Raw genomic sequence first — 56444 nt, 5'->3', positions numbered from 1 at the left:
GTCATGGCCGAGGGCCAGCTCCCGGGCCGCCGGTCCGGCGGTCAGTCCGCCCGCCGGCCGGTCGCGGAGCAGGACGACCCGGGCCCGCATGGCCTCGGGTTCGTCGACCCGGTCCCGGAAGAAGTCGTCGGGGTCGGCTCCCGCGGCGAAGGCTCCGGCCAGCAGCCCTCCGTGCGAGGGCAGGGCCTCGGGCAGTTCGGCCACCAGGGCCGGGCGGCCGGCGAGCTCGGCCAGGACCGCGGCGAACCGGCGGCCGACGGGGCCGGCGGTGCCCCCCTCGGTCCATACGAGCGGCAGGCTGTCGGCGAGCTCGGCGGCGAGGGTCTTGGCCGGGTTGCTGTAGGTGGCGAGGGCGGGTCCGCAGCGTTCGGCGGTGCGGTCGAGCCGGTCGGCGACCTTCTGCAGCGCGTCGGCGGGTGCGTCGACGAGACCCACCCGGTCGAGCAGGGCCAGCAGCGGCGTGAGCAGGGCCCAGAGCGTGCCGGGTCCCGCGGCCGACGTCTCGGCGTCGTACTCCCCGTGCGGGGCGGCCGCCATGGGTACGACGAGTCCGTGGATCCCGTCGACGGCCTCCCGCAGCGGGGAGCGGACGGGTGCGACGGCCACGACGGTGCAGCCGCGGCGGTACGCCTGCTCGGCGAGGCGGGCGAGGCCGGGTTCCGATCCGTCGGCGGTGGCGATGAGCAGCAGGTCCACGGAGCCGGCCCAGCCCGGGAGCGTCCAGCGCAGCGCACCGGCGGCCGCCGCGACCCCGGTGGGCCGGATCGCGGTGACGGGTGCCGCGGCTCCGGCGAGGGCGCCGATCAGGTCGGCGACGCCGGACGCCGCGGTGCCGGGCCCCGCGACGAGGACGGCGCGTGGCCGGCCTTCCGGCGCCAGCGCACCGATGCCCGCCTCTGCGGCGTGCAGGGCCGCGGTACGGACGCGGGCCCCGGCTTCGGCGGCGCCGCGGAGCAGCCCGCGCCGGTCTGCCCTGGCCAGGGCGTCCGGTGCGTCGAGCAACGACTCGTCGAGCATGGCGGTGGGCCTCCGATCACCGTGCTGATCAAGGTGCGGTTAGGCGGGGCGCCGGGCCTCGTCGACGAGCAGCACCGGGATGTCGTCGCGCACCGGGTAGGCGAGACCGCAGTCCGCCCCGGTGCAGACCAGCTCGGGGCTTTCGGCGGCGGACCGGTCGTCGAGCGCGGCGTGGCAGGCCGGGCAGGCGAGGATCTCCAGAAGGCCGGCTTCGAGCGGCATGGGCGGGTCCCTTCGGGCGTGCGGTGCGGTCCGGGCCCGGTACGGGTCCGCGGAGCTCGGGGCTTGGTCAGCCTACCGCCGGGCCGACGGGGTCGCGGCCCGGCGGGACCCGGCCGACCGGGCATGCGTCGGGCGGTGGCGGCACGGGCACCGGGTGTCCACGCGACGTGTGCCCCGGTGCCCGCGGGTCACGCGCGGACGAGGGCGAGAACCTCGTCGCGTACCGCTTCCATGGTCTTCCCGTCGCGGGCCTCGACGTTGAGGCGGAGGAGCGGCTCGGTGTTGGAGGCGCGCAGGTTGAACCACCAGTCACCGCCCGTGACCGTGAGTCCGTCGAGTTCGTCGAACCGGACGTCGTCGCGCTCCCCGTAGGCGGCCCTGATCGCGTCGAGCCGTTCCGCCTGGTCGGCGACGGTGGAGTTGATCTCGCCGGAGCCGGTGTAGCGGTCGTACCGCTCCAGGAGGCCCGAGAGCGGCCCGTCCTGCCCGCCGAGTGCGGCGATGACGTGGAGGGCGGCCAGCATGCCCGTGTCGGCGTTCCAGAAGTCGCGGAAGTAGTAGTGGGCGGAGTGCTCGCCGCCGAAGATCGCCCCGTGTGCGGCCATCTCGGCCTTGATGAAGGAGTGGCCGACGCGGGTGCGGACGGGGGTCCCGCCGTTCTCGCGCACGACCTCGGGGACGGACCAGGAGGTGATCAGGTTGTGGATGACGGTGCCCTTGCCGCCGTTGCGGGCCAGCTCCCGGGCCGCGACGAGGGAGGTGATCGCGGACGGGGACACGCCGTCGCCGTGCTCGTCGACGACGAAGCAGCGGTCCGCGTCACCGTCGAAGGCGAGCCCGAGGTCGGCTCCCTCCGCGCGGACCCGGGCCCGCAGGTCGACGGTGTTCTTCGGGTCGAGGGGGTTGGCCTCGTGGTTCGGGAAGGTGCCGTCGAGCTCGAAGTACATGGGTACGACGTCGAGGGGGAGGCCGGCGAAGACGGTGGGGACGGTGTGGCCGCCCATGCCGTTGCCCGCGTCCACGACGACCTTGAGCGGGCGGATCCCGGAGAGGTCGACGAGTCCCAGCAGGTGGGCGGCGTAGTCGTCGAGGGTCTCGCGCTCGGTGACGGTGCCCGGGACCTCGACGGCCGGGTCCGGGATGCCGTGCTCCGACCACTTCTCGACCAGGGTGCGGATCTCGGTGAGGCCGGTGTCCTGGCCCACGGGCGCGGCTCCGGCGCGGCACAGCTTGATGCCGTTGTACCGGGCCGGGTTGTGCGAGGCCGTGAACATCGCTCCGGGCAGGCCGAGGGCCCCGGAGGCGTAGTACAGCTGGTCCGTGGAGCAGAGCCCGATGAGGGTCACGTCCGCTCCGCGTCCCGTGGCGCCTCGGGCGAAGGCGGCGGCCAGGCCGGGTGAGGACGGCCGCATGTCGTGGCCGATCACGATCGCGTCCGCGTTGGTGACCTGGACGAAGGCCGCGCCGAAGAGTTCGGCGAGCGGCTCGTCCCACTGGTCGGGCACGACGCCGCGCACGTCGTACGCCTTCACGAGCTGCGACAGGTCAGCTACCACGGCCGGTCCTCCTGGGGTCTGTGCGGACGGCCCCAAACTACCCGGCGGCCCGGGGCCGCCCGTCAGGGGAGCATCCAGCCCAGCAGCACCGTGCTCTGCGCCGTCACCACCAGGCACATGACCATCAGCAGGCCGAGGCTCCAGGGCAGGACCCTGCGCAGCAGATCCCCTTCCCGTCCCGCGAGGCCGACGGCCGCGCAGGCGATCGTCAGGTTCTGCGGCGAGATCATCTTGCCGAGCACTCCCCCGGAGCTGTTCGCGGCGGCGAGCAGTTCGGGCGAGAGACCGGATTCGTGCGCGGCGGACACCTGGAGGGCTCCGAAGAGGGCGTTGGCCGAGGTGTCGGAGCCGGACACCGCGACCCCGAACCAGCCGAGCACCGGGGAGAGGAAGGCGAGCCCCGCACCGGCGGCCGCGACGAACTGACCGATGGTGGCGGCCTGCCCGGAGAGGTTCATGACGTAGGCGAGGGCGAGTACGGACGTCACCGTGAGGATCGCGTACCGCAGCTCGTGCACGGTGGCGAGCCACTCCCGCACAGCCGCCCCGGCCCGCACACCGAGCACGGCCGCGGTGGCGAGTCCGGCGAGCAGGACGAGGGTGCCGCCCGTGGCGAGCAGCGGAAGGGTGAACACGTTGGCGCCGACGGGCCTGCCGCCGGGCCCCACGACGTCGAGGAAGGGCCAGTCGAAGACGCGGGTCGCCCCGGCCAGCAGCCGCTTGACGGGCGGGATCTGGGCGACGGAGAACACGGCCACGATCAGGGCGTACGGGGCGTAGGCGCGCAGCACCTCGCGGCGCGGGTCCTCCTGGTCGAGGTCCTCGCTGCGCGCGCCGGTGAGCACGGCCGTGCGTACGGGTTCGTCGGCGGGCCTGCGGGCGCCGGGCAGCGCGATCAGGGCGCCCGCCCCCACGAGTGCGGCCGCGATGTCGGCGAGCTGCGCGGAGACGAAGTTGGACGCGGCGAACTGGGCTGCGGCGAAGGCCACTCCGCAGACGAGCGCGGGCACCCAGGTCTCCTTGAGCCCTCGCCTGCCGTCCACCAGGAAGACCAGGATCAGCGGGACGACGAGTGCGAGCAGCGGGGTCTGACGGCCGACGACCGAGGCGACGTCGTCCAGGGGCAGGCCGGTGACCTGAGCCAGCGTCACGACCGGTGTGCCCATGGCCCCGAAGGCGACGGGCGCGGTGTTGGCGACCAGGGAGACGACGGCCGCCTTCACGGGGTCGAATCCGAGGGCGACGAGCATGACCGAGCAGATGGCGACGGGTGCGCCGAAGCCGGCCAGGGCCTCCAGGAGCGCGCCGAAGCAGAAGGCGATGACCAGTGCCTGGATGCGGGGGTCGTCGGAGACCCGGCCGAAGGAGCGGCGCAGGACGTCGAAGTGCCGGGTGCGGACGGTCATCCGGTACACCCAGAGGGCGTTGACGACGATCCACATGATGGGGAAGAGGCCGAAGAGGACACCCTGCGCCCCGGCGGAGAGCGTCTGCCCGACGGGCATGCCGTAGGCGAGCAGGGCGACGAGCGCGGCGGCCGCGAGGCCGATGAGCCCGGCGAGGTGGGCCTTCATCCGGACGGCGCCCAGCAGGACCAGCACGGTGACGAGGGGCAGTGACGCGACGAGTGCGGACAGGCCGAGCGAATCGGCTACGGGTTCGAGTTGCTGGACAAACACACAGACCTCCCCGGATTCCGTGATGCGGAAGCGATCATTCACGGGTGGGGGAATGGTCGTGTCCGCGACAAGTCCGCGTCAATGGCCCGCGCAGGAGAACTTCCCCGAACGGACATGTGCGCCTAGGAGCGGAAGGATTGACGGCCAGCCAGGCTCTGCGTCGGGAGGCCGTGTGCCAGGACTGTGCGTCAGGCTCTGCGTCAGGACCGTGTGCCAGGACCGCGCGTCAGGGCTCTGCGTCAGGACCGTCCGTCAGAGCTGTCTGCCAGAACTGTCCGCCAGGACCGTCCGTCAGGTCTCCGTGTCAGGACTCCGGGGAGCGCAGCACTCGCAGATGGCCTCGGCGCGCGACCTCCACCGGATCCGCCGCACGCGGCCCACGGCCGCCCGGCTGCCGGTCCTGCGGCCTCGCCGCCTCGCGCACGGCGTTGGCGAGCGCTTCGAGATCGTCACCGCTGGGACGTGAGGGAACCGAGGGGTCGGAGAGCCGCACGACCTCCCAGCCCCGTGGCGCGGTGAGCCGCTCACCGTGCTCGGCACAGAGGTCGTAGCAGTGGGGCTCGGCGTAGGTGGCGAGCGGGCCGAGGACCGCGGTCGAGTCGGCATAGACGTACGTCAGTGTCGCGACGGCGGGACGGCCGCACGCGGTGCGCGAACAGCGACGTACAGGGCTCACGATGTTGGACGGTACCGCACTCTTGAGCGGGCTGCGACGACTCTCCCCCGGCTCACCCCTCGTGTCGCCTCCCGGCCGGGGGCCGGCGCCGTGCCCGCGGAGCCGTTCCGACCTGCGCCGCAGCCGTCCCGATCCGGTGCGCGCCAAGGTGCTCGCGGTCCTCGGCGAGGACATGAGCGGTCATTCGGCGGAGGGTTCCCGGTCGGGGCGAGGACCGAAATCGCACCCGGTGGCGGCCGGAACGCGCATCCGCGGACATCCGGTCCGCCCGCGCGGAAGCCGTGATCGGCACGGCCGGAGGAGGGTTACGCTGCGTCGGTGATGGACAGTCCCGTACCTCCCCACCCGCAGGAGCCCCGGCAGGAGCCCCGGCCCCGCCGTCGCGACCGTCATGGCCGCGGGATGCGCGGACCGGTCGCGCCGCCGCAGGTCCCGCTGTCCGTCAGCAGGGCCGAGAGCTTCCGCGACCTCGTCCAGGACTCGGTGGAGCGGCTGGAGCGGCGCTGGCCGCAGCTGTCGGACGTCGACTTCCTGGTCCTCGACGTGCCGGGCTCCCTGGAGGACACGGTGCCGCTGGGCCGCGCGCTGTCCGCGTCGAAGGGCCGGCCCGCGCAGATCGTCGTCTACCGGCGCCCCGTGGAGATCCGCGTCAAGAGCCGCGACGAGCGGGCCCTGCTGGTGCACGAGGTCGTGGTGGAGCAGGTCGCGGAGCTGCTGGGCCTGGCACCCGAGTCGGTCGACCCGCGCTACGGACAGGACTGAGCGTCACGGGCACCACCCGGGACCGCCCCGCGGCCCCTGGTGCCGAGGGGCGGGCAGGCCCCGGCGCCACGGGCGGGGCCTGCCCGCAAGCCCGCGGCGCCGTGACCTCAGTCGTCCAGGACGGAGAGGTCCTGCTGCACGGCGGGCACCTCGACCGTGCCTCCGTCGTCCGGCATCGTCTGCACCGTGAACATGCTGACGCCGTCCTCCTTGAGCGTAAGCGTGCGGGCGGCGTGGACCGGGCCGCCCGACTCCGTCTCCACCGTCAGCGCGTAGCCGCCCTTGAGACCGGCCGGGGTCTCGGGGATCACCTCGAGCGTCGTACCGCCCTTGACCGTGTAGGTCTTGGAGGTCTTCTCACCGCCCCCGCTGCCCGCCGACGCCGTCACCTTGACCTTGGCCGTCGCGCCCGGGGCGGTCAGGGAGAGGACCGAGGCGTTCGCCCGGTTGTCGGCGACACTCGCCCGGTCGCCGACCGGGCCGGTCGCCGGGATGAACGCGATCTCCTGCCCGGCACCGCTCCCCCGCACCACGCGCAGAGCGGCGACCACCGGTGTCTTGCTGCCGTCGGTCGAGGTCAGCCGGATCGAGCCGGGTTCGTCCCGGGTGATGTTCTTGAGGTCGACGCTCGCGGTCATCCGCGACTTGATGTGCAGGGTGTTGTTCCCAGCCGGTGAGAACGTCGCGTTCTTGCCCATGAGCTGGATCTTCACGTCGGCGTCGTCCTCGCCGGGCGCGAAGGCCACCAGGCGCACGGAGGTGGCGTCCGCCGGGATGCCCGGCAGGACCAGGGTCTGCGCCGGGTCCGCGGACTTGGCCAGCCAGTCGCTGCCCACCTTGTCCTCGGCGGCGCTCACGGCGGCGCCGACCCGCCCGCTCCGCGTGGTGACGTGGACGGTCACGTTCTCGGCGGCCTCCCCGGTCAGCGTCGAGATCAGGATCGGCACGCTGGACCTGGCCGGGACCGTGATGCCCTCGCCCGCGTCGGACTTGAGGGGGCCCTCGGCGCCGAACAGCTCGATGTCGGCGACCGCGGCCGTGTCGTCGGGGTTGGTCAGGTGGACGTAGTCCTGGCGCGCCGCCGCGGTGCTCGCTCCCGGGAACCAGAAGTCGGTGTCGGGGGTGGTGCAGCTGACACCGAGCAGACCTCGGGCGCCACCGGCCTCGGCCATGGTCGTCTGCTGGGTCGTCCAGCCGGGGGCCAGCATGCCGGTCGCGGTGCCGACCAGGGCGGGCGCACCGGACTTGGACGTCTCGACGGTGGACGGCTTGCCGAGGTCCTTCAAGGAGAGGACGGGCTTGGACTCCGCCGTCCTCCCCTTCTCCGCGTCGGCCTTCTCGTCCTTCTTGTCCTTGTCCGCGTCCTCGCCGTCCTTGTCCTTGTCCGCGTCCTCACCGACGGGCGCGTCGTCCGCCGGAAGGGGCACGGCGGCCTTCAGCTCGGCCGCACCGGCCTCCCCTCCGCCCTCCCCCTCCGGGGTGAAGGAGGTGTACGTCGTGTCCGCCAGGTCCGACATGCTCGGTGCGGGACACAGGAGGCTGGAGCGCTCCACCGGAAGCAGCGCCGCTGCTTTCGGCTCGGCCGGGCCCTCGTCGCCGGGCGCGGTGAGCGCGGCGAAACCGGTGACGGCCGCGAGGGCGACGGTGCCCGCGACCAGGTACAGGGGTGTGGACTTCACTCGGACTCGCCTCGCGATGCGTTGCCGGTCGGCCACGGGCCCTGGCCCGGGGCCGTGTTCTGGTCGTGCCCGTCCTGGCCCTCGTAGGGGGCGGCTTCGCCGGCCCCCGTGGCGTAGGGCTGCTGCTGGGCGTAGCCGTAGGGGTCGTAGGCGCCCTGCTGCTGGTACGGATCCTGGTAGGGGTCCTGCTGGTACGGATCGGGCTGGTAGTACTGGCCCGCGTCCTGACCGCCCGGATACGGGCCGGCCTCCTGCGCACCGGGGTACTGGCCCGTGTCCTGGCCCTCCTGGTACTGGCCGTAGTCGGCACCCTGGTACTGCTGGGCGTCCCACTCCCCGTAGTTCTGCTGCGGCACCGCCGCGTACGTGCCCGTGCCGTCCTGGCCGCCCGGGACCGGCGCGTAGGACCCCGTGTCCTGCTCCGGCACCGCCGCGAAGGCGGCTGTGCCGTCCTGGTCGTCCGGGACCGGCGCGTACGGGTCTGCGTCCTGCTGCTCCGGGATGTACGGGGCGGGAGCGGTGGCCTGGTCGTCCGTGTACAGCGGCCCCTCCGCGTCCTCCGCGGCGGCCGCCGTCTCGGCCTGGGCCGCCGCACGCAGCCTGCGCGCCCGGCGTCCTTCACCTGCGACCGGCTCGTCCGGGACGGTGCCCGTCTCCTCGGGCAGGTCGTCGTCGATCTCCCGGCGGCGCCCCGGCAGGGCCATGACCACCAGGACGATGCCGAGCGCCACCTGTGTCCAGACCCAGGCCGTGTGAGCGATCGGGGTGTCGTAGGTGAGGTCGAGCGTGCCGCCCTCGGCGGGGAGGGCGAAGCCCTGCGCCCAGCCGTCCACGGTCTTCGGGGTCAGCGCCCGGCCGTTCAGCGTGGCCTGCCAGCCCGGGTCGGCGGCGTCGGCGAGCCGCAGCACCCGTCCCGTGCCGCCCTCGGGGACCTTGGTGTGCGCCTCCACGGGCAGCGATCCGACCGGGACCGGCACCGCGTCGTCGCCGGAGGGGACGATCGTGAGCCGGGAGACCTGGCGGTCGACCCGCCACAGGGCGCTGCCGTCCAGCTGGCTGAGCCGGCTGAGACCCGGGGTCGAGTCCAGGACACGGCTCATCTGCCGGGGCGCTCCGTCCCGTACCAGGACGTAGCGGATGGCGAAGCCGCTGAGCTGGCTGCCCTGGTCCGCACCGGAGCCGGCGACCAGGTTGGCGACGACCTTGTCCAGGTGGCTGTTGCTGCCGCCGGACTCGGTCAGCTCGGCATCGCCCAGACGGGCGCCGGAGCCGCGGACGAGGCTGTAGGAGACGGAGGCCTGTGACGTGCCCCCGAGGACCAGCGTGCGCGGCTGGTCACGGGTGCCGCTCTCCTCGGCGACGAACGCCGGCACCTGCACCGGGTCACGGCGCTCCAGTGGTCCGGCCGCTCCGCCGATCATCCAGCCGACGGCGGCCAGGACCGGCGCGATTCCGGCGGCCAGCGCGATGAGTGCGGCGACCGGCTGACGCCAGCCGAAGCTCAGGGCGGCGACGCGGACCCGGGCACCGTCCGCGCCGAGCAGCGCGGCGGCGAGGAGCGCGATGCCGTAGACGAGGGTCGCGGGCCCCGCCCAGGCGGAGCCGTTGGAGAGGCCGGCGAAGAACAGGCCGGCGAGCACGGCCACCCAGGCGGTGCGGATGGCGAACTGCCGCTCCCCGCGCAGCAGGGCGGCCAGCGCGGCGAGCACGATGCCCAGCAGCAGGACGCCGCCCGCCGCCTTGGGCCCCCCGGGGCTGATGCCGAGCAGGTCCAGTGCGGACGCGGTGCCCGCACCGAGGTCGAACCCGGCCTCCTTCAGGAAGTCCGACGGGCTGGTCAGCAGCGAGAGCGACCAGGGCGCGAGGACCAGCATCGGGGTGCCGACCGCGGCCAGGAAGCGCAGGCCGTACGCCGCGAGGTCCTTCCGGCGCAAGGCCAGCACCGCGATGCCGAGCACCACGGCCAGCGGCCAGACGACCGGGGTGAAGGCGGTGGTGAAGGTCAGCAGCAGGGTGTACGCCCAGGTCGCGCGCCAGCTGCCCCGTGCGCTCGATCCGTCCCCGCGAAGCCCGTGGGCGGCCACGGCCGCGCGGGCGATCAGCGGGAGCAGCACGGCCAGGACGGCCGTGCCGAGGCGTCCGGTGGCCAGCGCTCCGGTCGCCGCGGGCAGGAAGGCGTACGCGACGCTCGCCCAGGCGCGCAGCAGCCGGGATTCGATCAGCGGCCGCGAGGCGAAGTACGCGGTGAGCCCGGCGAGCGGGACCGAGCAGACGAGCAGCAGGGTCAGCGCGAAACCGGTGGAGCCGAGGAACAGGGCCGACAGGGCGGCGATCACGGCGAGGTACGGAGGGGCGGACTGGGTTCCGCCCGTGCCGACGGGGTGCCATCCGTCCGCGTAACGCCCCCAGAGGTCGGAGACGTCGGCAGGGGCCGGCAGCAGGGCGCCGCCCGCGAGCGCGCCGCCGCCGAGGAGGCCGCGGCAGGCCACCAGCGACACGAGGAGCAGGAGCGCGAAGAGGACGGGGCCCGGCTTGCGGCCGAGCCGCTTGAGCCGCGCGAACTGCTCGACCTGCAGGAAGTCGGCGTCGTCGCCGCCGGGGCCGGACTCGACCGCTCCGTGCCGCGAACCGCCGGAGTCGGAGTCGGTACGGCTGCCGAAGTTGCCCGCGACCTGTTCGACCGTGGCGCGGACCGTGGCGCCGGGCGGCGGGAACAGCGATCGCAGTTCGGCCGCGTCCACCGTCGCCCCGCGCCGGTCGCGGCGGGCGGCGAGGATGCGTCCGGGCCGCAGCAGGGTGCCGAAGAGTCCGGCGACCTCGTCCAGGGCCTGCCCGGGCACCTTGCCGACGAGATAGGCCAGGGTGCGCAGCACCGTGCCGACGAGGAGCCGGAGCAGGGCCCAGGGCAGCTGCTTGCCGCGGGCGTTGACGAGCATCGTGTAGACGGCACCCGCCTTGTCGACGCGGTGCGGGCTGGCGACCGAGCGCCCGGCGCAGTCGATGGGGCGGCGTTCCCTCGCGGAGGCCTCGGCGTGGCGCAGGACGGCCTCGGGGGCGACGAGGACCCGGTGGCCCGCCAGGTGGGCGCGCCAGCAGAGGTCGACGTCGTCACGCATCAGCGGGAGCCTGCGGTCGAAGCCGCCGAGTTCCTCCCAGACGTCGCGTCGCACGAGCATGCCCGCGGAGGACACGGAGAGGACGGTGCGGACCTGGTCGTGCTGGCCCTGGTCCTGTTCGCGGCGGTCCAGTCCGGTCCAGCGGCGTCCGCTGTTGGCGATGGAGACGCCGACTTCCAGCAGCTGCTTCCGGTCGTACCAGCCGCGGAGCTTGGGGCCGACGATCGCGGCGTGCTGGTCGTTGTCGACGACGCGCAGCATCTCGGCGAGTGCGTCCGGCTCGGGGGCGCTGTCGTCGTGCAGCAGCCAGAGCCACTGGACGGGATCGCCGTGCGGGAGCTCCGGAAGGTCGTAGGCGTCGTCGCGCCAGGTCCGTGTGACGGGGTCCCAGCCGCTCGGGCGCTTCAGATACGGCAGGTCGTCGGGGGTGAGGACGCCGGCGGAGCGGGTCGCCTCCTCGACGGCGGTGCCGAAGCTCGTGCGCCGCGCCAGGTGCAGGACGCGCTCGTCGCCCAGCGCCTCGGTGACCAGGCGGGCGGAGTCGTCGGCGCTGCCGGTGTCGGCGGCGACGACGTTCTGCACGGGGCGTTCCTGCCCGAGCAGGCCGGCCAGCACTTCGGGCAGCCAGCGCGCGCCGTCGTGGGCGACGAGCACGGCGGTGACGACGTGCCGGGGGAACTCAGGGGCTGCGGCGGCCGCATTCGGCGCCGCCGAGTGGCTGTGCACGGACATCGGGGTACGGGCCCTCCGGCCGGGTCCGGAGGGGATCCCCCCGGGGGCTGCATCGGTGTACACGCGCGCCCCGGTGGGGCGTTGACGCGTCTCTCGGACGGGGCCCCACACTAACGGTACGGATGTGCGCCCTGCGCCGAGCGGTTGACCGGCGGGACGCGGAGGCGGCCGGACGTGCCGATGGCCTGGGGGCCGCACCCCTGGTGCGGGGTGCGGCCCCCAGGCCATCGCGATCCCGGTGTCCGGGGGCTCCGCGTCAGATGGCCGCCTTCTTCAGGCGCCTGCGCTCACGCTCGGAGAGACCACCCCAGATCCCGAACCGCTCGTCGTTGTTGAGGGCGTACTCAAGGCATTCGGAACGGACTTCGCAGGCGAGACAGACCTTCTTGGCCTCGCGGGTGGAGCCGCCCTTCTCGGGGAAGAAGGACTCCGGATCGGTCTGGGCGCACAGAGCGCGCTCCTGCCAGCCGAGCTCCTCGTCCGCGTCCTCGACCAGCAGTTGCTGGAACAGCTCGGTCATGTGCGCCCCTCGTCTGTCTCTTGCGTCCCCGTGATGCGGCCGTTATCGATGCGGCCGAACGACACGAGTGAAATTACAAGTGTGTAGCTTCAGGCCAGTCAAGCGAAGATCTGCTATTGGCCCCGGTATTCACTCTGCGGAACCAAGCCTATGCGGAAAGTGTTCAAATCACCAAAAATCTGACATATGCCACCGGTGTCGCTCCGCGCGTCGCCCCCAGGAAGAAGGACGAGCCGGGGCGGCTCGATGTTTCGATTCGATCACCGAAGCGACCAAGATCACAGTAGGGTCACGGGCCCTCAATCGCGTTTACACACGCGGTTGATGCGCCACCTTGCCTCTGGAATGGGTGCCAAAACCTTTCTCCTGTCCTCACAACCGGATGGGGTGAAAGATTGCCGCCAAATCGGGCATTGAGTTGACAGAACGCACACGGTGCCGGTCTCCTTGACCCCATGCCAGCGACCGCAGCGACGTACGCGACCCACAGCCGTGGGTTCCGCACCGCTGTCCAGGCCCGCTGTTGCTGTTCCAGCTGTCACAGCTGTTGAGCCGTAGCGCTCCAGCCCTGATCCAGCCTTCTCCACCGCATTCCGGTCTTCGCGACACCCCCACGTACGCGCATATCCACATGCCGAGGAACCACCGCACCCATGAACAGCGACAGCGACCTCTCCATCGCCGGCGACATCCTCCAGGTCCAGCACCTTCTCCGTCCGGCCAGCCCCCACCCCTCCACCGTGGCCGAGTTCGTCGGAATGGCCCGGTCCATCGCCGCCGACCGCGACCGGTGGGCCCCGCTCGTCCGGTACGACACCACGACCCGCTGGTACCACCGGCTGCACAGCGCTCCCCCGGTGCCCGGCGGCGGCGGAACGTCCTTCCCCGGCTACGAGATCTGGCTGCTGAGCTGGGTCCCCGGCCAGGGCAGCGGACGCCACGACCACGGCCTGTCCTCCGGTGTACTCACGGTCCTGGACGGCGAGTTGACCGAGCACACCGGGCGCGGCGCGCGGGTGCTGACCACCGGCTCCCAGAGGGTGTTCGCGCCCGGTTACGTCCACGAGGTCGTCAACGACTCCCTGGAGCCCGCCGTCAGCCTGCACATCTACTTCCCGGGGCTGACCGATATGCCGATGCACTCGGCCCGTTGCGCCACCGCCGCCGAGGACGTCGTACCGGCCTGACGCCCGGCAGCCCACAGACGGGGCCCGCCACCACCCCCACAATGATCAGGCTCCGCCTGACAGCCCACCCGTCGCCCGCCACCACCCCCACAATGATCAGGCTGCGCCTGACAGACTGGTCTGTATGCGCATTGTGGTTCTGGCCGGCGGTATCGGTGGTGCTCGTTTCCTGCGCGGCCTCAAACAGGCCGCGCCCGACGCGGACATCACGGTGATCGGCAACACCGGCGACGACATCCATCTGTTCGGGCTGAAGGTCTGTCCCGACCTCGACACCGTGATGTACACCCTCGGCGGTGGCATCAACGAGGAGCAGGGCTGGGGGCGTACCGACGAGACCTTCCAGGTCAAGGACGAGCTCGCGGCGTACGGTGTGGGGCCCGAGTGGTTCGGCCTCGGCGACCGTGACTTCGCCACCCACATCGTCCGCACGCAGATGCTCGGCGCCGGCTACCCGCTGAGCGCGGTCACCGAGGCGCTCTGCGCCCGCTGGAAGCCCGGGGTCAGGCTGATCCCGATGTCCGACGACCGCGTCGAGACGCACGTGGCGGTGGACGTCGACGGCGAGAGCAAGGCCGTCCACTTCCAGGAGTACTGGGTCAAACTGCGGGCCTCCGTGCCCGCGCAGGCCATCGTGCCGGTGGGCGCGGACCAGGCGAAGCCCGCACCCGGCGTGCTGGAGGCCATCGCCGGGGCCGACGTCATCGTCTTCCCGCCGTCCAATCCCGTCGTCTCCGTCGGCACCATCCTCGCCGTGCCCGGTATCCGCGAGGCCATCGCCGAGGCGGGGGTCCCCGTGGTCGGGCTCTCCCCCATCGTCGGTGACGCGCCCGTACGCGGCATGGCCGACAAGGTGCTGGCCGCCGTGGGCGTCGAGTCCACCGCTGCCGCCGTCGCCCGGCACTACGGTTCGGGGCTGCTCGACGGCTGGCTCGTCGACACCGTGGACGAGGGAGCCGTCGGCGAGGTGGAGGCCGCCGGCATCCGCTGCCGGGCCGTCCCGCTGATGATGACGGACGTGGACGCCACCGCGGAGATGGCCCGCCAGGCCCTGTCCCTGGCCGAGGAGGTGCGCGCGTGAGCTCCGGAGCCGCGCCGACGGCGCCCTCGTACCGGGTGTGGGCCCTGCCGGGGATGCCCGAGGTGCGGGAGGGCGACGATCTCGCGAAGCTGATCGCCGCCACGGAGCCGGGGCTGGCCGACGGCGACGTCCTGCTGGTCACCTCGAAGATCGTCTCCAAGGCGGAGGGGCGGATCGTCGAGGCCGCCGACCGGGAGGCGGCCATCGACGCCGAGACCGTCCGGGTCGTGGCCCGGCGCGGAACCCTCAGGATCGTGGAGAACCGCCAGGGGCTCGTCATGGCGGCGGCTGGTGTCGACGCCTCGAACACCCCCGCCGGGACGGTGCTGCTTCTGCCCGAGGACCCCGACGCCTCCGCCCGCGCGATCCGTGACGGCCTGCGGGACGCGCTCGGGGTGGAGATCGGGGTCGTCGTCACGGACACCTTCGGCCGTCCCTGGCGCAACGGGCTCACGGACGTCGCGATCGGCGCGGCGGGCGTCAGAGTGCTGGACGACCTCCGGGGCGGCAGCGACGAGCACGGCAATCCGCTGAGCGCCACGGTCGTGGCCACCGCCGACGAGCTGGCCTCGGCCGGCGACCTGGTGAAGGGCAAGGCGTCCGGGCTGCCCGTCGCGGTCGTGCGCGGGCTGCCCCACGTGGTCGCGGGGGCCGGGGAGCCCGAGGAGGGTGCCCGCGCGATGGTGCGGGTGGCGGCCGACGACATGTTCCGGCTGGGGACCTCGGAGGCCGTGCGGGAGGCGCTCGGCCTGCGGCGCACCGTGCGGGAGTTCACGGACGAGCCGGTCGACCCCGGCGCCGTGCGGCGGGCGGTGGCGGCGGCCGTGACGGCCCCGGCCCCGCACCACACGACACCGTGGCGGTTCGTGCTGCTGGAGTCCGCCGATGCCCGGCACCGGCTGCTGGACGCGATGCGGGACGCGTGGATCGCCGATCTGCGGCGGGACGGGCGCGGCGAGGAGTCGATCGCCAAGCGGGTACGCCGGGGTGACGTCCTGCGCAACGCCCCCTACCTCGCGGTGCCGTGCCTGGTGACCGACGGATCACACTCCTACGGGGACGAGCGCCGGGACACCGCGGAGCGCGAGATGTTCGTGGTCGCGGCCGGGGCGGGTGTCCAGAACTTCCTGGTGGCGCTGGCGGGCGAGCGGCTCGGTTCGGCGTGGGTGTCCTCGACGATGTTCTGCCGCCCGGTGGTGCGCGAGGTGCTGGACCTGCCGGACACCTGGGATCCGCTGGGCGCGGTGGCCATCGGCCATCCCGCTACGGCGCCGGCGGCGCGGGCGCCGCGCGACCCGGAGGCCTTCCTCACCGTGCGCTGAACCAGGTCACAGCCGGGCGATGTCGCCCGGCTGCATCCGGGGGGCCCGGCGCGCGGGGATGCGGCCCGAGAGCATGATCAGGCGCGTCGCGCGGTGGCGCTGGCCCTCGTAGGGGGCCAGGAGCGCCAGCATCTCCTCGTCGTCGGCGTCCCGGTTGTCCGCGAGCGCGTGGCCGACGATGCCCGGCAGGTGCAGGTCGCCGACGGTGACCGCGTCGGCGGCGCCGTTGGAGCGCTGGAGGGTCTCCGCGGCGGTCCAGGGTCCGATGCCGGGGATCAGCTGGAGCCTGGTCATGGCCTCGGTGAGACCCATCGCGGCCGCTTCCTCCATGCGCCGGGCCACCCGGACCGCGCGCAGGATCGTCGCGGAGCGCTTGGAGTCCACACCCGCGCGGTGCCACTCCCAGGACGGGATGAGCGACCAGGTCCGGGCGTCCGGCAGGACGTGGAGGCCGTATGCGGCGAACCCGGGGTCCGCGGGACCGGGCGCCGGGGTGCCGTGGGTGCGGAGAAGGAGCCGCCAGGCGCGGTAGGCCTCGTCGGTGGTGACCTTCTGTTCCAGGACCGAGGGGATGAGGGACTCCATCACGAGCCCGGTGCGCAGCAGGCGCAGACCGGGCCGGCGGTGCTGGGTCAGTGCGAGCAGCCGATGGCGGGGGCGGAAGTCGTCCGGGGTGTCGTCGGCGCCGAGCAGCGCCGGCAGCCCGTCCAGCAGCCACTGCGCACCCGGCCCCCAGGCAGCACCGTGGACGGTGCCGTCGTGGGCCGCCGAGACGCGCAGGGTGCCGGGGCCGGCCGGGGTGCGGGTAGCCCGCCAGAAGGTCCCGTCGGGAAGCGCGCGGTAGGCGGGGTCGGCAGGACCGCGGCGCAGCGGGCTGAGGACGAGCCGCAGGTCGAGCGGTCCCGGTGGGGTCCAGTTACGGGTCAGAGCCGGGGCGGACGCGTCCGTGACCGCCGGCCGCCCATGGGGTGCGGCGGCGGTGCGGGGTGTGAAGCGTCCTGCCACGGGTGGGGTCCTCGGTCGTCGGGGTCGCCTGTCGAGGGTACGGCCGATGGCGGCCGTCCGGCGGCCGGACGGCCGCGGTCACTGGTCGGAGGAGAAGCGGACCGCCGCGTCCGGGAGGACCGCACCGCACCAGACGCGGATGCCGTCGCGCAGTTCGTTGTCGGCGCCGACCCGTGCCCCGTCGCCGATCACCGCCCCCGTGAGGACCGAACGGCTGCCGATCCGCGCTCCCGCCCCGACGAGCGAGTCGGTGATCACCGCGCCCGGTTCGACGACGGCGCCGGCCAGCACGGTGGAACCCGCGATCCTCGCGCCCTCCCCGATCAGCGCCCCGTCCCCGACGACGGTGCCGCCGGTGAGTTTGGCGTCGGCGGCCACGGAGGCGGTGGGCAGGACGAGGCGTTCGCCGCAGCGGCCGGGGACCGCCGGGGACGGGGCACGCCCCAGGACCAGATCGGCCGATCCCCGTACGAACGCCTGGGGGGTGCCGAGGTCCAGCCAGTAGGTGGAGTCGACCATGCCCTGGAGGTGCGCGCCCGAGTCCAGGAGCCCGGGGAAGGTCTCGCGCTCCACGGACACCGGCCGCCCGTCGGGGATCGTGTCGATGACCGACCGGCGGAAGATGTAAGCCCCCGCGTTGATCTGGTCGGTGACTATCTCCTCGGGTGTCTGCGGCTTCTCCAGGAAGGCCGTCACCCGGCCCGTGCCGTCCGTCGGCACGAGACCGAAGGCGCGCGGGTCGTCCACCCTCGTCAGGTGCAGGGAGACGTCCGCCCCGGAAGCGGCGTGCGACGCGACCAGGGCCCGGATGTCGAGACCCGTCAGGATGTCCCCGTTGAACACGAGGACGGGTTCGTCCGGGCCGGAGGCCAGTCGCGACGCCACGTTCCGGATGGCCCCGCCGGTGCCGAGCGGTTCGTCCTCGGTGACGTACTCGATCGAGAGGCCCAGCGACGAACCGTCCCCGAAGTACGGTTCGAATACCTCCGCCAGATAGGACGTCGCGAGCACGATGTGCTCCACACCCGCGGCCCTGGCGCGCGCCAGTTGGTGGGTGAGGAACGGCACCCCCGCCGCCGGCACCATCGGCTTCGGGGTGTGCACCGTGAGGGGACGCAGCCGGGTGCCCTTGCCACCGACCAGGAGGATCGCTTCTTTTGCCTCTGTCACAGCACCGTCTCTGCTTCCTGCTGGGGCCGGGGCCTCGTATCGGCTGGCCAGTGTATGCAGACCGGTCGGGGCTCTCCCGGTCAGCGGCCCTGCAGTTTGGCCGAACTCGTCCGGGCCGTGCCGAGCTTCTTGTAGAGACGGTTTCCCGGGCATTCGGTTGCGAAGCCGTCGCGGTGCCCGGAGATGACGTTGAGCTTGGCCTTCGCACCCTTCTTGTACTTGCCGCTGCCGCCGGAGACCAGGGTGACCTTGCCCTTGGGGTTGCGGCCGAACAGACCGAGCTTCCAGGCGGTGAGTTTGGCGATCGCCGTGACCGCGGCGGCGGGCGGGTTCTTCGAGCTGTACGTCCCGAGGACCGCGATGCCCATGCTGTTCGTGTTGAACCCGAGCGTGTGGGCTCCGAGGACGGCCTTGGTCACCCCTCCGGCACGGCCCTCGTAGATGTTCCCGCACTTGTCGACGGCGAAGTTGTAGCCGATGTCGCGCCAGCCGCTGCTCTTGACGTGGTAGCGGTAGATGCTGCGCAGGACCGACGGCGCCTGGGAGCAGGTGTAGTTGTTTCCGGTGGCGCTGTGGTGGATGAAGGCGGCCTTGACGGTCGAGGTGTAGGCGAAGGCGCGCTCGCGCAGGCTCTCGTCGGCACCCCAGCCCTTGCGCGTGACGATGCGCGGCCGTGGTCCCACGAAGGGCTTGGCGCCGGCTCCGACGACCGCTTGCTCCTCCGATTCGGCCTTGCTCAGGGCGGTGATCTCGGCGGCGCCCAGCGGGGCGAGGTCGGCGTTGACGGCGGAGCTCTCGGCCGCCGCCATGTTGAGGCCGGCGGCTTCCGGGAGCGCGCCGGGCTTGGGGGCCGCGGCGGGGGTCGCGACGCCCGGCGACGGGGTGGCGGAGGACGGTGTGCCGGTGGCCGGGGTGACCTCGGTGCCGGGCGGCTCCGGGTCGTCGCCGGGGTCGACGAGTTCGACGCGGAGTCCGGCCGGGAGCGGGGCGGTGTCGGCGGCGCCGCTTCGCGGTCCGGCGTTCTCGGAGCGCACGCGTACCTCGACGCCGTCCGAGTCGCCGACCCAGAGCGGGGCGGTGGAACCGCGCACCCGGCCCGACAGCCGCTCGGGGCTTCCGGCGTCGGCCGCGTGGTCGGTGTTGTGGGTCTCCAGGGCCTGCCAGCCGGACCACCGGGTGGTGTCGGTCGCCCGGGTGCGGACCTGGACGGTCCCGTGCAGTTCGGTGTCGGCGTCGTCCCAGACGACGCCGACCAGGGAGAAGCGGCGGGAGTCCTGCCGGAGCAGCCCCTGTGCCGCTGCCGGGGTCATGGATTCGGTGGGCCGGCCGGTGGCCCTCGGGACCGCTCCGTCGAGGGGACGGAGCGGCAGTGACTGGGTCGAACCCGCGGGTTCGACGGGGACGGCCGCGGCCGCGTGGGCGACCGGGGCGGAGACGGTGGCGGCAGGTGCGGGGGCGGCGAGCGGGAGGGTGAGTGCCGTCGCACAGGTGACGCCGATGGAAGTGGCAAGAAGTGCACGCATACAGAAAATAATTGGCAGAGTCCGGCATTTCCGGCTACTGGAGTATGCGCGCGTGCAGTTGACGCACCGTCTGCCGAACCGGTGCACGGGACACCCGTCACGCCCGCCCGGCCCTCGCCCGCCGCGTACCCTTGCGCGGATGAACGCCAGTGATCGCACCCCCGCCGACCTGCTGCGATCCGCGCTCGCCGCGGACCCGGCCCGTCCCCTCGTCACCTTCTACGACGACGCAACCGGAGAGCGTGTCGAACTGTCCGTGGCGACCTTCGCCAATTGGGTGGCCAAGACCGCCAATCTGCTCCAGGGGGATCTGGCCGCCGAGCCCGGCGACCGCCTCGCCCTGCTCCTCCCCGCCCACTGGCAGTCGGCCGTCTGGCTGCTCGCCTGCTCCTCGGTTGGCGTCGTGGCCGACGTGCAGGGCGACCCGGGCTCCGCCGATCTCGTCGTCAGCGGACCGGACACGCTCGACCGGGCCCGCGCCTGCCGCGGGGAACGGATCGCGCTGGCCCTGCGCCCGCTCGGCGGGCGGTTCCCGCAGGCGCCCGAGGGCTTCGCGGACTACGCGGTGGAGGTCCCCGGGCAGGGCGACCGCTTCGCCCCGTACGCCCCGGTGGACCCCGAGGCCCCCGCCCTGGCGGTGGGCGGCGCCGAACTGACGGCGGACCAGGTCGTCGCGCGGGCCCGCCAGGACGCGGCGGAACTGGGACTCGCCCCGGGCTCCCGGCTGCTGACCGGCCGGGCGTACGACAGCTGGGAGGGACTGTCCACCGGACTCCTGGCGCCGCTGGCGGCGGGCGGTTCCGTCGTCCTGTGCCGCCATCTGGACCGCCTGGACGAGGCCGCGCTGGCCAGGCGCGTCGAGACCGAGCGCATCAGCAACACGGCGGTATGACAAGCCCGGTGAACGACACCCGTCCGGCCCATGCAGGGCCGAGCCCCCGGGACTGAGCACCGACTGCGGTACATGATCAGGCGGTACGAGGCAACGTCGAGAACGCCGCCTGAATGCACAACCAAGCGTGAGGTTCAGCCGTCTACTTCTGCGACCGGCGGCCCTTCGCGCCGCCGAACATGAAGGATGGACGCAGACGTGAGCGACAGCCCCGGCCCTCCGGCCGAACCGGACCGGCCCGACCACTCGGCAGGGGACGAGCCCGAGGACGGGGCGCGTGACGCGTCAGGGACCGCCCGGGAGAACGACGGCGACCGCGGCGACGGCGGGAGCGAAGACGGCGGGAGCGGCGGAGGCGGCACCGGCGGGACAGCGGCGCCGGCGAGCGACGGCGGGGAGGGCGGGGAGGGCGGGGACGGGACCTGGGCCGCGCGCCCCGAGCGCGAGGGCAAGAGCCACTGGCTCCGCTGGACCGCCCTCGCCGTCTCGTTCCTCGTGCTGGTCGCGGCCGGGGTCGGCTGGTGGCTGTACAACAAGCTGGACGGCAACATCACGACCGACACCAGCGCCGCGGCCGAGCTGAAGGCCTACGAGAAGGACCGGCCGCTGCCCGTCGCCCACGACGCGCAGAACATCCTGCTGATCGGCTCCGACACCCGGTCCGGGGACAACAGCGCGTACGGCCGTGACGACGGTGGCAGCCAGCGCTCGGACACGACGATCCTGCTGCACCTCGCGGCCGACCGCCGGAGCGCGACCGCGGTGTCCATCCCCCGCGACCTGATGTCCGACATCCCCAGCTGCCACACCGAGGACGGCAAGTCGACGAAGCAGCAGTTCGCGCAGTTCAACTGGGCTTTCGAGCTCGGCGGCACGGCGTGCACGATCCGCACGGTCGAGAAGATGACGGGGATCCGCATCGACCATCACATGGTCATCGACTTCGCGGGCTTCAAGGACATGGTCGACGCCGTGGACGGCGTCGAGGTCTGCCTCAAGAAGCCGGTCGACGACCCCGACGCCCACCTCAAGCTCCCCGCCGGGCGCCAGGAGCTCGACGGCGAGGAGGCCCTGGGGTACGTCCGGGCCCGCAAGTCGATCGGGAACGGCAGCGACACCGAGCGCATGGACCGCCAGCAGAAGTTCCTCGGGGCCCTCGTCAACAAGATGCAGAGCAACGGCGTCCTGCTGAACCCGACGCGGCTGTACCCGGTGCTGGACGCGGCGACCAAGTCGCTGACGACGGACCCGGGGCTCGACTCGCTGCGGGACCTGTACGACCTGGTGCGCGGCATGCGGAACGTGCCGACCGAGAAGGTGCAGTTCCTGACCGTGCCCCGGCAGGCCTACCGCGCCGACCCGAACCGGGACGAGCTCGTGCAGCCGGGCGCCGACCAGCTCTTCGCTCAGCTGAGGAAGGACGAGCCCGTCACCGTGGTCCCGCCCGAGAAAAACAATTCCGGAGATTCACAGGCGGATCACAGCTCCGAGAACCCGTCCGGCGAAAAGCCCGGCGGAACGGCGGACGGGAGCCCGACGCCGGCCCCGACCTTTTCGGGATCGAATGCGGCCGACGACCCGTGCGGCTCGTAAAGCAATTCCCAAGCATGAGGAAGCGATAGGAGCGGAATAGGCGGAATGCCCGGTTGTAAGGGGCGTGGACTGCGTCACGCACGTCCCCTGTGGCCGATTCCGCCGGTTACGCTGACGCGATCCGGTGCTCGCGTTCATCACGCGGCACATGGCCGGAAGAAGCAACCGAGGGCCCTGCCGGGGGAGGTGCCTCACGTGGCACCGACGGAGGATTCAGGTAACCGTGGACGCGCACCAGCGTGGGCGGGCGGAGGAAATCGACCCCGCCGACCAGTGGGTACTCAACCCGCAGACCGGCAATTACGAATTGCGACTGAACCACTCCGGAACAGAGTCGCCCGGCGCTTCCGGGGGTGAAGGCGATCCCTTCCACGGAGTGGCCGAATCCGGCGAATCGCCCGGCCTCGTGCCCGCGCAGCGGAGCGCTGCGCACGACGGATCCGGCCAGGAGCCGCGGTCCGGCCGGCGCGGGCGGAAGCAGCCGAGATCGCGTCGGCGCAAGGTGCTGCTGTGGACCGGCGGCGTCATGGCCCTCGTCACGCTCGCCGGGTCTGCGGGGGCGTACGCCCTCTACCAGAAGTTCAACGGCAACCTCGTGACCGTCGACGTGGGCAACGCGGGCAGCAAGACCGTCGCCCACGCCGACAGCCCGCTCAACATCCTGATCATCGGCACGGACAAGCGGACCGGCAAGGGCAACGAGGGCTACGGCGACAAGGGGAGCACCGGCCACGCCGACACCAACATCCTCTTCCACGTCTCGGCCGACCGCACCAACGCGACGGCGCTGAGCATCCCCCGGGACCTGATAACCGACGTGCCGGACTGCACCACCAAGCAGCCGGACGGCTCGGAGAAGGTCATACCCGGCACGGACGGCATCCGCTTCAACGTGAGCCTCGGCCAGGAGGGCCGCGACCCCGGCTGCACGATGCGGACGGTCGAGAAGATAACCGGCCTGCCGGTCGACCACTTCATGATGGTCGACTTCAACGCGGTCAAGACGCTCTCCACGGCCGTCGGCGGGGTCGAGGTCTGCCTGGCCAAACCCGTCGACGACGCCGACTCCCACCTCCGCCTGCCGGCCGGACGGTCCACCGTCGAGGGTGAGCAGGCGCTGGCCTTCGTCCGCACCCGCCACAGCTTCGGCAACGAGAGCGACCTCGACCGGATCAAGATCCAGCAGCAGTTCATCGGCTCGATGATCCGCAGGATGAAGTCCGACGACACACTGACCGACCCGCGCAAGCTGTTCAAGCTGGCCGACGCCGCGACCAAGGCGCTCACCGTCGACTCCGGAATCGGATCGATCAAGAAGCTGACCTCGCTCGCCAGGGAGCTCGGCAGGATCGACACGAAGAACATCACCTTCGTGACGCTGCCGGTGGTGGACAACCCGGCGGAACCGACGCCCGTCACGGTGGTCGTGGACCAGCAGAAGGCCCCCCAGCTCTTCGGCCTCATGCGCTCCGACACGTCCCTCACCGAGGTGAAGGCGCAGGAGAGGGCTGCCAGGGCCAAGCGGGACGCGGTGCTCACCGGCACCAGGGCGAAGCCCGCCGACATCAAGGTCGAGGTCCTGAACGGCGGTGACCTCACCGGTGCGGCGGGGGCGACCGTCCGCTGGCTGCAACAGGAGAAGGGTGTGCCCGGCTCCACGAACGGGTCGAACGCCCCGGTGAAGATCGACAGGACCACCCTGGCGTACGCGCCGGAACAGGCGGACCAGGCCCGCGCACTCGCGGACCTCATGGGCCTGCCCGCCACCGCGCTGAAGCAGGGCAAGCCCGGCAGCGGAGGGACTCAGGCGATGGTGCTGACCCTGGGCGCGGACTACGAGGGCGCCGGAGTACCCCTCACCGGTCCGCGAAAGGCACCGGAAGACATTCAGAAGGCCAGCGCCGACAAGGCGGTATGCGCGAAGTGACGACGGGTCGCCGCGCCACAGGGGAAGTCTGAGCAGCAGGGGGGTCCTGGTGGGACGGAACAGCACGCGCGGGAAGGAATCGCGGCCACGCGGACGGCACGACGGCACCGCCGCGGGCGATGCGGGGGGCCACGGAGGGCACGGCAGATCGAGACGGTCGGCCGGGCAGGCGGGCGGGCAGAGCTCCGGCGGTCCGGACCGCCGCTCGCGGCGGGCGCCCAAAGGGGGGAAACGGCGTGTCCTGCGCTGGGTGGCGTCCGTCCTCGCCCTGCTCATAGTCGGCACCGGCGGCGCCGGTTACCTCTATTACAGACACCTCAACGGCAACATCAAGAAGGAGGATCTGACACTCGGCGACAAGAAGATGGCCGACCACAAGGCCAACGCCGCGGGTCAGACCCCCGTGAACATCCTGCTCATCGGCTCCGACGCCCGGGACACGAAGGCCAACCAGAAGCTCGGCGGGGCCAAGGAGAACTTCGGCGGTCCCGCCCTCGCGGACGTGCAGATGCTGCTGCACCTCTCCGCCGACCGCAGCAACATCTCCGTCGTCAGCATGCCGCGCGACACCATGCTGAAGATGCCCAAGTGCACGGACCCCGACTCCGGCAAGGTCTTCCCCGCCAGCACGGTCCCCGTCCAGACGAACGAAAGCCTGGAGCGCGGCGGCCCCGGGTGCACGGTGGCCGCCTGGTACGAGCTCACCGGCATCACCATCGACCACTTCATGATGATCGACTTCGCCGGTGTGGTCTCGATGGCCGACGCGGTGGGCGGTGTCCCGGTCTGCGTCGACGCCAACGTGTACTCCCACACCAGGGACGGCAAGGGGTCCGGCCTGAAACTGGAGAAGGGGACGACCTCCGTCAAGGGCAAGCAGGCCCTCCAGTGGCTGCGCACGCGGTACGGCTTCGAGGACAACACGGACCTCGGCCGGACCAAGGCCCAGCACCAGTACCTGAACTCGATGGTGCGTGAGCTGCGCAAGGGCACCAAGCTCACCGATCCCGGGAAGCTGACGGGTCTCGCCGAGGCGGCCACCACCGCGCTGACGGTCGACAAGGGGCTCGACAGCGTCAAGAAGCTGTACGACCTGGCCGGGGAGCTCCAGAAGGCTCCGACCGACCGCATCACCATGACGACCATGCCGAACGTCTACGGCACGGGAAATCTCAGCGGCCGCGTCTTCCCGAAGCCGGAGGAGGCCGAGCAGGTCTTCCGGATGGTCCGTGAGGACATCCCGCTGGACGGCAAGGCGTCCAAGCGCAAGACGCCCGTCGTGAAGGACCCGGCGGACCCGCCCGCCGACATCGCCGTCAGCGTGCGCAACGCGACCGGCACGGACACCCTCGGCCCGGCTCAGGGCCGTGCGGGCACGGTGAAGGGCCTGCTGAAGGACTCGGGCTTCACCAGGGCCTCGGTCGACTCGCAGAACGTCGAGGGCGTCGCCAGGACCGGCGTCCTCTACCCGAGCGCGGACCTGGAGGGTGACGCCCAGGCCGTCGCCAAGGCGCTCGGGATCCCGGTGTCGCAGGTCAAGAAGTCGACCGACGTGTCGGGCGTCGTCCTGGCGGTCGGCGCCGACTGGCGCGAGGACGGGGCGTACCCGGCCAAGGCAGAGGACGAGAAGACGCCCGAGTCGGCGAACCCGCTGAACGGCGCGGAGAAGAAGTGCATGAAGGTGAATCCGGGCTTCACCTTCTGACGCGCGTAGGGGAGAGGGCCCCGCCGTCCGGCGGGGCCCTCTCCCCTACGCGCACGACGAGTCAGGCCGTCTGCTCGACCGCCGGACGGCGGCTGGCGATGACCCGCTTCGCGAGCGAGCGCGGGCTGGTCAGGAAGCCGTAGCCCCACGACATGTGCATGGTCGCGAGGGCCACGGGAATCTGCGCCCGCGCCTTCAGCGAGAGGCCCTTGCCCGCGGGGAGCGACCCGGCGACGATCGCCGCGGCGTATCCGGCCGGGACGACGAAGGCCCACGGCGTGACGGCGGCACCGACGACGATTCCCGCGGCTATGGCGCACACGGCCGTCGGCGGGGCCAGGTAGCGGAGGTTGATGGAGCCGGAGTGGTAGCGGGCGACGACGTGGCGCCAGCGGCCGTAGTCCTTGTACTGCTTGGCGAGCGCCCGGACGCTGGGCCGCGGGCGGTACTGCACCTTCAGCTCCGGCGAGAACCAGATGACACCGCCGGCCTCGCGGATACGGAAGTTCAGCTCCCAGTCCTGGGCGCGGATGAACTCGACGTTGTACCCGTCCGCCCGCTCCAGCGCCTCGCGGCGGAAGACGCCCAGATAGACGGTCTCGGCCGGGCCTGCCTTCCCTCCGGTGTGGAAGGCCGCGTTGCCGACGCCGATCTTCGAGGTCATCGCGGCGGCGACGGCCTCCTCCCAGGCGTTCTCGCCCTCGGCGTGCATGATGCCGCCGACGTTCTGCGCGCCGGTCTCCTCCAGGAGCCGGACCGCCGTCGCGATGTAGTTCGGCGAGAGCATGCCGTGGCCGTCCACGCGTACCACGATCGGGTGACTCGACGCCTTGATCGCGGCGTTGAGCGCGGCGGGCGTGCGGCCGGTGGGGTTGGGCACCGTGTGGACCCGCGAGTCCTCCCTGACCAGCTCGGCGGCGATCTCGTCCGTACGGTCCTTCGAGGGGCCGAGGGCGATCACGACCTCCATCTCACCGGCGTACTCCTGCTCCAGGATGTGCCGGACCGAGTTCCTGAGATGGCGTTCCTCGTCGAGTACCGGCATGATCACGGAGACGGCGGGGTGCTGCGCGGCAGACATGTGGTCCTCGGGGGTCCTCGGGGATGCCAGGGCTTCCGGGGGTTTCGCACCCCAGGAGCCGGCGTGATTCGGCCGCCACGTTACCGCGAACGGGGGACTGCGGCGCGCGCCGCCGGGCCTCCTACCGGTCTGCAGATCGTATGGGCCTACCGTGCGAAAGTCCCACTCGCACCGCGGAGGTGTCCCCCGTGCCCACGCCGCACCGATCGCCCCGTCCACCGCACCCCCGCACCGCTCCACCGCAGCGCCGGCCTGCCCGGCAGCCCAAGGCCGGCGGCCGGGGGCGCAGGCGCGGCGGCCGGAAGTCCGCGCCCCGGTGGGGCATGCGGGTCGTCACCGGGCTGTCCGTGCTGGTGCTCGGAGCCGGTGGTATCGGCCATGCCGTGGTGAGCGGTCTGGAGACCGGCATCGACCGTGTCGACCCCTTCAAGGACATGAAGAACCGGCCTCAGGGCGGACACGGCCTGAACCTGCTTCTCGTGGGAACCGACGGCCGCGACAGGATCAGCAAGGCGGAGAAGAAGAAGTACCGGCTGGGCGGCGCGCCCTGCCACTGCACCGACACCCTCATGCTCGTCCACCTCTCGGCCGACAAACAGCGCGCCAGCGTCGTCAGCCTCCCGCGCGACAGCTACGCCGAGCTCCCCGCGCACACCGACGGGACCACCGGCAAGCAGCACTCGGCGCACCCGGTGAAGCTCAACGCGGCCTACGCCGAGGGCGGGCCGCACCTCACCGTCCGTACGGTCGAGGAGATGACCGGGGTCAAGATCGACCACTACCTGGAGGTCGACTTCACCAGCTTCATGAAGACCGTCGACACCCTGGGCGGCGTGGAGATCTGCACCGCCAAGCCGCTCAAGGACGCGTACACCGGGCTGGACCTGACCGCCGGCACCCACCGGCTGGACGGTGGCGGGGCCCTGCAGTACGTACGCTCCCGGCACCTGGACGGAGCCGCCGACCTGGGCCGGATGCAGCGCCAGCAGAAGTTCATGGCCGCGCTGATCAAGCAGACGACCAGCAGCGGTGTGCTGATGAACCCGGTGAAGTTCCAGCAGGTCGCCTCCTCGATGCTCGCATCGGTACGCGCCGACAAGGGATTCGGGACGGAACAGATGCTGCAGCTCGGCAAGGCCATGCGCGGCTTCACCCCGGCCTCGTCCGAATTCGCCTCGGTCCCCCTCCAGGAGGAGGGGTACCAGGTGAAGGGCATCGGCTCCACCGTGAGGTGGGACGCGCAGAAGTCGAAGAAGCTGTTCCGCGCCCTGCGCGAGGACCGGCCGCTCGCCCCCCAGCTGCCGAAGCAGCCGAGGGCGGCGGTCGTCGACGTCGCCCCGGAGCAGATCCGGGTGCAGGTCTACAACGGCACTCCCAAGGACGGGCTGGGCCAGACCGTGGACGCGGGCCTGCGCGGCACCGGCTTCAACACCACCCGGGCCCCGCTGAGCGGCGGTACAAGTGATCTGAAGCGGACCATCGTCAGTTACGACCCGCGCTGGGACCGGTCGGCCAAGTCCCTGGCCACCGCCCTGCCCGGATGCGAGCTGAGAGCGGTGAAGGGGCAGGGCGGGACCATGAAGGTCATCGCCGGGTCGGACTTCACCAAGGTGCAGCGGGTGAAGGCCGAGGACCCCCAGCGAGGCGAGTTCGGCACGGTCACGGGCGACCAGGTGGTCTGCCCGTGACCGGCCGACGTCCGCATGTGACCGGCCGACCCCCGTACGTGACGGGCCGGCCTCCGCGCGTGACCGCCCGGCCTCCGCACGTGACCGCCCCGGGGAGAGGAGCGGCGCGGGCCGTCCTCAGTCGTCGATGCCCTCGGCGACGCGCTGCTCCCGCAGCTCCTTGATCGCACGCCTCCTGGCGAGCCGGTGCGTACGCCGGATCTGCGCCTCCTGGTAGCGCCGCTTGTCCCGCTCCGTCTCGGGCACCACCGGAGGCACCTGCCGCGGCTTGCCCTCCTCGTCGACCGCGGCGAAGACCAGATAGGCGCTGCCGACCTGCTGGGCCGGGGTGGACTCGTTCCACCGCTCGGCCATGACCCGGACGCCGACCTCCATGGAGGAGCGTCCCGTCCAGTTGACCTGGGCGCGGACGTGAACAAGGTCACCCACCCGGACCGGCTCCAGGAACACCATCTCGTCCATCGACGCCGTCACCGCCGGGCCGCCGGAGTGCCGGCCGGCGACCGCTCCGGCCGCGTCGTCGACCAGTTTCATGATCACCCCACCGTGCACCGTACCCAGGAGATTGGTGTCGCTGCCGGTCATGATGTGGCTGAGAGTGGTCCGGGAGGCCGCGGTCGGCTTGGCCGGAAGCGCACCCTCCGATGGCTGGGGCTGATCTGTCATGCCGTCCACCTTATGCGGGGGCTTGCGCCCGGTTGCATTGCATCAGCTTGGCAACAGCCGTGACCCGATCCCACCTACACCCTGTAAGAGCCACAGGTCGAGGCGGCACACTTGTCCGCATGAGCGATTGGCCCGAAGGACGTAACGGCGGACCCGGCGACGGCTACGGGCGCGGCAGTGGCAGCCCGCAGCCCGAGGGCGCCCGCGCCATGCCGCACGTCCGGCGGCGCCCCGCACCCCCGCAGTCCCCGCCCCGCATCCCGCCGCAGCAGGGGCAGGGATACGACGACGGCCCCGGTTACGACAGCGGCTACAACACGGGCCAGGTCTACGGCGGCGGTCACGGTGGCGGCGGTCACGGTGGCGGCTACGGCGGCGGTCAGGGCGGTGGCGGCTACGGCGGCGACAGCGGCTACGTCCAGCCCCGCCCCGCCCCGAACTGGGGCCGGCGCATCAAGGTCGGCGTACTGACCCTGGTCGTCGTGGTCCTCGCCGTCTCGGTCGGCACGTACTTCTGGGCCGACGGCAAGCTCAAGCGCGACGTCGACCTCTCGAAGGTCATCGACCGCCCCTCCGAGGGCGACGGCACGAACTACCTGATCGTGGGCTCCGACAGCCGCGAGGGCCTGACCGCCGAGGACAAGAAGAAGCTGCACACCGGCTCCGCCGAGGGCAAGCGGACCGACTCGATGATGATCCTGCACGACGGCTCCAACGGCCCGACGCTGATCTCGCTGCCCCGTGACTCGAACGTCGAGATCCCCAGCTTCGTGGGCTCGGAGTCCGGCAAGACCTTCAAGGGCACCGGCCGCCAGGTGAAGCTGAACGCCGCCTACGCGGAGGACGGCCCGGAGCTGCTGGTCCGCACGGTCGAGTTCAACACCGGACTGCGCATCGACCACTACGTCGAGATCGGCTTCGGCGGCTTCGCCAAGATCGTGGACGCGATCGGCGGGGTGGAGCTGGACATCCCCAAGGCCTTCAAGGACAAGAACTCCGGCGCCGACTTCCAGGCCGGCAAGCAGACGCTGAACGGCGAGCAGTCCCTCGCCTTCGTCCGCACCCGGTACGCCTTCGCCGGGAGTGACCTGGACCGCACGAAGAACCAGCAGAAGTTCCTCGCGGCCCTGGCCTCGCAGACGGCGACGCCCTCCACGATCCTCAACCCGTTCGCGCTGTACCCGACGATGGGCGCGGGCCTGGACACGCTGGTCGTGGACAAGGACATGTCGCTCTGGTCGCTCGGCAAGATGTTCTTCGCGATGAAGGGCGTCACGGGCGGCGAGGGCACGTCGATGAACATGCCGATCTCGGGCAGCGTGGGCGGCAACCTGGTCTGGGACAAGGCCAAGGTCAAGCAGCTCGTGGAGCAGCTGAGGAACGACGAGAAGGTCACGGTCAAGGGCAACTGACCGGCGGCACACAGCGGTACACAGAAGATCCGGACGGTCCTCCGTCCGGATCTTCCTGTTTCCCGGCCCGGCGCGAGCGGTCAGTCGCCGCCCGTGTGCGCCACGAAGTCCGCCCACGCGGACGGCCCGAAGCCGACCTGCGGACCGGGCACGTGCTTGGAGTCGCGAACGTGCACCAGGTCCGAAGCCACGGCGACCTCGACGCAGTCGTTCCCGTCGCCACTGCTGCTGTAGCTGCTCCTGACCCACTCCAACGCGAAAGCGTCCCCGGCAGAGGGCTTCTGGATCATGTCTCTCCCAGCATGTGCTCGATGAGGGTCCGCGACTCCCGGGGCGAGAGGGCCTGGGCCCGGATCATCCCACAGCGCAACTCAAGGATCCTGAGCTGCTTCGGGTCGGAGACAGGCCGCCCTGCGAACGCGCCCTCGGACCGCCCCACCGCACTGCCGTCGGGGAACTTCAGTACCTCGATCAGTCCGCCGGTCCCAGGATGTTCCTCGCGATGCGTGGGCATCACCTGGATCGCCACATTCCGCATCTGCCCAATCTCCAGGAGGCGTTCGAGTTATCGGCGCCACACCATTCTGCCTCCGACCGGGCGTTGAAGCGTGACCTCTTCCTGGACAAAACTGAGCGACGGGAGCGGATCGCGGTCGAAGATGGACTGGCGGGCCAGCCGCGCGGCCACCATGCGATCCATCTCGTCCAACGTATAGGCGGGCAGCCACGAGGCGAACAGAGCACGCATGTGCGCTTCGGTCTGCAACAGGCCGTTGACATTGTGGTTGTGGTAGGCCTCCAGCTCAGCGGCTCGCGCCTCCAGCCTCGCCAGGTCCCGCACCTTCTTCGGGTACCGGACCTCTGCCACCTCCCGCTTCATCATGGCCAGCTTCCCGCCCGCCCCCAGCACTTCGTCCGCACGGTCCAGGAACTCCGGCCGGGGGATGCGCCGACCTCCCTCCACCTTGTAGACCAGGTCCTCGCCATACCCGATCGCCGCCCCGAACTCGCCGGCCCGCATCCCGGCCGCCTCGCGCCAGGCCTTGATCTGGCGGCCGACGGCGGCGACCACGGCCGCCCCCGATTCGTCGTCGGGGTCGACGTCCCAGCCGGGCTCGTCCGCCCCACCGCGCACACGCTGTGTACCGGCCTCATCCACGCTCATCCGTGCCCCACTTCCGACGTGCATGCCGTTTCTGCTCAACCCTGTACGTCCCCGGTCCGTCACCCTGGACAGCCGGGACAGCGCTGTGACCACGGCAACCGGGTCGTGGAAACCCGCGACCCGGTGAACCGCGACGCGGTGCTCCAGGACGCGGTACTCCACGACGCATAAGGCTTTGAAGAAACTGGGGAAATCACCTTCCCCAACCCAACCCGACCCACGCCCCGTTCACATCACTCGCGCGGGTGACGTATGGCAACTGGGCTGGATTTAAGACGGGTTGCCGGGCATATGCTCGCCCCGACCACCACAGACATGCGACGGCCCCCGGCCGGGACTGCGAATCCCGATCGAGGGCCTGACCGCCAGGAAGAGAACGCTTCCCGATGGCTATTCAGCAGGCTATCGCGCCCCCGTGCGCCCCGCCCCCGTCATCCGGGGACGCCGTCACACCGTCCTCCGGTGTCGTCCACCTCAACGTCCGGCATTCCGCCGGTTTCACCGTCGTCGGCAACCACCTCGCCCAGCATCGCGGCCTCTCACTCGTCGCGATCGGGCTGGCCCTGCACATCCAGTCGCTGCCCGCCGGAGCGAAGATCGGCATCAAGCGCCTCGCCGAGCGCTTCCCGGAGAGCGAGACCCGCATCGCCTCCGCCCTGCGGGAGTTGGAGGCCACCGGATATCTCCACCGCAGCCGTGTACGCCTGGCCGACGGCCGCATCGTGACCCGCACGGTCTCGCGCAACCAGCCAGGCGCGGACGCGGTCGCCGGCTCAGCGGCAGCCAATCCAGGGCCCCGGACCCGACGACACCCGGTCGCACCTCCGCGACAGAGCCCGGCCGCACCGCCCCAGGACCAGCCGCCCTCACCGCGGGTGTCACCGCAGCCGCCCGCACCCGTTCCCGTTCCCGTACAGCAGCCCACCCCGGCCCGCGTACCGCCGCCCACTGCGCGCACGACACCACCCGCACCGCTTCCGCAACCGAGCACGCTCACCCCGGAACTCCAGCGAACAGCCGCAGCGGTCCTCGCCGACCTGCGCCGCCACGCGCCTCAACTCGGGCTGACCGAGGCCGACATCCGCACCCTCACCCCGGGCGTCGCCGCCTGGCTCGAACGCGACGCCCACCCCGACTCCGTCCGGCACGCCCTCACGGCCGACCTGCCGGTTCCCGTGAAGCACCCGGCGAAGTTCCTTCGGCACCGCATCACCACGCTCCTGCCGCCACCGCTCCCCGGAGCCAAGGACCTGGCGCCACCAGCCCGCCCCGGCGCGATCGTCATCCCGCTGCAGAACTGCGACCACTGCGACCGCGCCTTCCGGTCACGCCACCCGGGCCACTGCCGCGACTGCCGCGCCGACGCCGCTCAGGCACACGGGGCCCGGGCGGGCTGACACCGAAGGACGCGGGAGCCTGCGGGGGCGCACCAGCTCAGCAGCCCGTAAGCCGGACCACCACGCAGAGTGGCTCCGAGGTGAAGTGGGACACGCCCTCACCGACGCACCGAGGCCCCCGGCATACCGCCGGGGGCCTCGGGATACTCCGCGCACAGGCCGGCGCGCGGGTTACGGCAGGTTGCGCGCCATGACGATGCGCTGGACCTGGTTCGTGCCCTCATAAATCTGCGTGATCTTGGCGTCGCGCATCATGCGCTCGACCGGGTAGTCGCGGGTGTAGCCGTAGCCGCCGAGCAGCTGGACGGCGTCCGTGGTGACCTCCATCGCGACGTCGGAGGCGAAGCACTTGGCGGCGGCCCCGAAGAACGTCAGGTCGCCGTCGACGCGCTCGGACTTGGCGGCCGCCGCGTAGGTGAGCTGGCGGGCGGCCTCCAGCTTCATCGCCATGTCGGCGAGCATGAACTGGATGCCCTGGAAGTCGGCGATCGGCTTGCCGAACTGCTTGCGCTCCTGGACGTAGCCCTTGGCGTAGTCGAGGGCGCCCTGGGCGATGCCGAGGGCCTGGGCCGCGATCGTGATGCGGGTGTGGTCCAGGGTCTTCATCGCGGTGGCGAAGCCCGTGCCCTCCTCGCCGATCATGCGGTCGGCGGGGATGCGGACGTTGTCGAGGTAGACCTCGCGCGTCGGGGAGCCCTTGATGCCGAGCTTCTTCTCCGGGGCGCCGAAGGAGACACCCTCGTCGGACTTCTCGACGACGAACGCCGAGATGCCCTTGGAGCGCTTCTCCGGGTCCGTGACGGCCATCACCGTGTAGTACTCGGACTCGCCCGCGTTGGTGATCCAGCGCTTCACGCCGTTGAGGATCCAGAAGTCGCCGTCGCGGACGGCCTTGGTCTTCATGCCCGCGGCGTCGGAGCCCGCGTCCGGCTCGGACAGGGCGTACGAGAACATCGCGTCGCCCTTGGCCAGCGGGCCGAGGTACTTCTTCTTGAGCGCCTCGGAGCCGGACAGGATCACCGGGAGCGAACCCAGCTTGTTCACGGCCGGGATCAGGGAGGAGGACGCGCAGACGCGGGCGACCTCCTCGATCACGATGACCGTGGCGAGCGCGTCGGCGCCCGCGCCGCCGTACTCCTCGGGGACGTGGACCGCGTGCAGGTCGGAGGCGACCAGGGCGTCCAGCGCCTCCCGGGGGAAGCGCCCCTCCTCGTCCACCTCGGCGGCGAACGGGCCGATCTTCGCCTCGGCGAGCGAACGGATCGTCTCGCGGAGCATGTCGTGCTCCTCGGCCGGACGGTACAGGTCGAAGTCGGTCGAACCCGCCAAGACGTTCACTCCCCAAGGATGCTAACTACCGTTAAGTAACCCAATTTTAGTGGCCCTGCCCGGCGGAGGCATACGGGCGGGACACGTGAGCTTGCCGACAGACCGGGAGGCCCTCTCGGAACGGCCCTCGGCGGGCCCCGGATATGCTCGGTCCGCACGTCTGTCCGCATCGTTCAGGAGCACCCATGGCCCTCAGGATCACTGTGATCGGCACCGGCTACCTCGGCGCCACCCATGCCGCGGCCATGGCGGAACTGGGCTTCGAAGTCCTCGGGCTCGACGTCGTCCCCGAGAAGATCGAGATGCTCTCGGCGGGCAGGGTGCCGATGTACGAACCGGGGCTCGAGGAGATCCTGCAGAAGCACGTCGCCGGGATCGAGGGCTCGACCGGGCGGCTGAGGTTCACCACCTCCTGGGAGGAGATCGGCGCCTTCGGCGATGTCCACTTCGTCTGTGTGAACACCCCGCAGAAGCACGGCGAGTACGCCTGCGACATGAGTTACGTGGACAGCGCCTTCGAGTCGCTCGCCCCGCAGCTGACCCGCCCCGCCCTGGTCGTCGGCAAGTCCACCGTGCCGGTGGGCTCCGCCGCCCGGCTTGCGGAGCGGCTGGCCGAACTGGCCCCGGTGGGCACCGACGCCGAGCTGGCCTGGAACCCCGAGTTCCTCCGCGAGGGCTTCGCGGTCAAGGACACGCTGCACCCGGACCGGATCGTCGTCGGTGTGGAGAGCGAGCGGGCCGAGAAGCTGCTGCGCGAGGTGTACGCGGTCCCCGTCGCCGAGGGCTCGCCCTTCGTGGTGACGGACTTCCCGACCGCCGAACTGGTGAAGACCTCGGCCAACTCCTTCCTGGCGACCAAGATCTCGTTCATCAACGCCATGGCGGAGGTCTGCGAGGCCGCCGACGGCGACGTGGTGAAGCTCGCCGAGGCCATCGGCCACGACGAGCGGATCGGCAACAAGTTCCTGCGGGCCGGGATCGGCTTCGGCGGGGGCTGTCTGCCCAAGGACATCCGCGCCTTCATGGCCCGCGCCGGTGAGCTGGGCGCCGACCAGGCGCTGACCTTCCTGCGGGAGGTCGACTCCATCAACATGCGCCGCCGCGGCCACATGGTCGAGCTGGCCCGCGAGGCCGTGGGCGGCGGATCGTTCCTCGGAACCCGGGTCGCGGTGCTGGGTGCCACCTTCAAGCCGGACTCCGACGACGTACGCGACTCCCCGGCCCTGAACGTCGCCGGGCAGATCCACCTGCAGGGCGGCCAGGTCACCGTCTTCGACCCCAAGGGCATGGACAACGCCCGCCGGCTCTTCCCGACGCTGGGCTACGCGGACACTGCGCTCGACGCGGTGCGCGGCGCGGACGTGGTGCTGCACCTGACGGAGTGGCGCGAGTTCCGGGAGCTGGACGCGGTGGCGCTGGGCGAGGCCGCCGGGCGGCGGATCATCCTGGACGGCCGCAACGCGCTCGACCCCTCCGTGTGGCGCGAGGCCGGATGGACGTACCGGGCGATGGGACGCCCGAAGGCCTGACGCACGGGAGGGGGCGGCCGGTGCGGCCGCCCCCTCCTCGTCACCGCGTGCGGGGTCAGTACTCGTGCCCCTGGCCGTCGAGCGCGTCGATCGTCGCGTGGGACGGGCCGACGCGGGTGCCGAGGTCGGCCGCGACCGCTTCCGCGTCACGCAGGACCCGGACCGCGTTCTGCCAGGTCAGCTTCGCCACGTCCTTGTCCGACCAGCCGCGCGTGAGCAGCTCGGCGATCAGGTGCGGGTAGCCCGACACGTCCTCCAGCTCCAGCGGCAGGAAGGCCGTCCCGTCGTAGTCGCCGCCGATGCCGACGTGATCGACACCGGCGACCTCGCGCATGTGGTCGAGGTGGTCGGCGATCGTCGCGACGGTGGCCATCGGGCGCGGGTTGACCGCCTCGAAGTCCGCGTGGATCCGCATGGCGGCCGGAGTGGTGTCCAGGTGGTGCAGGCCGTGCTCACGCATGTTGCGGTCGGCGGCGAGGGTCCACTCCACGGCCGCCGGCAGGACGAACTTCGGCACGAAGGTCGCCATGGCCACACCGCCGTTGGCCGCGAGCATCCGCAGGACGTCGTCGGGGATGTTCCTCGGGTGGTCGCAGACCGCCCGGGCGGAGGAGTGCGAGAAGATCACCGGCGCCACGGAGGTGGCGAGCGCGTCCCGCATCGTGGTGGCCGCCACGTGCGAGAGGTCGACCAGCATGCCGATGCGGTTCATCTCCCGCACGACCTCGCGGCCGAACTCCGACAGGCCGCCGACGCGCGGGGAGTCCGTGGCCGAGTCCGCCCAGTCGGTGTTGTCGTTGTGCGTGAGCGTCATGTAGCGGACGCCGAGCGTGTGCAGGGCGCGCAGGGTGCCCAGCGAGTTGTTGATGGAGTGGCCGCCCTCGGCTCCCATCAGGGAGGCGATGCGGCCCTCGGCACGGGCCTTCTCCATGTCCTCGGCCGTCAGCGCGCGCCGCAGGTCGGCCGGGTAGCGCGCGAGCATCTCGGCGACGACGTCGATCTGCTCCAGCGTGGCGCTGACCGCGTCGTCACCGGCCAGGCTGGGCGCGACGTAGACGGACCAGAACTGGGCGCCGACGCCGCCGGCCCGCAGCCGCGGGATGTCGGTGTGCAGGCTGCCGGTCTGGTCGGAGGCGATGTCGCGGGCGTCCAGGTCGTAGCCGACCTGCTCGCGCAGGGCCCACGGCAGGTCGTTGTGACCGTCGACCACGGGGTGGTCGGCGAGCAGCAGGCGGGCGCGTTCGAGGTTGCCGGGGATGCTCATGGCCCGCCTACTTCCCGAAACCGAAGGAGTCCGCGCTCTGGGTCTTGGCGCGCAGCCGCTTGCCCTTCTCCGTCGCCTGCTCCTTGAGGTCCTGCTGGAAGTCCTTCATCCGCGCGAGCAGCTCGCCGTCGTGGGCGGCGAGGATGCGGGCGGCGAGCAGGCCCGCGTTGCGGGCGCCGCCGACGGACACCGTGGCGACGGGGACGCCCGCCGGCATCTGGACGATGGACAGCAGGCTGTCCATGCCGTCGAGGTACTTCAGCGGGACCGGCACGCCGATCACGGGCAGCGGGGTGACGGAGGCGAGCATGCCGGGGAGGTGGGCCGCTCCGCCCGCCCCCGCGATGATCGCCTTGAGACCGCGGTCCGCCGCCTCCTCGCCGTACGCGATCATCTCGTGCGGCATGCGGTGGGCCGAGACGACGTCGACCTCGTAGGGGATCTGGAACTCGTCGAGGGCCTTGGCGGCCGCTTCCATCACGGGCCAGTCGGAGTCCGAGCCCATGACGATCCCGACGACGGGTCCGGAGGCGGTGGCGCTCATTCGGTGATCGTTCCTCGCAGGTAGTCGGCCGCGTGCCGGGCGCGCTCCCGCACGTCCGCCAGATCGTCGCCGTAGGTGTTGACGTGGCCGACCTTGCGGCCCGGCTTCACGTCCTTGCCGTACATGTGGATCTTGAGCTGCGGGTCGCGGGCCATGCAGTGCAGGTACGCCTGGTACATGTCCGGGTAGTCGCCGCCGAGGACGTTGCACATGACCGTCCAGGTGGCGCGCGGACGCGGGTCGCCGAGCGGGAGGTCGAGGACGGCCCGCACGTGGTTGGCGAACTGCGAGGTGACCGCGCCGTCCTGGGTCCAGTGGCCGGAGTTGTGCGGGCGCATCGCCAGCTCGTTGACGAGGATGCGGGGGGTCCCGTCCTCGTCGCGCGTCTCGAACAGCTCGACCGCGAGGTGGCCCACCACACCCAGCTCGGCGGCGATCCGCAGGGCGAGCTGCTGGGCCTCGCCCGCGAGGTGCTCGTCCAGGCCGGGCGCCGGGGCGATCACGGTGTCGCAGACCCCGTCCACCTGGACGGACTCGACGACGGGGTAGGCGACGGCCTGGCCGTGCGGCGAGCGGACGATGTTGGCCGCCAGCTCCCGGACGAAGTCGACCTTCTCCTCGGCGAGGACGGGGACACCGGCCCGGAAGGGCTCGGCGGCGTCCGCCTCGGAACGGACCACCCACACGCCCTTGCCGTCGTAACCGCCGCGGACCGTCTTCAGGATGACCGGGAAGCCGCCCACCTCCTCGGCGAAGGCTGCGGCGTCGGCCGCGTCCTCGACGATGCGGTGCCGGGGGCAGGGGGCGCCGATCTCCATGAGCTTCGCACGCATCACCCCCTTGTCCTGGGCGTGCACCAGGGCGTCGGGGCCGGGGCGCACGGGGATGCCGTCCGCCTCCAGGGCCCGCAGGTGCTCGGTCGGCACGTGCTCGTGATCGAAGGTGATCACGTCGCAGCCGCGCGCGAAGGCGCGCAGGGTCTCCAGGTCGCGGTAGTCGCCGACGACGACCTCGCTCACCACCTGGGCCGCAGAGTCCTGAGGGGTGTCGCTGAGAAGCTTGAACTTGAGGCCGAGGGGGATGCCCGCCTCGTGGGTCATACGGGCGAGCTGACCGCCGCCGACCATGCCGACTACAGGGAACGTCACGTCTCCAGGGTATCGGGCGTGCGGGAGGTCCCCTCACCCTGACCGGGGCATCCCTCATCCGGAGCGTGCGCCTCCCGCCGGTGGGAGGCCCCGGCCGGGCGGGCCCACGGGCTCACGGGCATCACACGGGAGGGCTGGTTAGCATGGCCCGGTTGACGAAAACGACCGGACGGGGCTGAGCCATCACCATGAGCGAACCGGGCGCACTGCGGACCCGGCTTGAGCTGCTGGCCCGGGAGGTCGCCAAGTTCGGCGCGGTCGGCGCGCTCGGGCTGGTAGTCAACATCGCCGTGTCCAACCTGATCTGGCGGACCACCGACATCCCGGTGGTGCGCGCCGGGCTGATGGGGACGATCGTCGCCATCCTCTTCAACTACGTGGGCTTCCGTTACTGGACCTACCGGGACCGCGACAAGACCGGCCGGACCCGGGAACTCATGCTGTTCCTGCTCTTCAGTGCCGTCGGCGCGGTCATCGAGACGGGGCTGCTCTACACGGCGACGTACGGCTTCGGGTGGAACAGCCCGGTCCAGAGCAACGTCTTCAAGATCCTCGGCATCGGGATCGCCACCCTGTTCCGCTTCTGGTCGTACCGCACCTGGGTCTTCAAGGCGCTGCCCGCCGAGGAGGCCGCAGCCGAGGCGGACCGGTTTCTGGAACAGCGGCGGCCCACCGACGAGGTAGCGCCGGGCCCCGTGGCCCACTGAACCACGCGCCGGCCGCCCGCGGCCGGGTACGGCGGTCCGGTCAGCGCACCGGTCGCGTGGACTCCCCGCGGCTCGGCGCGACCCGGCTGAGGAACAGGGCGAAGACCGGGGGCTGCTGCTGGAGCAGTTCGAGCCGCCCCCCGTCGGCCTCGGCGAGGTCACGGGCCACCGCGAGGCCGATGCCGGTGGAGTTGCGGCCGCTGATGGTGCGTTCGAAGATCCGCGCGCCGAGGTCGGCGGGGACGCCGGGTCCCTCGTCGGTCACCTCGACGACGACCTGGTTGCCGGCCACACGCGTGCGCAGAGCGACCGTGCCGCCCCCGTGCATGAGCGAGTTCTCGATCAGGGCGGCGAGCACCTGGGCCACCGCGCCGGGGGTGCCCACCGCGGTCAGTCCGTGCTTGCCCGAGCAGACGACGGCGCGGCCGGCGCTCCGGTAGGCGGGGCGCCACTCCTCGATCTGCTGCTTGACGACCTCGTCGAGGTCGAAGACGACGGCGGAGCCGGTGCGCGGGTCACGCGAATTGGTCAGCAGCCGCTGCACGACGTCCGTGAGGCGCTCGACCTGGGTGAGCGCGATGTTCGCCTCCTCCTTCACCGTGTCCGGGTCGTCGGTGACCGAGATCTCCTCGATGCGCATGGACAGGGCCGTGAGCGGCGTACGGAGCTGATGCGAGGCGTCCGCGGCGAGGCGCCGCTCCGCCGTCAGCATCCGGGCGATGCGCTCCGCGGAGGAGTCCAGGACGTCGGCGACCCGGTCCAGCTCCGTCACCCCGTACCGCTTGTGCCGGGGGCGCGGGTCGCCCGAACCGAGCCGCTCGGCCGTCTCGGCGAGGTCGATGAGCGGCGAGGTCAGCCGGTTGGCCTGGCGTACGGCGAGGAGCACCGCGGACACGATGGCGAGCAGGGCCACCGCTCCGATGATCAGCAGGGTCCTGCCGACCTCGCGGGTCACGGCGGAGCGGGACTCCTCGACGGTGACCTTCTCGCCCTGCTCCCCCGTCTCGGTACTGCGGATGGCGCCGCCGCCGGGCCGCTCCCCGACCTCGATCGGGGCGCGTCCCGGGATCTCGACACGGGCGTACCTGCTGGGGTCCACCTGCTCGGACAGCACTCCGGGGGTGATGCGCTCGGCACCCATGAGACGGCTCTCGACGACGCTGATCAGCCGGAAGGCCTCGGAATCGACGCTCTCCTGCGCGCTGTTGCTGATGGTGCGGGTCTCGACGATGACGAGGGAGACGCCGAAGACGGCGATCACGACGAGTACCACGGCGAGCGTGGAGTTGATCAGTCGGCGGCGCATGACTGTCTCTGTACGTCAGCTCTTCTCGAACCGGAAGCCGACGCCCCGCACGGTGGCGATATAGCGCGGGTTGGCCGCGTCGTCGCCGAGCTTCTTGCGCAGCCAGGAGATGTGCATGTCGAGGGTCTTGGTCGACGACCACCAGGTGGTGTCCCAGACCTCGCGCATCAGCTGGTCGCGGGTGACGACCCGTCCGGCGTCCCTGACGAGAACCCGCAGCAGGTCGAACTCCTTTGCGGTGAGCTGGAGTTCCTCGTCGCCCATCCACGCGCGGTGGGACTCGACGTCGATCCTGACGCCGTGGGTGGCGGGCTGCGGGGCGGGCTCGGTGGCGCCGCGTCGCAGCAGGGCGCGCACCCTGGCGAGGAGCTCGGCGAGCCGGAAGGGCTTGGTGACGTAGTCGTCGGCCCCCGCGTCCAGGCCGACCACGGTGTCGACCTCGTCGGCCCGGGCGGTCAGCACCAGGATCGGCACGGCGTGGCCGTCGGCCCGCAGCCTCCTCGCGACCTCCAGGCCGTCCATGCCGGGCAGCCCGAGATCGAGGACTACCAGGTCGACGCCCCCCTGGAGTCCGGCGTCGAGCGCGGTCGGACCGTCCTCGCGGACCTCGACCTCGTAACCCTCCCGGCGCAGGGCACGGGCCAGTGGCTCCGAGATGGATGCGTCGTCCTCGGCGAGCAGTACACGGGTCATGCAGTGATGGTAGTCCGCGTGGCACCGCCCAGGTACGGCGCTCAGCGGCCCCTGCGGGTTGGGGCCACGAATGGGTCATGGACCTTTGAATGTGGGACCTTGGTTCCATCAGGACCTGTGATCCGCGTCTCAAGTCCTTCCATATCGCCGCGTGTCATGTCGTATGGTTGCTCAACGCCTGTTGCACCACCAAAGGACCTTTGGGCAGCTTTCGCGCCAAAGGTCACTTTTGTGTACGGGCCGGTCCCCGCCGGCCCAGATCAGTCAATGACCTGTGGGCCGGGCCCGGAGCGCGACGACGCGCACCGGGTGTGGATCCCGGAGCGGTCTGTCCCCCCACGACTCCGCCCCCGAACTCCTCCGTGGAGCGGGCGACCGGATCGAACCCCCTCGAGGCGTCGGGGGGCGGGGCACGTCCGCGACGGTGCCGGCTACCCCCCACCGGGCGCGTACCGCTCAGACGGCGACGCGTCCCGACCAGCAAGGATCGACCATGGCGTCAAGCCTGACGAAGGCATCGGCCAGTACGGCTGGTTCGCAGAAGACCTTCTTCGGCCACCCCCGCGGCCTGGCCACCCTCTTCATGACGGAGATGTGGGAGCGCTTCAGCTACTACGGTATGCGCGCTCTCCTCCCGCTCTACCTGATCGCCCCCAACGGGCTTCACCTGAACCCCGGCACGGCCACGGCGATCTACTCCGTCTACCTGTCGCTGGTATACCTGCTCGCCATGCCCGGCGGCTGGTTCGGCGACCGCGTCTGGGGTCCCCGCAAGACCGTCGCCATCGCCGGCGGCATCATCATGCTCGGCCACATCACGCTGGCTCTGCCGTCCCAGGGCACGTTCTTCGCCGGGCTCGGCCTGGTCGCGATCGGCTCCGGTCTGCTGAAGTCCAACATCTCCACGATGGTCGGCCACCTCTACGACGGCCCGGACGACCCGCGCCGTGACGGTGGCTTCACGATCTTCTACATGGGCATCAACATGGGTGCCTTCGCCGCACCGCTGATCATCGGCACCGTCGGCGAGGACGTGAACTGGCACTTCGGCTTCGCACTCGCGGCCGTCGGCATGGGCCTCGGCGTCGCCCAGTTCCTGCTCGGCACCCGCCACCTGGACCAGCGCAGCCTGGTCGTCCCCAAGCCGCTGTCCGCCGACGAGCGCGCGGCCACGCTGCGCAAGTCGATGATCTGGCTGGGCGTCGCGGCCGTCTTCTACATCGGCACGGTCGTCACCGGCGTCTACACGCTCAACTGGCTGCTGGTCCCGATCACCGTCGCCGGCCTCGTCATCCCGGTCGTGGTCCTGGCGCGCATCAAGCGCGACAAGGACCTCAGCGACACCGAGCAGAAGAAGATGTCCGGCTACATCTGGTTCTTCGTGGCCGCCGCCATCTTCTGGATGATCTACGACCAGGGCGGCTCGACCCTCGCGATCTTCGCCGACTCCTCGGCCGAGAACTCCGTCTTCGGCTGGGGCTTCCCGGTCTCCTGGTACCAGTCGGTCAACCCGGTCCTGATCATGGCGCTGGCCCCGGTCTTCGCCGCCTTCTGGATCGCGCTGAACCGGCGGGGCAAGGAACCCAGCACGATCGTGAAGTTCAGCTCCGGTCTGGTGCTGGTCGGTGCGTCGTTCTTCCTCTTCCTGGCGCCGCTGACCATCGCGGGCGACGGCCACAAGGCCGCCGCGTTGTGGCTCGTCGCGATCTACTTCGTGCAGACCGTCGCGGAGCTGACCCTCTCGCCGGTCGGCCTCTCGGTCACCACGAAGATGGCCCCGGCCAAGTACGCCAGCCAGATGATGGGTATCTGGTTCCTGGCCGTGACCGCGGGCGACTGCACCACCGGCCTGCTGTCCATCGCGGGAGTCGACCTGAACGGCACCGGGATCGTGGCCCTCCAGGCCGCCCTCGCGGTAGTGGCCGGTGTCGCGATCTTCATGTACCGCGGCAAGGTCAAGACCCTCATGGGCAACGTCCGCTGACATCCGCCCGCCCGGACACACGACAGGGCCGCCGCACCGATCCGGTGCGGCGGCCCTGATTCGTCGGCGTGGGACGTCCGTTCGCGTTCGTCAGCGCGGGAGGTCCGTTCGCGTTCGTCAGCGTGGGTGGTCCGTTCGCGTGGGACGCGGGAGGACGGCGGTGACTACGCGGGTGCGGCCAGCTCCGCCCAGACGGTCTTGCCCGGCCTGTCCGGCGTGCGCGTCACGCCCCAGTCCAGGCACAGCCGCTGCACGATGAACATGCCGTGCCCGCCCGGGCGCCCCGCGCGGTGCGGGGTACGCGGCGCCGGCTGGCCCGCCCCGCCGTCGACGACCTCGACCCTGAGCGCCTTGGGCGAGTGGCCGAGGCGGATTTCCTCGGGACCGTCCGCGTGCAGGCAGGCGTTCGTCACGAGCTCGGAGACGACCAGCAGGACGTCCTCGGCGGCGGCACGCCTGTCCGCGCCCGTCGCCGGCAGCCAGCCCCAGTCTTGGAGCGCCTGCCGGGCGAAGTCGCGGGCCGTGGGCACGATGCCACTGGCGTCCCTCAGCGAGAGCGTGCGCCACTGCCGGTCGGCCGGGACGGCGGAGGCAGTGCCCGTACCGTCCGGCTCGCGGCCGAGGCCGCCCGGCGGATGCTGCCGGGTGGTGCTCATCAGCGCTTCACCTCACCGATTCACCGTGTTGCCACGAACAGATATTGATCAGATACAGAATGTGCGGGCTTCCCGACCCCGACGGGGTCTCTCCTGCCCTGCCGAATGGTGACAACACCCACTTCGCCTACGCCGACAGCGTGACTCGGGCGACAGTCGGGGCCACAGAGACCCGGGAGGGGCATGGGGGGCGGCCGTCTCAGCTGTTCAGAGCGTCTTCGAGCGAGGCGTGCACGGTGAAGACCGCTTCCGCTCCGGTGATCTCGAAGACGCGGGCCACCACGGGCTGCATTCCGGCCAGATGGACGCCGCCTCCGGCCGCCTCGGCCTTGAGCCGCGCGCCGAGCAGCACGTTCAGTCCCGTGGAGTCACAGAAGTCGAGCCGCGTGCAGTCGACCACGAGGCGCGTGCGGCCTCGGTCGATCGCGTCCTCCAGGGGCTCCCTGAGCAGATCGGCGGTGTGGTGATCGAGCTCACCCGCCGGCGTCACGACTTCGCTGCGCCCTTCGGTGCGGACCTCGACATTCAGCCGACCCCGGTTCGCGCTCCCGACCGTCCCGCGGTCCATTGCTGTCCCTCTTCGCCGTCCGTCACTACCCGCCGCACCCTGTGTGCGCGGTTCATCGTGGCTACCCCTGATGTGCGTGAAACATTACGCGTTTCCCTCGCCACACGGTAGTCGAAGAACTCCATAAACCGGACATACGGGCCCATTTGGAGCTTGTAACTCGCGGCCTGGACCGGGTAAGGGTAGAGGGACATCACCACCAGACCCGATCGGCTTCGGAGGCGCCGCTTCACCGCACGAACACATATGGGCATCGGCAGCCATATGCCGAGAACGACGGAGGAGAACCATGTCACCCCGGCTCGACGTATCGCGTACCCGCATCGCGACGTCGGCATGTCCTCAGGGACCGACCGATTCCGACTCCGCTGCGACGAGCGCCGTACCCGGCCCGCGCAGCAGCACCGAAGACACCGTCCACACCACGGACGGCCGCACCACCGAAGACGACTCCCCGGACACGGGGCTCGACGACTTCCCCGAGATCCCGCACTACGCCGAGATCGGCGCGGTCGACGCCAGGGCGTTGTCCAAGACGCTCTTCGCGCGGCTCGAAGCCCTCGAGGAGGGCACGCACGAGTACGCGTACGTCCGCAACACCCTCGTCGAACTCAACCTCGCGCTGGTCAAGTTCGCCGCCGCCCGGTTCCGCTCCCGCAGCGAGCCCATGGAGGACATCGTCCAGGTCGGCACGATCGGCCTGATCAAGGCGATCGACCGCTTCGAGCTCAGCCGGGGCGTCGAGTTCCCGACGTTCGCGATGCCGACCATCGTCGGCGAGATCAAGCGCTTCTTCCGCGACACCAGTTGGTCCGTGCGCGTCCCGCGCCGGCTCCAGGAGCTGCGGCTCGACCTCGCCAAGGCCGGCGACGAACTGGCCCAGAAGCTGGACCGCGCGCCCACGGTCGCCGAACTCGCCGAACGCCTCGGCATCGGCCGCGACGAGGTCGTCGAGGGCATGGCCGCCAGCAACGCCTACACCGCGAGCTCCCTCGACGCGAAGCACGACGACCACGACGACGGCAACGAGGGCGCCCTCGCGGACCGCATCGGCTATGAGGACAACGGCCTCGAAGGCATCGTGTACGTCGAGTCCCTCAAGCCGCTCATCGCCTCGCTGCCGGCACGCGACCGCACGATCCTGTCGCTGCGCTTCGTCGCCAACATGACCCAGTCCGAGATCGGTGAGGAGCTGGGCATCTCCCAGATGCACGTCTCCCGGCTGCTCTCCCGGACGCTCGTCAAGCTCAGGAAGGGCCTGACCATCGACGAGTGACCGGTGCTCCGGCCGACGCGGAAGTCAGCGCGGAGGTCGGCGCAGAGGTCGACACGGAAGTCAGCGCGGAAGTCAGCGCGGAGCAGCCTTGCGGAAGGACCCGGCCCGGTCGACGGGCGGGTCCTTCCGCGTTTCCGGGCCCGGCGCGCCCGTCCCCGGGGCGGCCCCGAGAACGCGGTCCTGCGAGGCCCGGACCGGTCAGAGGACCTGCCGGCCGCTTCGCCACACCGCGTGGACCAGGGGGACGCCCGGCCTGTAGGCGAGGTGGACATGGCTCGGCGCGTCGAGGAGCACGAGGTCGGCGCGGGCGCCCGGGGTGATGCGGCCCACGTCGGTGCGGCGCAGCGCGGCCGCGCCTCCGGCGGTGGCGGACCACAGCGCCTCGTCGGGCGTCATCCCCATGTCGCGTACGGCGAGCGCGATGCAGAACGGCATGGACGAGGTGAACGACGAGCCCGGGTTGCAGTCCGTGGACAGCGCCACGGTGGCGCCCGCGCCGAGGATGCGCCGGGCGTCCGGCCAGTCGGCCCGGGTCGAGAACTCCGCGCCGGGCAGCAGGGTGGCGACCGTGTCCCCCTGCCCGAGCGCGTCGAGGTCGGCGTCCGTGAGGTGCGTGCAGTGGTCGGCCGACGCGGCCCCGAGCTCGACGGCGAGCCGGACGCCGGGGCCGTGGCCGAGCTGGTTGGCGTGGACCCGGGGTTGCAGGCCTCTGGCCAGGCCCGCGGTGAGGATCGTGCGCGCCTGGTCCTCGTCGAAGGCGCCCCGCTCGCAGAACACGTCGATCCAGCGGGCGTGCGGGGCGCAGGCGTCCAGCATCGGTCCGGTGACCAGGTCCACGTAACCGGCGGGGTCGTCGGCGTAGTCGGGGGACACGATGTGGGCGCCGAGGTAGGTGACCTCGTCCGTGTGACGGGCGGCGATGCGCAGGGCGCGGGCCTCGTCCTCGACGGTGAGGCCGTAACCGGACTTGGTCTCGAAGGTGGTGGTGCCCTGGCGGAGCGCCTCGGCCAGATAGCGGGCGACGTTGGCCGACAGCTCCTCGTCGGAGGCGGCGCGGGTGGCGGCGACGGTGGTGCGGATGCCGCCGGCGGAGTAGGCGCGGCCGGACATACGGGCGTTGAACTCGGCGGTGCGGTCCCCGGCGAAGACCAGGTGGGAGTGGGAGTCGACGAAGCCGGGGATCACGGCCCGGCCCCCGGCGTCGACGGCGTTGTCAGTGGCGGGTGTTCTGCTTGACTCACCGGTCCACACGATGCGGTCGCCCTCGATGACGACGGCCGCGTCCCGGATCAGGCCCAGGGGGGTCCCGTCGCCGAGGGAGGGGTCGTTGGTGACCAGGTTCGCGATGTGGGTGATGGCGGTCGTCGTGCTCGTCGTCATCCGGAGGCAGCTTTCGTCGTGTTCGCCCGGCGGGACCGCCGGGGGTCCCGGCCGGGGTGGGTGGAGGCCGGACCGCCCGGGTCCGGCACGGGGTGATCCGCCCGACGGCTCAGCCGTGCAGGGCCGCGATGGCCGAGGCGAGCGCTCCCGGCACGTCCTCGACCAGGGCGTGCCGGCCGTCCCGGACGATGTGCCGTCCCGCCACCACGGTGTGCCGCACGTCCGCGGCGGAGGCGGCGAACACGGCTGTCTCCGCGGCCAGTCGGGGCACCGGTCCCGCCGTCCTGACCGAGTCCAGCGCCACCGTGGCGAGGTCGGCGGGCGCCCCGGGTTCGAGCACCCCCGCCTCCGGCCGGCCCAGCGCGGCGTGACCGTCGGCGGAGGCCGCCCTGAGCAGAGCGGCCGCCGTCCAGTGACCGCGCACGTGGGTGCGCAGGCGCTCGTCGAGTTCCATCGCCCTGGCCTCCTCGAAGAGGTCGATCACGGCGTGGCTGTCGCTGCCCAGCGAGAGCGGGGAGCCCGCCTTCTGGAGGGCGGCGGCGGGTCCGATGCCGTCGGCGAGGTCGCGTTCGGTGGTGGGGCACATGCACGTGCCCGTGCGCGAGGCGCCCAGCAGCACGATGTCCTCGTCGGTCAGGTGGGTGTTGTGGATGCCGGTGGTCCGCGGGCCGAGGACACCGTGGTCGGCGAGGAGCCGGGTGGGCGTCCGGCCATGGGCCGCGAGGCAGGCCTCGTTCTCCGCCGTCTGCTCGGAGAGGTGGACGTGGAGCGGCGCGTCCCGGTCGCGGGCCCACTGCGCGACCGCGGCGAGCTGCCCGGCGGGGACCGCGCGTACGGAGTGGATCGCCGCGCCGATCAGCGCGTGTTCGTCGCCCTTGAGGAGGGAGACCCGCTCGGCCCAGGCCTCGGCCGTCGTGTCGGAGAAGCGGAGCTGGTGACGGCTGGGCTTCTCGCCGAATCCGGCGGCGAGGTAGGCCGTGTCCAGCAGGGTGATGCGGATGCCCGCCTCGGCCGCCGCCGCGATCAGGGCCTCGCCCATGGCGTTCGGGTTGTCGTAGGGAGTGCCCCCGGGGGCGTGGTGCAGATAGTGGAACTCGCCCACGGCGGTGACACCGGCCAGCGCCATCTCCGCGTACGTCGCACGCGCCAGGTCGTAGTAGGTGTCGGGCGTCAGCCGGGCCGCGGCCCGGTACATCGTCTCGCGCCAGGTCCAGAAGGTGCCGGAGCCCACCTGGACCGTGGAGCGCAGGGCGCGGTGGAAGGCGTGCGAGTGGGTGTTGGCCAGTCCGGGGAGGGTCAGCCCGCGGAGCACGGTGGCACCGGGCGGCGGGGTCGCGATGCCCGTACGCACACCGGCGATACGCCCGTGGGCGACGTCCAGGAGGACGTCCGGCTCGACGTGGGTGCCGAGCCAGGCGTGCGACAGCCAGTAGGCCGCGGTGACCGGCGTGCCCGTCGTCGGTTGCGTCGTCGGTTGCGTCGTCAGCTGCACGCGAGACCTTCCAGTACGTCGGCGAGTGCCCGCACACCGGCCACGCAGTCGTCCTCCGCGGCGTGCTCGGCGGGCGAGTGCGAGACCCCGGTGGGGTTCCGTACGAACAGCATGGCGGTCGGCACGGAGGCGGACAAAATACCCGCGTCGTGTCCCGCGCCGGTGCCCAGGACGGGCACAGCCCGCTCCTTCCCGTCCGGCTCGCGCCTCCCGAGGATCCGGCCGATCTCGTCGCGCAGGGCGTGCTGGAACTCCACGACCGGGGTGAACGACTCGCGGACGACGTCGAGATCGATGCCGGCCCGCTCGGCGTGTTCCCTCGCGGCACGCTCGACACCGGCGACCACGGCGTCGAGCGTCTCCTGGTCGGCGGCCCGGGAATCGAGCCAGCCCCGCACGAGGGACGGGATCGCGTTGACCCCGTTGGGCTCGACGGCGACCTTGCCGAAGGTCGCGAGACCACCGGCGAGTTCCGCCTCGCGCCGGGCCGCCAGGACGGTCTCGGCGTAGGTGAGCATCGGGTCGCGCCGGTCGGCGAGCCGCGTGGTTCCCGCATGGTTGGCCTCGCCCCGGAAGTCGAACCGCCAGCGGCCGTGCGGCCAGATGGCCGAGGCGACACCGACCGGGTCCCCGCTCAGGTCGAGGGCGCGGCCCTGCTCCACGTGGAGCTCGACGAACGCGCCGATACGGGCGAGGCGTTCCGGGTCGGGCCCGATGGCGTCGGGGTCGTACCCGGCGGCCTCCATGGCCTGCGGGAGGAGGACGCCGTCTCCGTCGCGGAGCCGGTGCGCGTCCCGGCGGGTCAGCTGCCCGGCGGCGAGCCGGGACCCGACGCAGGCGAGCCCGAAGCGGGCGCCCTCCTCGTCACCGAAGTTGGTCACGGCGACGGGCCTGGCGAACTCCGCTCCCCTGCGGCGGAGTTCGTCCAGGGCCGCGAACGCGGACACCACACCGAGCGGCCCGTCGAAGGCGCCTCCGTCGGGCACCGAGTCCAGGTGGGACCCGGTGACGACGGCGTCGCCGGCGAGCGGGTCGCCGAGCCATGCCCACTGGTTGCCGTTGCGGTCGGTCTCGTGGACCAGCCCGCGCGACTCCGCCTGGGCGCGGAACCACGCCCGGCAGTCCTGGTCGGCGCCGGTCCAGGCGTGGCGGCGGTAGCCGCCGCTCCCGGGGTCCCGCCCGAGGGGCGCGAGGCCGCGCCACATCGCCTGAAACGACTCGCCCTCGCCGGTCCGGGGCGGCGCATCCGCCGCCGGTCCGTTCGCCGAGGGGTCCCCCGGCGCGACCGGGCCGCCACCCACCGTCCCGGTCACCGGCCGTCGTCCTCCGTCATCGGGACGCGCACGCCCTTGTCCGAGGCGACGGACTCCGCGATGTCGTACCCGGCGTCCACGTGCCGGATGACGCCCATCCCCGGGTCGTTGGTGAGCACGCGCCGGATCTTCTCGCCCGCGAGCTCCGTGCCGTCGGCGACCGTCACCTGTCCCGCGTGGATCGAGCGGCCCATGCCCACACCGCCGCCGTGGTGGAGGGACACCCAGGAGGCGCCCGAGGCGACGTTCACCATGGCGTTCAGCAGCGGCCAGTCGGCGATCGCGTCCGAGCCGTCCAGCATGGCCTCGGTCTCGCGGTAGGGCGAGGCGACCGAACCGCAGTCCAGGTGGTCGCGTCCGATGGCCAGCGGCGCGGCGAGCTCGCCGCTCGCCACCATGTCGTTGAACCGCTCCCCGGCCTTGTCGCGTTCGCCGTAGCCGAGCCAGCAGATCCGGGCCGGCAGCCCCTGGAAGTGGACCCGCTCGCCGGCCATCCTGATCCAGCGGTGCAGCGACTCGTTCTCCGGGAAGAGTTCGAGCAGGGCCTTGTCCGTCTTGTGGATGTCCGACGCCTCGCCCGACAGCGCGGCCCATCGGAAGGGGCCCTTGCCCTCGCAGAAGAGCGGCCGGATGTAGGCGGGCACGAAGCCGGGGAAGTCGAACGCCCGGGCGTAGCCGGCGAGCTGGGCCTCGCCGCGGATCGAGTTGCCGTAGTCGAAGACCTCGGCGCCCGCGTCCATGAAGCCGACCATCGCCTCGACGTGCGCGGCCATGGACTCCCTGGCGCGCCGGGTGAAGTCGGCGGGCTTCTCGGCCGCGTACGAGGCCATGTCGTCGAAGTCCACACCGACGGGGAGGTAGGCGAGCGGGTCGTGTGCGCTGGTCTGGTCGGTGACGATGTCGACGGGCGCCCCCTCGGCGAGCATGCGGGGCAGCAGTTCCGCGGCGTTGCCGAGCAGGCCGATGGAGAGCGGGCGCCGTGCGTCGCGGGCCTCGACGGCCAGCTGGAGCGCATGGTCGAGGGAGTCGGCCCGGACGTCCAGGAAGCGGTGCTCGATCCGGCGCTCGATGGCGCGCGGGTCGCAGTCGATGACGAGGGCGACACCGTCGTTCATGGTCACGGCCAGCGGCTGGGCGCCGCCCATGCCGCCGAGTCCGGCGGTCAGCGTGATGGTCCCGGCGAGCGTCCCGCCGAACCGCTTGGCGGCGACGGCGGCGAACGTCTCGTACGTGCCCTGGAGGATGCCCTGGGTCCCGATGTAGATCCAGGAGCCCGCGGTCATCTGGCCGTACATCGTCAGCCCGAGGGCCTCCAGGCGGCGGAACTCCTCCCAGTTGGCCCAGTCGCCCACCAGGTTGGAGTTGGCGATGAGGACGCGCGGCGCCCATTCGTGGGTCTGCATGACGCCCACCGGCCGGCCGGACTGGACGAGCATCGTCTCGTCCTGCTTGAGCGTGCGCAGCGTACGGACCATGGCGTCGAAGGACCGCCAGTCGCGGGCGGCCTTGCCGGTGCCGCCGTAGACGACGAGCTTGTCGGGGTGTTCGGCGACCTCGGGGTCGAGGTTGTTCTGCAGCATGCGGAGGGCTGCTTCCTGCTGCCATCCCAGGGCGCTCAGTTCCGTACCGCGCGGTGCCCGTACGGGGCGGGGTCCTGACATGGCAATGCCTCCTCGCGAATGTGACTCACCTATTCACATCCTGGACGTCTGAATAGACCTAGTCAACAAGGCGGGGTGCATCCCGCCCGGCAGCGGACGTAACCGCCCCGGCCACCCGGCGCCCCGCACGGAACGCCCCCATCGATCGGAATCGGTCACCGAGGGAGCGGAAAGCGGTCGACGCGGGAGTCGTGTCGCACCCGGAAGAGGCCCTCCGGACGGCGCCGACCGACTGGATCCGCCCGGAAAAGGCAGGTCGGGGGACCGTTTCCGACCGAGTGCCAGGTCACCATCTCCCGTCCTTTACACCGGCGTTCGCATGTACCGGTGGAAAATGCCAGAACACCCACCAGCCGCAAGCACGTTGCGTAGCCTCTCCATTACACCCGTACGCCGCGTCGGGAGGGGAGTCCGCGTTGCCCGGAATCGACGAGTGCCTGCTCGAAGTCATGAGGCTGCCCGGTGCCCGGGGCGCCGCCGTGGTCGACTGGACGAGTGGACTCGCGCTCGGCACCATCGGCGAGTCGCCCAACGGCGACCACGAGGCCACCGCCGCCGAGACGGCCGAGGTCGCGCGGATGGCGGCCGAGCAACCGGTCTTCGCGGAGGCGGGCGTGTTCTCCGGCGCAAAGGGACCGTCGGCCTCGGCGGTCGAGGACGTCATCGTCACCACGGCGCCCGGCTACCACATCCTCCGTTTCGTCGAGACGGCCTTCGACAGCAGCGTCTTCCTCCACCTGTGGCTGGACCGCTCGGAGGGCAACCTCGCCATGGCCCGTATACGGCTGGGCGAGATAGCGGAGCGGCTGGTCCTGGCATGAGACCCACCGCCACAGCGGCACCCGGCCTCCTGGAGCGGGCCACGCCCTCCCCCATGCTCCAGCGGCTCGCGGACGAGCGCGCGACCGGGGCGCTGATGCGCGACCGGGGCACCCTCTACCTCGCCGACGGCCAGGTGGTGCACGCCGAGAGCCCCGCCACCCCCGGCATCGACGTCCTGCTCACCACCGGCGGGGCACTCCGCTCGGAGGGCTGGTGGGACGCGGTCGAGCAGGCGGGCGCCGGACAGCGGGTCGGCCGCTACCTCGTGGACAGCGGTTCGGTGCCGGGCGGCGCCCTGGAGCTGTGCCACCTGGGCGCGCTGTACGACGCCGCCTTCTTCGCCCTCGCCCCCACGAACACCCCGGCCCGCTTCCGCTACGGGGTGTCCCACTGGATAGGCCCGGTACGCCCCGTACCCGTGGACGCCGTGCAGCGCGAGACGCTCCGGCGCCGGGAACTGCTGGACCGGATCTGGCCGGACGCACTCACCGACAGCGCCCCGCTGGTCCCCACGACCCACCCGGTCGACGCCCCGGTCCCCCCGCGCCAGCGGCGCGTCCTGGACCTGGTGAACGGCGAACGCACCGCCACGGACATCGCCCGGGAGCTGGGCCGCTCGGCCTTCCACATCCTGGTCGACCTGCGCCGGCTCGCCGCCGCCGGGCTGGTCGAGGCGGTCCGCACGGCCGCGAACGCGCCGACAGCCGAACGGATCACGCTGCCGGAGGTCACGAACGACCCCGACGTCGCCCTGTTGCGCCGGCTCAGAGACGCATTGGAGGCCCTGTGATTCGCGCGCTCAGACAGCGTGCCGGGAGGAGACAGCTGATGGTGCCCGAGGCCGAAGTGCAGGATGTCCTCGACGAGCTCCAGCGGTTACGCGCCCGGGTCCCGCTCCTGACCGGCGCACTCGCCGCCAGCACGGACGGCCTCATCGTCGCCCAGGACACCCCGGGCGTGGAGGCCGAGGGCGTCGCGGCGCTGACCGCCGCCGCACTCGGCGTGTCGATCCGGATGACCGACGCCACCGGGCGCGGTGGTTTCCGCGAACTCCTCATCCGCGGCGAGTCCGGCTACATCGCCACCTACGCGGCGGGCACCTCCGCCGTCCTCACCCTGCTGGCCGAGGACCGCATCAACGTCGGCCGCCTCCACCTGGAGGGCCGCCGGGCCGGCGCGCGCATCGGCGAGATGGTCGACGCCGCACAGGAGCGGATCGAGCGCCCCGTGCCCCCGCCACGGCCCCCGCAGTCCCGTGCCCTCCCCCGACGCCCCACCCCACCAGATGCCACGTGAAACCCGAAGCACGTCAGTAACGGACCGGCCAAAGGGCCGGCCACGGAAAGGAACCAGCGCTATGGCCAACACCGAAGCGTCACTGAAGGAAGCAATGGCGTCGATCGAGGGGACCCTCGGTGTCGCACTCGTCGACTACACCAGCGGCATGGCCCTCGGCACCCTCGGGGGCGGCAAGGACTTCAACCTGGACGTCGCCGCGGCGGGCAACACGGACGTCGTACGGGCGAAACTGCGGACCATGGAACACCTGGGCATCAAGGAGGAGATCGAGGACATCCTCATCACCCTGAGCGGCCAGTACCACCTGATCCGCCTGCTCAAGACCCGTGGCAGCAACGGCCTGTTCCTCTACCTCGTGCTGGACTCCAACCGCGCCAACCTCGCGATGGCCCGGCACCAGCTGAAGAAGATCGAAGCCGAACTGGAGGTCTGAGCCCCCGTGCTCAGCGGTGGGGACGCCGCGCCCGGTGGGCGCGGCGTCCCCCGGCGTCCCGCCCCGCCGCGCGGGCCCGCTGCCATTGCGGGCGCGGCTACTCGGCGAACAGTCCCCGTGCCGCCGCCCGCGCGTCGAACTCCTCCAGCCGGGCCTGTGCCTCGGGCAGCCCGTCGCACATGGCCTCCAGCAGCACCCGCCCCAGCAGCATCGGCGCGCACGCGGTGTCGAAGGCGAGTCCGGTGCCCACGGCGGCCGGAATGAGCAGGTCGCTGTGCGCGGCCACCGGGGCGAAGGCGGAGTCGGCGACGGTGACGACGGTCAGCCCCTGCTCCCGGGCGTACACCAGCGCGTCCACACCCTCGCGTGGGTGGCGCGGCAGCGCGAAGCACATCAGGGCACTCGCGCCCGCCCGCCGTGCCGCGTCGATCCGGTCGTGCAGCATGCTGCCGCCCTCGTCGAGGACCCGCACGTCCGGATGCACCTTGGCGGCGAAGTAGCCGAACCCCCTGGCCTGCGAGGACGCGGCCCGCAGCCCGAGGACCAGCAGGGGCCTGGACCCCGCGAGCAGCCGGCCCGCCCGCTCGACCGGCGCGGGGTCGGCCAGCAGCTCGGACAGCTGCCGCAGATTGTCGATCTCGGCGAGGACGGCCTGCTGGTACTCGTTGAAGCGCTCCTCGGCCGCGTCCGTCCCGTCCGTCCCGGACGGCGTGACGTCCCTCAGGTGCTTGCGCAGCGCCGGGTATCCGTCGAAACCGAGTGCCACGGCGAAGCGGGTGACGGACGGCTGGCTGACCCCGGCCAGCTCGGCCAGCTCGACACTGGAGAGGAACGGGGCGTCGGCTGCCCGCCGCACCATGGAGTGCGCGATCCGCCGCTGGGTGGGCGTGAGCCGCTGCCCCTCGAAGAGCCGCTGCAACCGCGCAGCCGGGCTGCTCCCGCTCATCCTGTCCCCTTCGGAGTTCCGCCGTCCCGGTCCGGCACCGGGGCATCCATTCAGCCAGCCGGCGCTCTGCATGTCCATATACAGGACACGGCGGCGGGCGGCGCCCCTCGCATTGCGGGACGGCCCCCGACTGCGGACCCTGGGACCATGATCCCAGCGAACACGACGGGTCCCGGCGGCATCATCGTCCGCTACGGCGACACCGATGCCGCGCATGTGCTGAGTGTCTACGCCGACCTGCGCTGTCCGTTCTGCAAACGCATGGAGCTCGGTCTCGGGGCCGTCATGGAGCGGGCCGCGGACGAGGGCGGCTTCGCGATCGACCACCACTTCGGCACCTTCATCGACGACTCGGCGGGCGGCAGCGGGTCCCTGGAGGCACTGGCCGCCCTGGGCGCCGCCGCGGACGAGGGGCAGAAGCCGTTCATGCAGTACCTGCGGGCGTTGTACGCCGATCAGCCCAGCGAGGACGTGGACGCCTTCGCCGACCGGGACTTCCTGCTGCGGCTGGCCCGTGAGGTCGAGGCGCTGCACACCGACGCCTTCCGCCAGAAGGTCATGGAGCGCACCTACCTGCCGTGGGCGGCGCAGGTGTCGGCGGCCTTCGAGGCGAGCGGCGTCACCTCCACACCCACGGTGCTGTTCGACGGCGCGCCGGTCGCCGTCATCAACTCCCTGGGATACGCGGTCACCCCCGAGGCGTTCTTGGCGGAGGTGACACCCCGCTGAGGACGGGTGCGCCACGACCGCACGGCCCGGCGGCGGGCCGGGCTGCCTCAGAACACGACACGCGCCGCCATGAGCACCGACCGGGCACCGGGGTCACCCTCCACCTCCAGGGTGCCGCGCACGCGCCGCCCCGACAGGTGCCGGGCGAGATCGACGGCGTCGGCACGGAGGACGGCCGCCGGAACGCCGCTTCCCAGCAGGTGGCTGCCTCCCGCGGGCCCGTGGAGATCGAGCTCGGCGGCGGGTCCGGTCCACATGAGGGCCAGGTCGAGGACCACCTGGTCCATGACCTCCCGGTCGTGCCCGCCGAGCACCGGGTCCACCCCGGTGGCGTCGCCGAGGTCCATGCGGTGCATCCAGGTGTCCCGGACCATGAGGACCCGGTAGAGGTACTCCATCGAGTCCTCGGGCAGCGCCTTCGCCTCCGGGTACAGCAGACTCGGCCGGATCCTGCGGCGCACCGCCTCCGGCATGCGGCGCATGGCGATGATGGCCTGGGGGGCGTAGCGGGCGAGCGCGCCGATGAGTTCGCGCCCCGGGACGGCCTGCCGGTCCTCGATCTGGATCTCGTTGTGCCCGTCGAGCGGGCCGA

General features: G+C 71.8%; 48 protein-coding genes and 1 pseudogene (2 of these 49 only partly in view). 20 read left to right on the top strand and 29 right to left on the bottom strand.

Translation table 11 applies throughout. The features are described 5' to 3' along the window. The 5 genes from ACFYY2_RS25150 to ACFYY2_RS25130 form a co-directional block, all read right to left on the bottom strand. Positions 1-1017, bottom strand: the 5' portion of a protein-coding gene (locus ACFYY2_RS25150) for an SIS domain-containing protein (RefSeq protein WP_388746570.1). Its footprint begins 120 nt before the window's first position; 1017 of the gene's 1137 nt are visible here — the first part of the coding sequence; the start codon lies at positions 1015-1017; its stop codon lies off the left edge, out of view. Between the two features lie 39 nt (positions 1018-1056). Next, a complete protein-coding gene (locus ACFYY2_RS25145) occupies positions 1057-1239 on the bottom strand; it encodes a Trm112 family protein (protein ID WP_327117924.1) in 183 nt (60 codons plus the stop codon). A gap of 188 nt (positions 1240-1427) precedes the next feature. After that, a complete protein-coding gene (locus ACFYY2_RS25140; protein WP_388746567.1) occupies positions 1428-2795 on the bottom strand; it encodes a phosphomannomutase/phosphoglucomutase in 1368 nt (455 codons plus the stop codon). Between the two features lie 62 nt (positions 2796-2857). Continuing rightward, entirely contained in the window at positions 2858-4474 is a 1617-nt protein-coding gene (locus ACFYY2_RS25135) for an L-lactate permease (protein ID WP_388746565.1), read from the bottom strand. Positions 4475-4778: 304 nt separating this feature from the next. Continuing rightward, entirely contained in the window at positions 4779-5150 is a 372-nt protein-coding gene (locus tag ACFYY2_RS25130) for a DUF3499 domain-containing protein (RefSeq protein WP_388746563.1), read from the bottom strand. Between the two features lie 321 nt (positions 5151-5471). Between ACFYY2_RS25130 and ACFYY2_RS25125 the strand changes: the two genes are divergently transcribed. Beyond that, complete coding sequence (locus ACFYY2_RS25125; RefSeq protein WP_388746561.1) at positions 5472-5912, top strand: metallopeptidase family protein; 441 nt, start codon at positions 5472-5474, stop codon at positions 5910-5912. Positions 5913-6019: 107 nt separating this feature from the next. Here ACFYY2_RS25125 and ACFYY2_RS25120 read toward each other — a convergent pair whose 3' ends face one another. The 3 genes from ACFYY2_RS25120 to ACFYY2_RS25110 all read right to left on the bottom strand — a co-directional run bounded on the left by ACFYY2_RS25120 (position 6020) and on the right by ACFYY2_RS25110 (position 11959). Further along, positions 6020-7591, bottom strand: coding sequence for a DUF5719 family protein (locus ACFYY2_RS25120; protein WP_388746559.1), 1572 nt, complete (start codon positions 7589-7591; stop codon positions 6020-6022). Next, a complete protein-coding gene (locus tag ACFYY2_RS25115) occupies positions 7588-11439 on the bottom strand; it encodes a glycosyltransferase (RefSeq protein ID WP_388746557.1) in 3852 nt (1283 codons plus the stop codon). The genes ACFYY2_RS25120 and ACFYY2_RS25115 overlap by 4 nt, the downstream gene beginning before the upstream one ends. A 256-nt stretch (positions 11440-11695) precedes the next feature. Further along, a complete protein-coding gene (locus tag ACFYY2_RS25110; RefSeq protein ID WP_031093859.1) occupies positions 11696-11959 on the bottom strand; it encodes a WhiB family transcriptional regulator in 264 nt (87 codons plus the stop codon). 653 nt (positions 11960-12612) lie between these two features. Here ACFYY2_RS25110 and ACFYY2_RS25105 point away from each other — a divergent pair. The 3 genes from ACFYY2_RS25105 (at position 12613) to ACFYY2_RS25095 (ending at position 15549) form a co-directional block, all read left to right on the top strand. Continuing rightward, positions 12613-13146: a cysteine dioxygenase gene (locus ACFYY2_RS25105; RefSeq protein WP_388746555.1), complete on the top strand. Its 534-nt coding sequence runs from the start codon at positions 12613-12615 to the stop codon at positions 13144-13146. A 124-nt stretch (positions 13147-13270) separates the two neighbouring features. Further along, on the top strand, positions 13271-14227 hold the full coding sequence (cofD, locus tag ACFYY2_RS25100; protein ID WP_388746553.1) for a 2-phospho-L-lactate transferase: 957 nt from the start codon (positions 13271-13273) through the stop codon (positions 14225-14227). After that, a complete protein-coding gene (locus tag ACFYY2_RS25095) occupies positions 14224-15549 on the top strand; it encodes a coenzyme F420-0:L-glutamate ligase (RefSeq protein ID WP_388746551.1) in 1326 nt (441 codons plus the stop codon). Before cofD ends, ACFYY2_RS25095 begins: the two co-directional genes overlap by 4 nt. Positions 15550-15555: 6 nt before the next feature. On the opposite strand, the gene ACFYY2_RS25090 is transcribed toward ACFYY2_RS25095, so the two are convergent. The 3 genes from ACFYY2_RS25090 to ACFYY2_RS25080 all read right to left on the bottom strand — a co-directional run bounded on the left by ACFYY2_RS25090 (position 15556) and on the right by ACFYY2_RS25080 (position 19247). Beyond that, complete coding sequence (locus tag ACFYY2_RS25090; protein ID WP_388746549.1) at positions 15556-16554, bottom strand: DNA-3-methyladenine glycosylase family protein; 999 nt, start codon at positions 16552-16554, stop codon at positions 15556-15558. A gap of 78 nt (positions 16555-16632) precedes the next feature. Then, positions 16633-17724 (bottom strand): sugar phosphate nucleotidyltransferase, encoded by a 1092-nt coding sequence (locus ACFYY2_RS25085; RefSeq protein ID WP_388746547.1) that lies wholly within the window; start codon positions 17722-17724, stop codon positions 16633-16635. Between the two features lie 80 nt (positions 17725-17804). Continuing rightward, positions 17805-19247 carry an N-acetylmuramoyl-L-alanine amidase gene (locus ACFYY2_RS25080; protein ID WP_388746545.1) on the bottom strand — a complete coding sequence of 481 codons (1443 nt, stop codon included), beginning with the start codon at positions 19245-19247 and terminating at the stop codon, positions 17805-17807. Between the two features lie 139 nt (positions 19248-19386). On the opposite strand from ACFYY2_RS25080, the gene ACFYY2_RS25075 reads away from it, so the two are divergent. From ACFYY2_RS25075 to ACFYY2_RS25060, 4 genes are all read left to right on the top strand, one after another. Further along, complete coding sequence (locus ACFYY2_RS25075) at positions 19387-20139, top strand: TIGR03089 family protein (protein ID WP_388746543.1); 753 nt, start codon at positions 19387-19389, stop codon at positions 20137-20139. A 186-nt stretch (positions 20140-20325) separates the two neighbouring features. Next, a complete protein-coding gene (locus tag ACFYY2_RS25070) occupies positions 20326-21732 on the top strand; it encodes an LCP family protein (protein WP_388746541.1) in 1407 nt (468 codons plus the stop codon). A 223-nt stretch (positions 21733-21955) separates the two neighbouring features. Next, a complete protein-coding gene (locus tag ACFYY2_RS25065) occupies positions 21956-23659 on the top strand; it encodes an LCP family protein (RefSeq protein WP_388746539.1) in 1704 nt (567 codons plus the stop codon). A 49-nt stretch (positions 23660-23708) separates the two neighbouring features. Then, complete coding sequence (locus tag ACFYY2_RS25060; RefSeq protein ID WP_388746537.1) at positions 23709-25364, top strand: LCP family protein; 1656 nt, start codon at positions 23709-23711, stop codon at positions 25362-25364. 61 nt (positions 25365-25425) lie between these two features. Here ACFYY2_RS25060 and ACFYY2_RS25055 read toward each other — a convergent pair whose 3' ends face one another. Then, a complete protein-coding gene (locus ACFYY2_RS25055; protein WP_388746535.1) occupies positions 25426-26445 on the bottom strand; it encodes a glycosyltransferase family 2 protein in 1020 nt (339 codons plus the stop codon). Between the two features lie 323 nt (positions 26446-26768). On the opposite strand from ACFYY2_RS25055, the gene ACFYY2_RS25050 reads away from it, so the two are divergent. Then, entirely contained in the window at positions 26769-28133 is a 1365-nt protein-coding gene (locus tag ACFYY2_RS25050; protein ID WP_388746533.1) for an LCP family protein, read from the top strand. Between the two features lie 117 nt (positions 28134-28250). On the opposite strand, the gene ACFYY2_RS25045 is transcribed toward ACFYY2_RS25050, so the two are convergent. Next, complete coding sequence (locus tag ACFYY2_RS25045; protein WP_388746531.1) at positions 28251-28799, bottom strand: acyl-CoA thioesterase; 549 nt, start codon at positions 28797-28799, stop codon at positions 28251-28253. A 119-nt stretch (positions 28800-28918) separates the two neighbouring features. On the opposite strand from ACFYY2_RS25045, the gene ACFYY2_RS25040 reads away from it, so the two are divergent. Continuing rightward, complete coding sequence (locus ACFYY2_RS25040) at positions 28919-30211, top strand: LCP family protein (RefSeq protein ID WP_388746529.1); 1293 nt, start codon at positions 28919-28921, stop codon at positions 30209-30211. 80 nt (positions 30212-30291) lie between these two features. Here the strand turns inward: ACFYY2_RS25040 and ACFYY2_RS25035 are convergent, their stop codons facing one another. Both ACFYY2_RS25035 and ACFYY2_RS25030 read right to left on the bottom strand, forming a co-directional pair. Beyond that, positions 30292-30501: a DUF397 domain-containing protein gene (locus tag ACFYY2_RS25035; protein WP_388746527.1), complete on the bottom strand. Its 210-nt coding sequence runs from the start codon at positions 30499-30501 to the stop codon at positions 30292-30294. Continuing rightward, positions 30498-31376 (bottom strand): annotated as a pseudogene (locus tag ACFYY2_RS25030) (helix-turn-helix domain-containing protein). The gene ACFYY2_RS25035 and the pseudogene ACFYY2_RS25030 overlap by 4 nt, the downstream one beginning before the upstream one ends. Before the next feature lie 386 nt (positions 31377-31762). Here ACFYY2_RS25030 and ACFYY2_RS25025 point away from each other — a divergent pair. After that, positions 31763-32773 carry a helix-turn-helix domain-containing protein gene (locus ACFYY2_RS25025; RefSeq protein ID WP_388746525.1) on the top strand — a complete coding sequence of 337 codons (1011 nt, stop codon included), beginning with the start codon at positions 31763-31765 and terminating at the stop codon, positions 32771-32773. Between the two features lie 171 nt (positions 32774-32944). Here the strand turns inward: ACFYY2_RS25025 and ACFYY2_RS25020 are convergent, their stop codons facing one another. Continuing rightward, entirely contained in the window at positions 32945-34102 is a 1158-nt protein-coding gene (locus tag ACFYY2_RS25020) for an acyl-CoA dehydrogenase (protein WP_388746618.1), read from the bottom strand. A gap of 185 nt (positions 34103-34287) precedes the next feature. On the opposite strand from ACFYY2_RS25020, the gene ACFYY2_RS25015 reads away from it, so the two are divergent. Beyond that, positions 34288-35631: a UDP-glucose dehydrogenase family protein gene (locus ACFYY2_RS25015; protein ID WP_388746523.1), complete on the top strand. Its 1344-nt coding sequence runs from the start codon at positions 34288-34290 to the stop codon at positions 35629-35631. A 55-nt stretch (positions 35632-35686) separates the two neighbouring features. Here ACFYY2_RS25015 and ACFYY2_RS25010 read toward each other — a convergent pair whose 3' ends face one another. Genes ACFYY2_RS25010 through ACFYY2_RS25000 form a run of 3 tightly spaced genes read right to left on the bottom strand, consistent with a single transcriptional unit; the run spans position 35687 to position 38587 of the window. Then, positions 35687-36895 carry a dipeptidase gene (locus tag ACFYY2_RS25010; RefSeq protein WP_388746521.1) on the bottom strand — a complete coding sequence of 403 codons (1209 nt, stop codon included), beginning with the start codon at positions 36893-36895 and terminating at the stop codon, positions 35687-35689. 7 nt (positions 36896-36902) lie between these two features. Beyond that, entirely contained in the window at positions 36903-37439 is a 537-nt protein-coding gene (gene purE / locus ACFYY2_RS25005) for a 5-(carboxyamino)imidazole ribonucleotide mutase (protein WP_327117872.1), read from the bottom strand. Then, on the bottom strand, positions 37436-38587 hold the full coding sequence (locus tag ACFYY2_RS25000) for a 5-(carboxyamino)imidazole ribonucleotide synthase (RefSeq protein WP_388746519.1): 1152 nt from the start codon (positions 38585-38587) through the stop codon (positions 37436-37438). The genes purE and ACFYY2_RS25000 overlap by 4 nt, the downstream gene beginning before the upstream one ends. A 188-nt stretch (positions 38588-38775) precedes the next feature. Between ACFYY2_RS25000 and ACFYY2_RS24995 the strand changes: the two genes are divergently transcribed. Next, positions 38776-39294 carry a GtrA family protein gene (locus tag ACFYY2_RS24995; RefSeq protein WP_388746517.1) on the top strand — a complete coding sequence of 173 codons (519 nt, stop codon included), beginning with the start codon at positions 38776-38778 and terminating at the stop codon, positions 39292-39294. A 40-nt stretch (positions 39295-39334) separates the two neighbouring features. Here the strand turns inward: ACFYY2_RS24995 and ACFYY2_RS24990 are convergent, their stop codons facing one another. Together ACFYY2_RS24990 and ACFYY2_RS24985 are read right to left on the bottom strand one after the other, a co-directional pair. Continuing rightward, the gene (locus tag ACFYY2_RS24990) at positions 39335-40600 is read right to left on the bottom strand and encodes an ATP-binding protein (protein ID WP_388746515.1); all 1266 of its coding nucleotides are present in this window, start codon (positions 40598-40600) and stop codon (positions 39335-39337) included. A 15-nt stretch (positions 40601-40615) separates the two neighbouring features. Next, on the bottom strand, positions 40616-41293 hold the full coding sequence (locus ACFYY2_RS24985) for a response regulator transcription factor (RefSeq protein WP_031098784.1): 678 nt from the start codon (positions 41291-41293) through the stop codon (positions 40616-40618). Between the two features lie 493 nt (positions 41294-41786). Between ACFYY2_RS24985 and ACFYY2_RS24980 the strand changes: the two genes are divergently transcribed. After that, entirely contained in the window at positions 41787-43277 is a 1491-nt protein-coding gene (locus ACFYY2_RS24980; RefSeq protein WP_388746513.1) for an oligopeptide:H+ symporter, read from the top strand. A gap of 164 nt (positions 43278-43441) precedes the next feature. Here the strand turns inward: ACFYY2_RS24980 and ACFYY2_RS24975 are convergent, their stop codons facing one another. Beyond that, positions 43442-43933 (bottom strand): ATP-binding protein, encoded by a 492-nt coding sequence (locus tag ACFYY2_RS24975; RefSeq protein WP_388746511.1) that lies wholly within the window; start codon positions 43931-43933, stop codon positions 43442-43444. 199 nt (positions 43934-44132) lie between these two features. Then, positions 44133-44501, bottom strand: a complete 369-nt coding sequence (locus ACFYY2_RS24970) for an STAS domain-containing protein (protein WP_388746509.1) — start codon at positions 44499-44501, stop codon at positions 44133-44135. Positions 44502-44790: 289 nt separating this feature from the next. Between ACFYY2_RS24970 and ACFYY2_RS24965 the strand changes: the two genes are divergently transcribed. After that, positions 44791-45777 carry an RNA polymerase sigma factor SigF gene (locus ACFYY2_RS24965; protein ID WP_388746507.1) on the top strand — a complete coding sequence of 329 codons (987 nt, stop codon included), beginning with the start codon at positions 44791-44793 and terminating at the stop codon, positions 45775-45777. 198 nt (positions 45778-45975) lie between these two features. On the opposite strand, the gene hutI is transcribed toward ACFYY2_RS24965, so the two are convergent. The 4 genes from hutI to hutU all read right to left on the bottom strand — a co-directional run bounded on the left by hutI (position 45976) and on the right by hutU (position 51623). Then, the gene (gene hutI, locus ACFYY2_RS24960; protein ID WP_388746505.1) at positions 45976-47157 is read right to left on the bottom strand and encodes an imidazolonepropionase; all 1182 of its coding nucleotides are present in this window, start codon (positions 47155-47157) and stop codon (positions 45976-45978) included. Positions 47158-47266: 109 nt separating this feature from the next. Continuing rightward, positions 47267-48649 carry a formimidoylglutamate deiminase gene (locus ACFYY2_RS24955; protein WP_388746503.1) on the bottom strand — a complete coding sequence of 461 codons (1383 nt, stop codon included), beginning with the start codon at positions 48647-48649 and terminating at the stop codon, positions 47267-47269. Continuing rightward, entirely contained in the window at positions 48640-49854 is a 1215-nt protein-coding gene (locus ACFYY2_RS24950; RefSeq protein WP_388746615.1) for an allantoate amidohydrolase, read from the bottom strand. The genes ACFYY2_RS24955 and ACFYY2_RS24950 overlap by 10 nt, the downstream gene beginning before the upstream one ends. 104 nt (positions 49855-49958) lie before the next feature. After that, entirely contained in the window at positions 49959-51623 is a 1665-nt protein-coding gene (gene hutU, locus ACFYY2_RS24945; RefSeq protein WP_329037996.1) for a urocanate hydratase, read from the bottom strand. A 416-nt stretch (positions 51624-52039) separates the two neighbouring features. Between hutU and ACFYY2_RS24940 the strand changes: the two genes are divergently transcribed. The 4 genes from ACFYY2_RS24940 (at position 52040) to ACFYY2_RS24925 (ending at position 54177) form a co-directional block, all read left to right on the top strand. Further along, positions 52040-52444 carry a hypothetical protein gene (locus ACFYY2_RS24940; protein ID WP_388746500.1) on the top strand — a complete coding sequence of 135 codons (405 nt, stop codon included), beginning with the start codon at positions 52040-52042 and terminating at the stop codon, positions 52442-52444. Further along, entirely contained in the window at positions 52441-53235 is a 795-nt protein-coding gene (locus ACFYY2_RS24935; RefSeq protein ID WP_388746498.1) for a winged helix-turn-helix domain-containing protein, read from the top strand. The genes ACFYY2_RS24940 and ACFYY2_RS24935 overlap by 4 nt, the downstream gene beginning before the upstream one ends. 38 nt (positions 53236-53273) lie before the next feature. Next, positions 53274-53741 carry a roadblock/LC7 domain-containing protein gene (locus tag ACFYY2_RS24930; RefSeq protein WP_388746496.1) on the top strand — a complete coding sequence of 156 codons (468 nt, stop codon included), beginning with the start codon at positions 53274-53276 and terminating at the stop codon, positions 53739-53741. Between the two features lie 61 nt (positions 53742-53802). Further along, entirely contained in the window at positions 53803-54177 is a 375-nt protein-coding gene (locus ACFYY2_RS24925) for a hypothetical protein (RefSeq protein ID WP_388746495.1), read from the top strand. Positions 54178-54274: 97 nt separating this feature from the next. On the opposite strand, the gene ACFYY2_RS24920 is transcribed toward ACFYY2_RS24925, so the two are convergent. Beyond that, on the bottom strand, positions 54275-55123 hold the full coding sequence (locus tag ACFYY2_RS24920) for a MurR/RpiR family transcriptional regulator (protein ID WP_388746493.1): 849 nt from the start codon (positions 55121-55123) through the stop codon (positions 54275-54277). A gap of 147 nt (positions 55124-55270) precedes the next feature. On the opposite strand from ACFYY2_RS24920, the gene ACFYY2_RS24915 reads away from it, so the two are divergent. After that, a complete protein-coding gene (locus tag ACFYY2_RS24915) occupies positions 55271-55852 on the top strand; it encodes a DsbA family protein (protein WP_388746491.1) in 582 nt (193 codons plus the stop codon). A 47-nt stretch (positions 55853-55899) separates the two neighbouring features. Here the strand turns inward: ACFYY2_RS24915 and ACFYY2_RS24910 are convergent, their stop codons facing one another. Continuing rightward, positions 55900-56444, bottom strand: the 3' portion of a protein-coding gene (locus ACFYY2_RS24910) for a maleylpyruvate isomerase family mycothiol-dependent enzyme (RefSeq protein ID WP_388746489.1). Its footprint extends 259 nt past the window's final position; only the last 545 of its 804 coding nucleotides appear in the window; its start codon lies off the right edge, out of view — the gene reads right to left on this strand; its stop codon occupies positions 55900-55902.

This window comes from Streptomyces sp. NPDC001822, from assembly GCF_042892135.1.
Lineage (GTDB): Bacteria > Actinomycetota > Actinomycetes > Streptomycetales > Streptomycetaceae > Streptomyces.
The sequence above is the reverse complement of the archived record's forward strand: the minus strand, read 5'-3'. Positions and strand labels throughout refer to the sequence as shown.

What these genes read in the sequence shown, in the direction of transcription:
- ACFYY2_RS25145 (WP_327117924.1), bottom strand. Translation starts at nt 1,239, where the DNA reads ATGCCGCTCGAAGCCGGCCTTCTGGAGATCCTCGCCTGCCCGGCCTGC.
- ACFYY2_RS25125 (WP_388746561.1), top strand. Translation starts at nt 5,472, where the DNA reads ATGGACAGTCCCGTACCTCCCCACCCGCAGGAGCCCCGGCAGGAGCCC.
- ACFYY2_RS25115 (WP_388746557.1), bottom strand. Translation starts at nt 11,439, where the DNA reads ATGTCCGTGCACAGCCACTCGGCGGCGCCGAATGCGGCCGCCGCAGCC.
- ACFYY2_RS25110 (WP_031093859.1), bottom strand. Translation starts at nt 11,959, where the DNA reads ATGACCGAGCTGTTCCAGCAACTGCTGGTCGAGGACGCGGACGAGGAG.
- ACFYY2_RS25105 (WP_388746555.1), top strand. Translation starts at nt 12,613, where the DNA reads ATGAACAGCGACAGCGACCTCTCCATCGCCGGCGACATCCTCCAGGTC.
- cofD (WP_388746553.1), top strand. Translation starts at nt 13,271, where the DNA reads ATGCGCATTGTGGTTCTGGCCGGCGGTATCGGTGGTGCTCGTTTCCTG.
- ACFYY2_RS25080 (WP_388746545.1), bottom strand. Translation starts at nt 19,247, where the DNA reads ATGCGTGCACTTCTTGCCACTTCCATCGGCGTCACCTGTGCGACGGCA.
- ACFYY2_RS25075 (WP_388746543.1), top strand. Translation starts at nt 19,387, where the DNA reads ATGAACGCCAGTGATCGCACCCCCGCCGACCTGCTGCGATCCGCGCTC.
- ACFYY2_RS25070 (WP_388746541.1), top strand. Translation starts at nt 20,326, where the DNA reads ATGGACGCAGACGTGAGCGACAGCCCCGGCCCTCCGGCCGAACCGGAC.
- ACFYY2_RS25055 (WP_388746535.1), bottom strand. Translation starts at nt 26,445, where the DNA reads ATGTCTGCCGCGCAGCACCCCGCCGTCTCCGTGATCATGCCGGTACTC.
- ACFYY2_RS25050 (WP_388746533.1), top strand. Translation starts at nt 26,769, where the DNA reads ATGCGGGTCGTCACCGGGCTGTCCGTGCTGGTGCTCGGAGCCGGTGGT.
- ACFYY2_RS25045 (WP_388746531.1), bottom strand. Translation starts at nt 28,799, where the DNA reads ATGACAGATCAGCCCCAGCCATCGGAGGGTGCGCTTCCGGCCAAGCCG.
- ACFYY2_RS25040 (WP_388746529.1), top strand. Translation starts at nt 28,919, where the DNA reads ATGAGCGATTGGCCCGAAGGACGTAACGGCGGACCCGGCGACGGCTAC.
- ACFYY2_RS25035 (WP_388746527.1), bottom strand. Translation starts at nt 30,501, where the DNA reads ATGATCCAGAAGCCCTCTGCCGGGGACGCTTTCGCGTTGGAGTGGGTC.
- ACFYY2_RS25025 (WP_388746525.1), top strand. Translation starts at nt 31,763, where the DNA reads ATGGCTATTCAGCAGGCTATCGCGCCCCCGTGCGCCCCGCCCCCGTCA.
- ACFYY2_RS25015 (WP_388746523.1), top strand. Translation starts at nt 34,288, where the DNA reads ATGGCCCTCAGGATCACTGTGATCGGCACCGGCTACCTCGGCGCCACC.
- ACFYY2_RS25010 (WP_388746521.1), bottom strand. Translation starts at nt 36,895, where the DNA reads ATGAGCATCCCCGGCAACCTCGAACGCGCCCGCCTGCTGCTCGCCGAC.
- purE (WP_327117872.1), bottom strand. Translation starts at nt 37,439, where the DNA reads ATGAGCGCCACCGCCTCCGGACCCGTCGTCGGGATCGTCATGGGCTCG.
- ACFYY2_RS24995 (WP_388746517.1), top strand. Translation starts at nt 38,776, where the DNA reads ATGAGCGAACCGGGCGCACTGCGGACCCGGCTTGAGCTGCTGGCCCGG.
- ACFYY2_RS24990 (WP_388746515.1), bottom strand. Translation starts at nt 40,600, where the DNA reads ATGCGCCGCCGACTGATCAACTCCACGCTCGCCGTGGTACTCGTCGTG.
- ACFYY2_RS24985 (WP_031098784.1), bottom strand. Translation starts at nt 41,293, where the DNA reads ATGACCCGTGTACTGCTCGCCGAGGACGACGCATCCATCTCGGAGCCA.
- ACFYY2_RS24980 (WP_388746513.1), top strand. Translation starts at nt 41,787, where the DNA reads ATGGCGTCAAGCCTGACGAAGGCATCGGCCAGTACGGCTGGTTCGCAG.
- ACFYY2_RS24975 (WP_388746511.1), bottom strand. Translation starts at nt 43,933, where the DNA reads ATGAGCACCACCCGGCAGCATCCGCCGGGCGGCCTCGGCCGCGAGCCG.
- ACFYY2_RS24970 (WP_388746509.1), bottom strand. Translation starts at nt 44,501, where the DNA reads ATGGACCGCGGGACGGTCGGGAGCGCGAACCGGGGTCGGCTGAATGTC.
- ACFYY2_RS24965 (WP_388746507.1), top strand. Translation starts at nt 44,791, where the DNA reads ATGTCACCCCGGCTCGACGTATCGCGTACCCGCATCGCGACGTCGGCA.
- hutI (WP_388746505.1), bottom strand. Translation starts at nt 47,157, where the DNA reads ATGACGACGAGCACGACGACCGCCATCACCCACATCGCGAACCTGGTC.
- ACFYY2_RS24950 (WP_388746615.1), bottom strand. Translation starts at nt 49,854, where the DNA reads ATGTGGCGCGGCCTCGCGCCCCTCGGGCGGGACCCCGGGAGCGGCGGC.
- hutU (WP_329037996.1), bottom strand. Translation starts at nt 51,623, where the DNA reads ATGTCAGGACCCCGCCCCGTACGGGCACCGCGCGGTACGGAACTGAGC.
- ACFYY2_RS24935 (WP_388746498.1), top strand. Translation starts at nt 52,441, where the DNA reads ATGAGACCCACCGCCACAGCGGCACCCGGCCTCCTGGAGCGGGCCACG.
- ACFYY2_RS24930 (WP_388746496.1), top strand. Translation starts at nt 53,274, where the DNA reads ATGGTGCCCGAGGCCGAAGTGCAGGATGTCCTCGACGAGCTCCAGCGG.
- ACFYY2_RS24925 (WP_388746495.1), top strand. Translation starts at nt 53,803, where the DNA reads ATGGCCAACACCGAAGCGTCACTGAAGGAAGCAATGGCGTCGATCGAG.
- ACFYY2_RS24920 (WP_388746493.1), bottom strand. Translation starts at nt 55,123, where the DNA reads ATGAGCGGGAGCAGCCCGGCTGCGCGGTTGCAGCGGCTCTTCGAGGGG.
- ACFYY2_RS24915 (WP_388746491.1), top strand. Translation starts at nt 55,271, where the DNA reads ATGATCCCAGCGAACACGACGGGTCCCGGCGGCATCATCGTCCGCTAC.